Genomic DNA, 56,405 nt, shown 5'->3' with positions numbered 1-56,405 from the left:
GCGGATGCCCGCCCGGTCGCAGCTTGACCTGTTCGCCGCCGACGTGGAGGTCAGCTTCGCGTACCTGGGTCGGGATGCCGCCGGCCGACCGACGGTGGGTGCCGGGTCCTGGGCCGGCACCCCACTGCCGGCCGGGATGCTGGCCGCCCCACCCGGCCGGATCGGCCCGCTCACCGTGCCGACCATCTCGGTGGCCGCCCAGATCGAGTTCAAGCAGATGTACCCGGTCTGGATGCCGGAACGTCAGCGCCGCCCGAAGGACGCCGACGACCTGGCCCGGCTGCGCGATCTCGCCCCCGCTCCGCGGCGCGCCCCCTGAGCTGTGGGTGAGCGGGCGGGCACACAGTGCCGAAGTGCGCCGGGCAGGTCTGCGGGGCGAGGCACAATCGGACTCATGTCGCGTCGTGTCACCCCCGCCCTGCTGGCCAGCGCCCTGCTCCTGGCCGGTCTGGTCGGCTGCTCGGCGGACGCCAGGAAGGCCGAGAGCCAGCAGGCGCCCGTCGAACCACCGCCCGCCGCCACCCCGACACCGCAGGTACCCGCCGGGAAAGCCCCGCAGCGCGCCTTCGCTGTCGGCGTACGCCAGCTGAAGCTGAACAGGGACGGCCGCGCGCTGCCGACGACGCTCTGGTACCCGGCGGCCGGGCAGTCCGGCGGCGCGGCCAAGCGGTCGGCGACGGCGGCGGAGGGCCGGTTCCCGGTGGTGATGTTCAGTCACGGCCTGGGTGGGCGGCCGGACGACTACGCCACGCTGCTGACCCGCTGGGCGGCGGCCGGTTTCGTGGTGGCCGCGCCCGCGTTCCCGCACACCTCCCGGGGCGCCGACAACAACGTCCTCGACGTGCTCAACCAGCCCGCCGACGTGTCGTACGCGTTGGATCAGGTGTTGGCGTTGGACGGCAAGGCCGGCGACGCGTTGCGCGGCCGGTTGGACGGTGAGCGGGTGGCCGCCGCCGGGCACTCGGCGGGCGGGGTGACCACCATCGGCCTGTTCACCGCGAGCCGGGACGAACGGCTGGACGCGGGAGTGGTGTTCGCCGGCACGGCGCTCGGGGTGGGTACCGCGTTCGCCGGTGCCGCCGCCCCGCAGTTGTTCGTGCACGGTGAGCTGGACGAGGTGGTCGAGTACGCGGCCGGCAAGGCCGCCTACGACAAGGTGCCCTGGCCGAAGGCGATGCTGAGCCTGCCGAAGGGCGACCACGGGCGGGCGCTGCTCAGCGACGGCGCGACGCTGCGGGTCGTCTCGGACACCTCGGTCGAGTTCCTACGCTGGTCGCTCTACGGCGACCCGGACGCCAAGAAGCGCATCTCCACCGACGCGACGCGCGGCGACATCGCCACCTTCGACGACCACCTCTGATCCCGCGCCTCGCGCCGCACGCCGCACGCCCAAGATCTGCGCAACATCGGGGATGTTGCTGCCTCGGCACGCCGGAATGCAGCAGTTTCCCCGATGTTGCGCAGATCATGGCGCGACGCGAGCGCGGCGCGGACAGGCGGGCGTTAGGCCTCGTGGTCGATGACGACCTTGCCGAAGGCGTCGCCGGAGTGCAGTCGGGCGAAGGCGTCCTCGACCCGGCTGAACGGGATGACGCAGTCGACTACCGGGCGCACCTCGTTGTCCGAGCAGAACGCCAGCAGCTCGTACAGCTCGCCGGGCGTGCCCATCGAGGTGCCCAGGATCTCCAGCTGCATGGCGAAGACGCGGCGCAGGTTGACCGACGGCTCGTGCCCGGCGGTCGCGCCGGAGACCACGATCCGGGCCATCGGCGCGGCCGACTTCAGCGAGTGGTCGAAGGTGGCCGCGCCGACCGTCTCGATCACCACGTCGACCCGCTCCGGCAGCCGGGCGCCGGGCTCCACGGCGGTGGCGCCGAGGGCGGAGATCCGGTCACGCTTCACGGCGTCGCGGCTGGTCGCGTACACCCGCTTGCCCATCGCGACGGCGAGCGCGACGGCCGCGGTGGCCACCCCACCGCCCGCGCCCTGGACCAGCACGCTGTCGGCCTCCGCGACGCGGCCCTTGGTGGTCAGCATCCGCCACGCGGTCAGCCAGGCCGTGGGCAGGCACGCCGCGTCGGTCGCCGCCATGCCGTCGGGCAGCGGGATCAGATTCGACCGGGGTACGACCACCCGCTCGGCGAGCGTCCCGGCGAAGTGCTCGGAGAGGATGGAGACCCCGCGCGGGTCACCCGGGGTGACGACCACCGGGTAGACGACCACCGGACGCCCCTCCGGGTCCACCCCGACCGCGTCGCAGCCGAGGATCATCGGCAGTTGGGCCTCGGTGAGACCCACCCCGCGCAGCGACCAGAGGTCGTGGTGGTTGAGCGAGGTGGCCCGCAACTGCACGGTCACCCAGTCGTCCGCCGGAGGTGTCGGCTCGGGCCGCTCACCGACGGTGAGCGCGGCGAGCGGGTCGGCGTCGTCGAAACGGGAGGCAAAGGCAGCACGCATGATCGGCACGGTAACAAGCTGAGCGCTCGTTAAGAAGGCGTGCGCGTAGGCCAGCGGCGCATGCTTCGCCGGAGCGCCCCTGGCCCACGCGTGCGCGTAGAGCCGGCGGCGCATGCCGCGCCCGAGCGCCCCCGGCCCACGCGTGCGTCCTAGCGGCGGGCGACGCCGTCGCGGCGGGCGGCTTCGGCGACCGCCTCGGCCACGGCCGGCGCGACGCGCGGGTCGAGCGGGGACGGCACGATCGCGTCGGCGGTCAGCGACTCGGCCACCACACCGGCGATGGCGTCCGCGGCGGCGACCTTCATCGCCTCGGTGATCCTGGTGGCGCCGGCGTCCAGCGCACCGCGGAACACCCCGGGGAAGGCCAGCACGTTGTTGATCTGGTTGGGGTAGTCACTGCGCCCGGTGGCGACCACCGCGACGTGCCGGGCGGCCACCTCGGGGTGCACCTCGGGGGTGGGGTTCGCCAGCGCGAACACGATTCCGCCGGGCGCCATCTGAGCCACCGCCGCCTCGGGGATCTGCCCGCCGGAGACCCCGACCAGCACGTCCGCGTCGCGCAGCGCCTCGGTGACGTCGCCGTGCCGGCCGTCGGCGTTGGTGCTCGCGGCCAACTCGGCCTTGGTGCCGGTCAGCTCGGTGCGGTGGCGGCCGATGATCCCCTTGGAGTCACAGACCACCACCTGGTCGGGGTTGACGCCCCCGGCGATCAGCATCTTCGTCACCGCCACGCCGGCCGCGCCCGCGCCGCTCACCGCCACCCGCAGGTCACCCAGCTTGCGGTCGAGCAACGTCGCGGCGTTGCGCAGCGCGGCGAGCACCACGATCGCGGTGCCGTGCTGGTCGTCGTGGAAGACCGGGATGTCCAACGCCTCGTCGAGTCGACGCTCGATCTCGAAGCAGCGCGGGGCGCTGATGTCCTCCAGGTTGATCCCACCGAACGAGGGTGCCAACGCCCGCACCACCGCGACGATCTCGTCCACGTCCTGGGTGTCCAGGCACACCGGCACCGCGTCCACGCCGCCGAACTGCTTGAACAGCACGGCCTTGCCCTCCATCACCGGCAGCGCGGCCCGGGGGCCGATGTTGCCCAGCCCGAGCACCGCCGAGCCGTCGGTGACCACCGCGACCGTGTGCGACACCCAGGTGTAGTCATCCACCAGGGCCGGGTCGGCGGCGATCGCCTCACACACCCGGGCCACCCCTGGGGTGTACGCCAGGGAGAGGTCCTCCCGGCTGGTGAGCGGCACGGTCGAGGTGACGGCCATCTTGCCGCCCCGGTGCAGTTGGAAGACGGGATCAGCGGGGTCCACGGTGGACGAAGACATGGTGGTGACTCCAGGATCTGTCGAGCAGATGTGAGGCGGCCGGCCCCGCCGCGAGGTGGGCGGCGGGCGGTGGCACGCGGTGCGGGGGGTCACCCGGGCACTTTCCGAGCATAGTGTCGACACCACCCCTCGGATGTGAGCAGGGTCATAACTGCCGGCGAGGTACCCGTCCCGGGCGCGGCCAGTAGCGGGCCACCACCCGTCCGCGCACGTCGGCCACCCCGTACGCCCGGGAGTCGTCGGTGATCAGGTCGTTGTCGCCCCGCAGCCACCAGCCGCCGTCCTGCGACCGGACCGCACGCTTCACCACCAGCAGATCGGGCCGGGTCCGGAAGACCGCGACCACCACGTCACCGGCCCGGATCGGGCGGCCACCGACGCGAACCAGCACCGCGTCGCCGTGCCGCAGCGTCGGGACCATGGACGGGCCGGTCACCAGAACGGCGGTCAGCGGCCTCCGCAGCCGGGGCGCCTCAGCCGGGTGATCGGCGGTCACTGGTTTCACCTCAACCGGTTGGGGGAGCATCTCCAGGAGTAATGTCGCCTTTGATCATCGCAAACTTCCCATGGAGGATCCCGATGCGACTTCCGCGCATCCTTGCGCCCCGCGTCACCGCGAGCGCTCACTGCGACCTGCCGTGCGGTGTCTACGACCCGGCCCAGGCCCGGATCGAGGCCGAGTCGGTCAAAATGATCTGCGAGAAGTACCAGTCGAACACCGACCCGGAGTTCCGCACCCGCGCCATCATCATCAAGGAGCAGCGCGCCGAGCTGGTCAAGCACCACCTCTGGGTGCTCTGGACCGACTACTTCAAGCCGCCGCACTTCGAGAAGTACCCGAACCTGCACAGCCTGTTCAACGAGGCCACCAAGCTCGCCGGCGCCGGTGGCGTCAAGGGCAGCCTCGACCCGGCCACCGCCGACAAGCTGCTCGCGAAGATCGACGAGATCTCGAAGATCTTCTGGGAGACCAAGAAGGCGTGACCTCTCCGGTCATCCCGACGATCCGGCCGGCACGTCCCGAGGACGTGCCGGCCGTCGTCGCCATGGTGCACGAGCTGGCCGAGTACGAACGCGCGCCGGAGCAGTGCCACCTCACCGCCGAGCAGTTGACCTCGGCCCTGTTCGGTGCCGGCGCGACGTCGGAAGAGCCGAGCGCTCCGGCGCTCTTCGGCCACGTCGCGGTGGATGAGCAGGACCAGCCGGTCGGCTTCGCACTGTGGTTCCTCAACTTCTCCACCTGGGCCGGCGTGCACGGCATCTACCTGGAGGACCTCTACGTCCGGCCGGCCGCCCGGGGCACCGGCGCCGGTCGGCTGCTGCTCGCCACGCTGGCCGACATCTGCGTACGACGCGGCTACCGGCGGCTGGAGTGGTGGATGATCGACTGGAACCCGGCCGCCGGTTTCTACGCCTCGATCGGCGCCGAGCAGATGAGCGAGTGGGTTCCCTACCGGCTCAGCGGCGACGCGCTCCGCCAGCTGGCCGATCACGTCACCACCGCCGGCACGCGTACGGGCGACTGACCGGGTAGAGTCCCCGACCGGGGGGATGAGGCGTGACTCAACTGACTGGCCAGCCAGCGACCGACGACGACGTGGTGCACCTCACGGTGCCCGCCGACGGCGGTTACCTCGGCGTTCTTCGCACCGCCACCGCCGGTCTCGCGGCCCGGTTGCAGTTCGCGCTCGACGAGATCGAGGATCTGCGGATCGCTGTCGACGAGGCGTGCGCCATGCTGCTCGCCATCGCCACCCGCGACGCCGAGCTGGAGTGCCGTTTCGCGGTCACCGAGGACGCGCTCACCGTCGAGGTGACAGTGCCGACCGTGCGCGGTGCCACCCTGCCCGCCGAGTCGTCCTTCGCCTGGAAGGTGCTCACCGCGCTGACCACGTCGGCGTCCGCCACGTCGGCCGACGGCCGGGCCACGATCGCGCTGCTCACCCGCCGCTCCGGCGGCTACTGACCGACCCGGCCCACCCTGGTGGTCACTGGAAGCCGAGGGCACGGGTCGTCGGGGAGCAGACCAGCAGCCAGCCCACGCCCAGGCCGAGCGCCATCAGCGGCACGCCCAGCCAGCCCAGCCCAGCCTGGATCATGAACCAACCGATCGGCAGCAGCATCAGCTGAAGCACGATGGCGGGGGCGCGTGCGCCCGCCTGACGGCGCAGCAGCGCGCGTCCCAGCGCCCAGAGCACGACGGCCGCGCCGATGGCGAACCCGGTCACCAGCAACGCCGCCAGCAGGTCGGTGCGGGTGGCGGTGAGGTCGGCCCAGATCAGCCAGACGGCGATCAGCCCGACGACTGCCGCCTCTGCCCACAGCAGCCGGACCGCCCAGCGGAGCGTGACGGGGATCGGGTCCGAGTCGATGGTCACGCGCGCCACGATACCCGGGCTGCCGGCAGGTACAGTGCCGCCCATGCGGGCCGTCCTGGTGGTCAATCCGAAGGCCACCACCACCAGCGAACGCAGCCGGGACGTGCTTGTCCGGGCGCTGCGCAGCGAAGTCGATCTCAGCGTGCGCTACACCCGTCGGCGCGGGCACGCCGTGGCGCTCGCCCGGGAGGCAGCCGCGGAGGGGGTCGACCTGGTCGTCACCCTGGGTGGCGACGGCACGGTGAACGAGGTGGTGAACGGCCTGATGACGGCCGAGCCGCCGACCCGCGCCGGTGATGCGCCGATGGCCGAGCGACTGCCCGCGCTGGCCACCGTCCCCGGCGGTTCGACAAACGTGTTCGCCCGCGCGGTGGGGCTGCCCCGGGAGTGGCCGGAGGCGACCAGCATGATCCTGGAGGGGCTGCGGCTGGGCCGCAGCCGGACGGTGGGGCTGGGCCGCGCCGACGACCGCTACTTCACCTTCTGCGCCGGGTTCGGCCTGGACGCCGCGGTGATCCACCGGGTGGAGCAGGCCCGGCGCAAGGGGCGGGTGTCCACGCCGTCGCTCTACCTGCGTTCGATCATGAACCAGTATTTCCTCGCCTCGGACCGGCGGCACCCGGCGATCGTCCTGGAGCGCCCGGGCGAGCCGGCGGAGGCCGAGCTGGCCACCGTCATCATCCAGAACACTGCCCCGTGGACGTACCTGGGCGACCGGGAGGTCAACCCGAACCCGGAGGCGTCGTTCGATCTCGGGCTGGACGTACTGGCGTTGCGTCAGCTCCGGGTGGCTAGCACAACACGGACAGTGACGCAGTTCCTGTCCCGGCAACCGAATCCGCGCGGTCGTCAGGTGTTACGACTCCATGACACGGCGGAGTTTACCCTGGTCTCCAGCCGCCCGCAGGCGTTCCAGCTGGACGGGGACTATCTCGGCGAGCGGGAGAAAGTCAGATTCACCTCCGTTCCGGCCGCACTGAGAGTAATCTGCTAGGTCTCGGGTACCGCAGTTGGTCGACACGGTGGCCACAACCGATCGGCCGGGTCGCCGCCACACCGAGGGGCAGGTGCCGGAAATGTCAGCAATGTCACGCGGACTGTACTATATTGATCCTCGACTGTGGCACGCCGGGTAACCAGGAAAGCGCGGAAACCCGGACAAACGGGTTGTGGGCTTGCTCACCGCCCGGAGTTTTTCCGAGCGTCACCCTTGACATCACGACTGTTCGTGAAAGTATTCACAAGCGAACTTGAGTTACCGGGACATTGCCTGGATATGCTCGTCAGGTTGAGCTGTTCCAGCAGGTCCCCGGCACTAACTGCCTGCTCACGCACTGCCGAATGGACGAACGCTAACTGTCACCTCGGCACTGCGGATGCATATAGGGAAAGCACGACAAGCAATATTTGCCACCCATCCAGAATGAGGAGTGTTGCCGCCATGGACTGGCGTCACCATGCTGTCTGCCGCGACGAGGACCCGGAGCTGTTCTTCCCGATTGGGACGTCCGGACCGGCTCTCCTGCAGGTCGAGCAGGCCAAGGCCGTCTGCAGGCGCTGCTCCGTGACCGACCAGTGCCTGCAGTGGGCACTCGAGTCTGGTCAGGACGCCGGCGTCTGGGGCGGAATGAGCGAGGAGGAGCGGCGCGCTGTCAAGCGGCGCGGCGGTCTCCGGGTGCTGCGCGCTCACTCCGCCTGATCCCCAACGACACAGCTGTACGCCCCGGTGGGTTCGCCCACCGGGGCGTTCCGCTGTCCGGCACCGGGCCGGCACCGGATCAGCCCCGTCGAGGCCGGCACCGGATCAGCCCGTCCAGGCCGGCACGGGTTCAGCCCGTCGACGCCAGCACGGGCCGATCGTCGACCCGGCGCAGCACCAACTCGACCAGCTCCGGCGCGTCGGTCAACGGCGCGGCAACCGCCACCGCACCCGCCGCCCCGGCCGCCTCGGCCACCGCGTCGTGGAACAACCCCGGCGCCAGGAAGTACGCGGACACCGCGACCCGCCGCGCGCCGGACGCCCGCAACCGGGACACCGCCACGGCGGCCGCCGGTGGAGCCGCCGACGCGTACGCCACCCGGCAGGGCACCCCGAACTCCACGCCGAGCGCATCGGCAACCCGGCCCACCGAGCGGCGCGCCCGCGCATCCCGGGTGCCCGCCGCAGCCAGCACCAACGCGTCGAACCGACCCCGACGCGACGCGTCCAAACCGCCCCGACGCGACGCGTCCAAGCCGCCCCGACGCGACGCGGTCGAGCCATCCGGCCACGTCTCACCCAGCCGACGGCACAGCCCGGCCAGCAGCGCCGGATCGGGGGTGTCGTCCGCCGGGCCGAGCACGTCGGTCACCCGTACCGCCAGTGGCGGCCCGGACCGGGTGGCCGCGGCGACCGCCGCGGGAATGTCCACCCGATGGTGGTACGCGGCGGTCAGCAGCAGTGGCACCAGCACCGCCCGACGGTGACCGGCCACGGCCAGCTGACGCAGCAGCTCGGTCGGCCCCGGCTCGGTGTGGTCCAGCCAGCTCGCCCACACCGGTGTGCCGGGCCGGGCCGCCGACACCGCCCGAGCCAGCGCCCGGGTGGCATCGGCCGCTCGCGGATCACGGCTGCCGTGCGCGACGAGCACCACCGGGTCCGCCCCGCCGGCCGCACCGGTCACTGTCGTGCCCGGCGAGGTCAGACGTGCAGCCCGCACTCGGTCTTCTCGAACATCGCCCACCGGCCGGCCCGCGCGTCCTCGCCGGCCTTCGTACGGCGGGTGCACGGCCAGCAGCCGATCGACCCGTACCCCTGCTTGAAGAGTTCGTTGACCGGCACGTTGAACCGGGCGATGTAGGCGTCCACGTCCCGTTGCGACCAGGCCGCGATCGGGTTCACCTTGACCTTGCCGCGGCGCGCGTCGAAGGTCACCACCGGGGTGTTGGCCCGGGTCGGCGACTCGTCCCGACGCAGACCGGCGGCCCAGGCGTCGTACCCGCTCAGCGCCCGCTCCAGCGGCTCCACCTTGCGCAGCTGGCAGCAGTCGTCCGGTGACTTGTTGAACAGTCGCGGACCGTACTGGCCGTCCTGCTGGCCGACGGTGAGCCGGGGCCGGATCGACCGGACGTTCACCGGCAGCGTCCGGGCCACCTCGTCACGGACCCGCAGCGTCTCGGGGAAGTGCAGCCCGGTGTCGAGGAAGACCACGTCCACCCCGGGAGCCACCCGGGACACCAGGTGCGCCAGCACGGCGTCGGCCATCGAGCTGGTCACGCAGAACCGCTCGCCGAAGGTCTGCGCCGCCCAGCGGGCGATCTCCAGTGCCGGGGCGCCCTCCAGGTCCCGAGCGGCCTGCTCGGCCAGGGCCCGCAGCTCGTCCGGGCTGCGCCCGCTCGGGTCGGCCGGTGCCGAGGCGCCCGGGCCCACCAGGCGCAGGCTCGTGGCCGAGACGAGACCCGCGCTCACCGGGTCACCGTCCGGCTGAGCAGCCCGATGAACTTCACCGAGAAGACCCGGGTGCAGGCGTGGCACTCCCAGGCGCCGTGCCCCGACTCGTGCGGCCGCAGGTCCTCCTCGCCGCAGTACGGGCAGTGCAGAGGTGCCGCTCGGTTCTCGCTGCTCACCGCAGTTCCTCCTCGTCGACTCTGATCACCCAGTTGGCGAACGTCTCGCCCTCGCTGCGACCGGCCAGGTAGCGAAGGGCCAGCCGTTCCACGTACTCCGGAAGCTCGTCGGCGGTGGTCTTCAGGCCGCGCAGCTTGCGGCCGAACCCGGCGGTCTGCCCCTGCGCCATGCCCAGGCCGCCGCCCAGGTGCACCTGGAAACCCTCGACCTGCCGGCCGTCCGGGCCGACCACCAGTTGGCCCTTCAGCCCGATGTCGGCCACCTGGGTGCGGGCACACGCGTTCGGGCAGCCGTTGATGTGGATCGAGATGTCCGCGTCGAAGTCGCGCAGCCGCTGCTCCAGCCGGGCCACCAACTCCTCGCCACGGGCCTTCGTCTCGACGATGGCGAGCTTGCAGTACTCGATGCCGGTGCACGCCATCGTGCCGCGCCGCCAGGCCGACGGCCGGGCCTCCAGACCGATCCCGCGCAGCGCGTCGACGAGCGACTCCGTCCGCTCCGACGGCACGTCGAGCACCAGCAGCTTCTGGTACGGAGTGAGCCGCACCCGGTCGCTGCCGTGCGCCTCGACCACGTCGGCGAGCTGGCTGAGCTGCGCGCCGGAAACCCGCCCGACCACCGGGGCGGCGCCCACGTAGTGCCGCCCGTCGGCCTGCTCGTGCACGCCCACGTGGTCGATCGGCTTCGAGGGCAGGATCGGCGCTGGGCCGTCGAGCAGCGTACGACCGAGGTAGTCCTTCTCCAGCACCTCGCGGAAGCGCTCCACGCCCCAGTCGGCCACCAGGAACTTCAGCCGGGCCCGGTTGCGCAGTCGGCGGTAGCCGTAGTCGCGGAAGATCCCGACCACCCCGGCCCACACGTCCGGCACCTCGGCCAGCGGCACCCAGACGCCGAGCCGCTTGGCGAGCATCGGGTTGGTGGCGAGACCCCCGCCGACCCAGACGTCGAAGCCGGGGCCGTGTTCGGGGTGGTCGACACCGAGGAAGGCGATGTCGTTCGACTCGTACGGGGTGTCCACCAGCCAGGAGATCGACGTCTTGAACTTGCGGGGCAGGTTGGAGAACTGCTTGTCACCGACGTACCGCGAGACGATCTCGTCGATCGCCGGGGTCGGGTCGAGCAGCTCGTCGCGGGCCACCCCGGCGACCGGGCTGCCCAGCACGATCCGCGGGCAGTCGCCGCACGCCTCGGTGGTCTGCAGGCCGACCGACTCCAGCCGACGCCAGATCTCCGGCATGTCCTCGACCCGGATCCAGTGGTACTGGATGTTCTGCCGGTCGGTGATGTCGGCGGTGTCCCGGGCGAACTCCCGGGAGATGTCCGCGATCACCCGCAGCTGGGCCAGGCTGAGCTGACCGCCGTCGATGCGGACCCGGAGCATGAAGAACTCGTCCTCCAGCTCGTGCGGCTCCAGCACGGCGGTGCGCCCACCGTCGATGCCCGCCTTGCGCTGGGTGTAGAGGCCCCACCAGCGGAACCGGCCGCGCAGGTCCTGCGGGTCGATGGAGGCGAAGCCGCGGTGCGCGTAGATGGTTTCGATGCGGGCTCGAACGTTGAGTGGGTCGTCGTCCTTCTTGATCCGCTCGTTGGGGTTGAGCGGCTCACGGTGGCCGAGCGCCCACTGACCCTCACCCCGTGGCCGGCGCGGCGCTCGGGTCGGGCGAGCCGTCGGGTCCTCGGAACGGGCCGGGATGCTGCTGACCGCCATCGCGGCGTCCTCCGTTGTCTGCTGTGCCTCGGGGCACGCGGGGCGCGGCGGCCGGCCCGGCGAAGCGGGCAAGACAACGGTGTCGGGGACAGCCGGCGCGGAGCGCGCCCGAGACGGATTGGTCGGGCGTCGTCAGTTGGCCGGACAGATCGCGCTGCGCACGCGGCCGTAATCGACGTGGCGACGTGCCACGAAGCGGCGGACGACTGCGGCGGTCATGGGCTCATGCTGCCACACCCCATGGGGGCCGGCCAATGTCCGCGTGCTGGATCCCACATCACGGGCCGGAGGTCAGCCGACCAGTTGGTCACCGAGGACAGTTCGGGCATAACGCACCACCCGTCCCTGGCGTACGCCGACGATCAGGCCGTTGTCCCGCAGCGTGGTGAGGTGGTGCGACGCGGTCGCCGGCGCGAGACCCAGCATCGCGGCCAGCTCACCGGTGCTCAGCGGTGCGTCGAGCAGGGCGAGGGCCGCCGCCCGCGTACCGCCGAGCAGGGCGGCCAGCGCGGCGCTGGGCGGCGGCGAAGCCCACAGCCCGCCCAGCCCACTGGGCGGATAGCAGAGGGCCGGGCCGGCATCGCCCTCCATGATCGCGTGCACCGTCGGCCCGGAGAAGGAGGTGGGCAGCAGCGTCCACGGGCGTCCGTCCAGGCCGGCCGGCAGGCTCGTGCCGACGGCGACCCGCAGTGCCGCGCCGTCCCAGCGGATCAACGGGTGCAGCTCGCGGAGCAGGATGCGCCCACCCTGCTCGGCAGCGAGCAGCGTCCGCCGCCGGATGTCGGCCAGTGCGAGCGCCCGCAGTCGGGGCCAGTCCGGTGCGATCAGCAGTGTGAAGTATCGGTGGAGCTGCGCGACCAGCTCGTCCGGTGTCAGCCGGGGCGCGCCGGCCCGGTCCAGTTGCCGGCGCACCACGGACGGGTCGGTGCCGGCGACCGCCCGCAGCTCGGCGGCCAGGTTCGGTGCCGCCCCGATCGGGGTGAGGAAATCCGGTACGTAACCGTTGGACGACCTGAGCACCGTCAGCAGCGGCTCCAGGCCGGCGTCCGGCAGCAGCCGCTCCGCGCGTTCCCGCCACGGGCGGTGCATCCAGTACTTCGTCGGCTTGCGTAACGCCCAGGAGCTGGCCACCAGCTCGGCCAGCGGCGAGTGCACGAACCGGACCCGGCTCAGGTCGTCGGGCGAGAACCGAACCTCGATCACCCACGGATTCGACCACGGTCGAACGGTTCGGCGACAGCGCGGGGCGGCCCGAGGATCCTCGGTATGGAGTACAGGCAACTGGGCCGGTCGGGCCTGCGCGTCAGCGCGGTCGCGTACGGCAACTGGGTCACCCACGGCAACCAGCTCGACGACGACGCGGCGGCCGCGTGCGTGAAGGCCGCCCTGGATGCGGGCATCACCACGTTCGACACCGCCGACCGGTACGCCCAGGGGCGGGCCGAGGAGGCGTTGGGCAAGGCGCTGAGCGGCGTCCGGCGCAGCTCGATCGAGCTGTGCACGAAGGTGTGCCTACCGGTCGGGCCGGGGGCCAACGACGCCGGGCTGTCCCGCAAACACATCATCGAGGGCTGCCACGCCTCGCTGCGCCGGCTGGGCACCGACTACGTCGACCTCTACCAGGCGCACCGGTACGACGACAGCGTGCCGCTGGAGGAGACGATGCTCGCCTTCGCCGACCTGGTCCGCCAGGGCAAGGTGCTCTACGTCGGCGCCTCCGAGTGGACCGCCCCGCAGCTGCGCGAGGGCCTGCGGCTCGCCGCCGAGCTGCGCATCCCGTTCATCGCCAACCAGCCGCAGTACTCGATGGTGTGGCGGGTGGTGGAGGCCGAGGTGTCGCCCGCCTGCGCGGACCTCGGCCTGGGCCAGCTCGCCTGGGCGCCACTCGCGATGGGCGTGCTGACCGGTCGGTACGAACCTGGTCGACGTCGGCCCGCCGGCTCCCGGGCCACCGACGGCTTCGGTGGCGCGTTCATCGCCCGCTACTCCTCGGATCTGCTGCTCTCCCGGGTACGTCAGCTCCGACCGGTCGCCGAGGCGGCCGGCTGCACGATGGCCCAGCTGGCGGTGGCGTGGGTGCTGGCCCGTCCGACCGTGGCGAGCGCGATCGTCGGCGCGTCCCGGCCGGAGCAGCTCGCCGAGACGGCCAAGGCCGCCACGGTACGGCTCGACGACGAGCTGATCGCCCGGATCGACGCCGTGCTCGACGAACTCGTGGAGCGTGATCCGGCGAAGACCGCCAGACCGAACGACGTGATGTCCGCCTGGCGCCCGCCCCCTGCCGCTGGGTGACGCCCACGGAGGGGGTGGCCGTGGCAGGCTCGAACCGTGGGGCAATTGTCCGAGAGGTCGGCCGGGACGGCGTGGGAGCGGCTGCGCCGCCTGCCGGTCTGGCTCCCCCCGGCGCTGCTGACCCTGGCGGTGACAGTGACCGGGCTGGGCTCCGCCCAGCTCTGGCGCGACGAGCTGGCGACGTGGAGCGCGGCCACCCGCTCGCCCACCGACCTGGCCCGGCTGGCCGGCACCATCGACGCCGCCACCGGGCCGTACTACCTGCTGATGCACTGGTGGACCACTGTCGTCGGCGACTCCACGATCGCCCTGCGGCTACCGGCGGTGCTGGCGATGACAGTGGCCGCCGGGCTGCTCGCCGTGCTCGGCGCGCGGCTCGTCGACCGGCGCGCCGGCCTGTTCGCCGGGCTGCTGTTCGCGGTGCTCCCCGGCACCTCCCGCTACGGGCAGGAGGCCCGCCCGTACGCGCTGGCCACCATGCTCGCCGTGCTGGCCACAGTGCTGCTGGTGACGGCGCTGCGTCGACCGGGCTGGGCCCGTTGGGGCGGTTACGCCGTCGCCGTCGCCGCGCTCGGGCTCATCCATCTGATCGCACTCACACTGCTCGCCGCGCACGCGCTGGTCGTCCTCATCGCCTGGTGGCGCGGCCCGGCTGCGGCCGGCATCGCCGCCCCGGCCAGCGCCGCCCCGACCACAGCCGGCAGCACCGCCCCGCGCCTCGACGCCGAGCGGGACCGGCGGGTGTGGCGGTGGCTGGTCGCCGTGCTGCCGGCCGCGCTGCTGGTCAGCCCGTTGCTGGTCAAGGCCCGGACCCAGCAGTCCCGGCAGTTGAACTGGGTCCACCTGGTCCGGCCGGACGACCTGAGCGCGCTGCCCGGCGGCGTGGCCCAGAGCAGTGTGGTGGGTGGCCTGCTGGTCGGGGTCGCCGCGCTGGGCGCAGCCCGGCTCGGGCGACGCGCGGTGCTGCCGGTCAGCGCGGTGCTGCTGCCCGTACTGCTGCTCTTCGCCGCCGGCGCGGTCGTGCCGCTGTGGGTGCCCCGGTACCTGGTCTTCGTGGTGCCCTTCGCCTGCCTGTTGGCGGGGGCGGCGCTCGCCGCCGTGAGCGCACCGGGCGCGCTGGTGGCGGTGGTCCTGGCCGGGCTGCTCGGCCTGCCCGACCAGGCGGCGCTGCGACGCACCCACGAGTGGCCGCGCAGCGCCCCGGTGGACTACGCGGGGGCGGCGCGGGTGATCGCGGACGGTCAACGACCGGGGGACGCGGTGGTCTACTCGCCAAGGCACAGCTGGCTCTTCCTCGACCTCGGCATCGAGTACCACCTCGCCGACCCACCACGCGACGTGCTGGTCACCGAGGACGAGGCACGCCGCGGCGATCTGTGGGCTGCCGAGTGCCCCCAGCCGGCACAGTGCCTGGCCGGTACGACGCGGGTGTGGCTCGTCGTCTCCGGCCGGCACGCCGACCCGCTGGCCGCCGTGCCCGAGGCCAAGGGCGACGCGCTCCGCGCGGACTTCACCGTCGCGCAGGTCTGGCAGCGCCCCGGCCTGACCGTCGCCCTGCTGACCACCCGCTCCGACCGCTGACCCGGCCCCGGGGCGCCGGCCGGCGACCAGGCCCGCCCACCTCGATGTGCCTGATGCCTCTCAGTCATCCTGATGACTGAGAGGCATCACGCCCATCCCGACATCCGCTCCCGCTGCGGACCCCGCCCCATTGGAGGCGGCAGGGCGGGTCAGGGTTGGGAGCGGCCCTCCGGGGCGCTGCGGGCCAGTGGGATGATCAGCACCGCCTCGGTGCCACCGTTGGCACCGGCCCGCAGTTCGATGGTGCCGCGCAGCTCCCCGGTGATCAGGGCGCGGACGATCTGGAGGCCGAGCCGGCTGCCGTGTTCGGCGTCGAAGTCCGGCGGCAGGCCGCGGCCGTTGTCGGTCACCGAAACGTGCAGCATCTTGCGGAACCGGTGCGCGGAGACCACCACCTCGGGCCGCAGCGACGGGTCGACCTCGGGGGCGGCGACCGGCACCATGCCGGACGCGGCGGGCACCGGGACCTCGTCCGCCTCGTCGGCCGGCGGGAAGCCGTGCTCGACGGCGTTGAGCAGCAACTCGTTGAGGACCATCACCAGCGAGGTGGCGATCTCCGCCGGCAGCACGCCGAAGCTGCCCCGCCGCCGCATGCCGACGCTCACCTCGGTCGCCGCGACCTCGGTCGCCGCGCTGGCCACCCGGTCGACGATGCCGTCGAACTCGACCGCCTCGTCGCTGGACATGGAGAGCGTCTCGTGCACCAGGGCGATCGAGGCGACCCGTCGGACCGATTCCTCCAACGCGACCCGGGCCTCCGGCATCGCCACCCGGCGGGCCTGCAACCGCAGCAGCGCAGCCACCGTCTGGAGGTTGTTCTTCACCCGATGGTGGATCTCCCGGATGGTGGCGTCCTTGGTGATAAGTGCCCGGTCCCGGCGTCGAACCTCGGTGATGTCCCGGACCAGCACCAGCGCCCCAATCGGCACCCCGGCCGGCATCAGCGGCAGCGCCCTGGTGAGCATCGTGGCACCCCGTGCGTCGATCTCCCGGCGCGGTGGCGCCTCACCGCGCAGCGCGGCCAGGATGCCGTTCGACGCCTCGGTGCCGTCCAGCGGGTCGCCGGCCAGTCGGCGGTGCAGCGCGGCCAGATCCTCGCCCACCAGGTGCGCGGCGTAGCCCAGTCGGCGGTACGCGGACTGCGCGTTCGGGCTGGCGTAGGTGACCTTGCCGCCGGCATCGAGCCGGACCAGGCCGTCGCCGACCCGGGGCGCCGAGGTGGTCTCACCCGGATGCCGTGGCGGCGGGAAGGTGCCGTCCGCGATCATCTGCGCCAGGTCGTCGGCCGTGGTGAGGTAGTTGAGCTCCAGCTGGCTGGGCGTACGCGCGGTGGAGAGGTTGGTGTCCCGCCCCACCACCGCGATCACCTCGCCGGCCTCCCCCTCGGCGGTACGCAGCCGAACCGGGATCGCCTCGTGTCGGGCCGGCACGTCGCCGTACCAGACCGGGTCGCCCTCCCGCCAGATCCGACCCTGGGAGTACGCCACCCCCAGGTGGGCCACCTCCGGTCCGCCGACGATCCGACCCACCTGGTCGTCCTGGTATGCGGTCGGCGCGGTGGTCGGACGGACCTGGGCGACGCAGAGGAACGTGCCCTCGGTGTCGACAGGCACCCAGAGCAGCAGGTCAGCGAAGGACAGATCAGAGAGCAGCTGCCAGTCGCCGGCGATCCGGTGCAGGTGGTCGATGTCGGCCGGACGGAGATGGGTGTGCTCCTCGGCGAGGTCGCGCAGCGTGGACACGGTGACCAGGGTGCCACGCCACGCCTCACATCGTCGCGGTGACCTTCTTCAACCCGCGCGGCGCGTCCGGATCCTCGCCCCGGGTGAGCGCCAGGGCCAGCGCCAGCCGCTGCATCGGCAGGATGTCCAGCAGTGGGGCGTACCGCTCGTCGACCTCGGGAACGGCCAGCCGGGTCGCGCCCGGCACGTCGGCGGAGCCGACCACCACGACGTCGGCGCGGCGTTCGCCGAGGCGGGGCAGCACCTCCCCCATCGACCGGCCACCGGGGCCGGAGCCGACCACGGCGAGCACCGGGACCTCCGGGTCGGTCATCGCGAGCGGGCCGTGCAGCAGGTCGGCACCGGAGAAGGCGAGCGCCGGCAGGTACGAGGTCTCCATCAGCTTGAGCGCGGCCTCCCGGGCGGTCGGGTAGGCGTAGCCGCGGCCGGTGGTGACCAACTGGCGGGCGAACCGGTAGCGCGGGGCGAGCTGGGCCGGGGTGTCGTCGGCCAGGGTGCGGGCAGCCAGCTCGGGCAGCGCGTCGAGCGCTTCCCGTTCGGCGGTCGGCAGCACCCCGTCGCCGGCCCGGACCCCCTCCACCAGCATCAACAGGGCGAGCAGCTCGGCGGTGTACGTCTTGGTGGCGGCCACCGCCCGCTCGTGCCCGGCGGCGATGTCGACGCTCAGCTCGGCCACGTCGACCAGCGGCGAGTCGGGGGCGTTGGTCACCGCGAGGGTCAGCGCCCCGGAGGCGCGGGCGGCGCGCAGCACCTCGGCCAGGTCGGGCGAGCCACCGCTCTGGCTGACCCCGACGACCAGCGCGTCGGACAGGTCGGGGCGGGCCCCGAACAGGGTGACGACGCTGGGCGAGGCGAGCCCGGCGGGCAGGCCGAGCCGGATCTCGGTCAGGTAGGCCCCGTAGAGCGCCGCGTGGTCAGAGGTGCCCCGCGCGGTGAAGACCACGTGCCGTGGCCGCCGTTCGGCGATGATCGCCGCGACCCGGGCGATCTCCGCGGCGTTGGCCGCGGAGAGCAGGCGCGCGTAGCCAGCCGGCTGCTCGTCGATGTCGGCGGCCATTCCAGCCCCTGCACGTGTCACGGAAGCCCCTCCCCTGCGCGATTGCCGCGCGATTCTTGCTCAGTCTTGCACTTTTAACCGTATCTCAGCAATCGAACGAGCAGGACTGCGCAGCTGATCACCAGTTGATCTCAATATCAACTAAGCTTCACCCGCCGCACCCGGTCTAGCTGCCACGAGAGGACGACGTGCCTGAGGGAACGGACGATCCCGCGCTCTCCGTGACGGAGGAGCTGGCGCTGGCCCGGCTGGCCCTCGACGAGGGCGACCTGCACCACGCCGCCGGCCACCTCGCCGGCGCGTTGGCGCAGGCCCCCACCCTTCCGGAGGTGCACGAGACGCTGGCCCGGCTCGCTGCGACGAGCGGCGGCGGCCTCGACCTCTTCCCGATCAACCACCACACCTTCGTGGGCGCGGTGGTCGCCCGCGCGCACCTCCTGGCCACCGCCGGCCGCCCCGCCGAAGGGCTGGAGCTGCTGGCCGCGGCGACGGCGTACGCACCCGGCACCGAGTGGGCCGCCGTGCCCTGGGTCACCGCGCCCGAACTGGCCGAACGACTGGACCCGGAGCACATCGCCCGCGTCCTCATGCAGATCTGCGCCGCGCTGCCCGACCCCGTCCCCCGCATCGGCCGGGCCCCGCTGTCCCCGTACCTCACCCTCGCGCGCAACGCGGCCACCGTGCACCCGGAACACGGCCTACTGCTGGGCGCGGCGTCCGCGCTGGCCCGGCGCCTCGGCGAGACCGAGCTGGCGGTCCGCTGGGCCACCCGAGGGGTACGCGCCCAGCCCTCGAAGATGGGCGAGGTGTGGCTCGGGTACGCGTACCGCAGCTCAGGCCGGACCCGCGACGGCCTCGCGGCCCTCGGTCGGGCCGTCGAGCTGGACCCCGACGACCTGGCGATCTACGCGGACATCGCCGGCACCCTGGCCGAGATCGGCCGACTGGACGAGGCGCTGGAGTGGACCGAGCGGGCGCTGGCCCGCGATCCGTCGTTCGACTGCGCGGTGCACACCGCCCACCGCCTGCGGCACCTGCGCGACGGCGACCTCGCCCACCTGGTCGCGCTCGCCGACTTCGTGCGGGACCACCCGGACGACAGCCACGAGCACGGCGACCTGGCCCAGTGCTGCCGAGGCAAGCCCTGGCTCGGGCAACTCACCCCGGCCGGCGGGCCCCTGGTCGACGCGATGCGCCAGGCGGTGGCCGATGACGACAACGGTCTCGGCGGCGCCGTACGCCTACCCGCCGCCGCCCCGCCCAGCGCGGTCGGGACGGCGATCGCCACCGCCCCCGGGCTGCGGATCGAGGTCGTCGGCGCGCCGGAGCCCGACCCGCGCGAACCCCGACGGGCGTCCGCGCAGCGGTTGTGGCACTACGCGGACGCCGTCCCCACGCCCGCGCTGGCCGCGCCCTCGGCGGCTGCTGTCGAACGGATCGGGCAGATCGCCCACCCGGCGTGGGCGCACCCACCGGCGGCGTACGACGCGGCGGTGGGCCTGGCCGGCCTTGAGCTGGCCGACCTGCTCGGCCTGCTGGTGCACCCGCCGGCCGCGCCGGCCAACGCGGTAGGTCGGCTGCTGGCGGCTCACGACCCGTCGGTCTGGGTCCGTGGCGTGCAGGTGTGGGCCTGTCTGGGGCTGCTGCACCACCGCACCGACGAGCCGTGGGAGGGCTCGACCCGACGCCGGGTGCTCCTCGACCTGATCTGGGGCGTCGAGGACTGGGTCACCGAGGCGGCGCTGTTCGCCCTCGTCACCGCGGCCTGGGTGGACCCTTCGGTACGGCCGGACGTGGCCCGGGTGGTGGCGGAGCGGCTGGCCGACGTGGCCGCCGTGGCGCGGACCCGACCGGTCCCGATCGCCGCGTCACTGGCGCACCTGGCACTGGCCGCCCCACAGCTCGACCCGGCGACCGCGGCACTGGCCACCGAGCTGCTGAACGCCCACTCCCCCCGACTCCCCCGCCCCCGCAACCCCCTACGCCGCCTCTGGCAACGCCTGCTCCGCCGCTGACTCCCTGCCAACCCCCGCGATCTTGCCCGCGCCCCATCCCCGCGATCTTGCACTTTCTGTCGGCGTTTTGCCGGTATAGAGGGCTTATGTCACCGCACAAAGTGCAAGATCGCGGGGGTGTGGGGCTAGGGGCGGGGTGGGGTGGGGTGGGGGGTTACGCGACGGGGGCCTTGCCGAGGGCGACCTCGGCGTCCTCCTCCGGGGTGGCCTGCGGCGGGGCCTCGTTCGCGGTCCGCAGCGGGATCTCCTTGATGAACCAGGCGAGCACCGGGATCACGATGGTGAACAGGACCGCCCAGAGGAAGACGTGCGAGATGGCGTCGGAGAGACCGCCGAGCACCGCCTCGCGGGCCTGAGCGGGCAACTCCCTGAGCTTCGCCAGGTCCATCCCGGCGCCGGCCTCGCCGCCGCCGAAGGCCCGACCGCCCTCCGAGCTGGCCAGCCGGTTGGCGAAGATAGCGCCGAACAGCGAGATGCCGAACGAGCCGCCGATCGACCGGAAGAAGGTGGCCGCGCCGCTGGCCGCGCCGAGGTCCTTCTGCTCCACGCTGTTCTGCGCGATCAGCATCGACGTCTGCATGAGGAAGCCCATGCCGACACCGAGCACGATCATGTACAGCGAGGACATCAACTTGCTGGTGTCGGTGTCGAGCATGGACAGCAGCGCCATGCCCGCGGTCATCACCACGCCACCGATGATCGGGTACGCGCGGTACCTGCCGTTGCGGGTGATCGCCCGGCCGATGACCAGCGAGACGACGAGCATGCCGAACATCAGCGGCAGCAACAGCAGACCACTGTTTGTCGCCGACGCCCCCTGCACGGTCTGCTGGTAGAGCGGCAGGAAGTTCATCGCGCCGAACATCGCGAAGCCGAGCAGGAAGCCGATCACCGAGATCAGCGCGAAGTTGCGGTTGGCGAAGAGCGCCAGCGGCAGGATCGGTTCCTGGACCCGGCGTTCCACCAGCCCGAACACCACCAACGCGACGACGGCCAGCACGGCCAGGCCGAGGATCTGCGTCGAGGTCCAGTCGTACTCGTTGCCACCCCAGGTGGTGATGAGCACGATCGCGGTGATGCCGACCGAGAGCAGCCCGGCGCCGAGCCAGTCGATCCGGTGCTCGGTGCGGTACTTCGGCAGGTGCATGGTGGTGATCAGCACGAGCAGCGCGACACCGCCCAGCGGCAGGTTCACGTAGAACGCCCAGCGCCAGGAGAGGTGGTCGGTGATGAAGCCGCCGACCAGCGGGCCGGCGACCATGGCGATGGCCATGATGCCGGCGATCATGCCCTGGTAGCGCCCGCGCTCGCGGGGCGGGACCAGGTCACCGATGATCGCCATCACGCCGACCATGAGGCCACCGGCGCCGAGGCCCTGCACGGCCCGGAAGGCGATGAGCTGGACCATGCCGTCCTGCGGGCCGCCGAACATGCCGGAGCCGGCCATGCCGCAGAGGGCGGAGCCGACCAGGAAGATGACGACCGAGGTCAGGAAGACCGACTTGCGGCCGTAGAGGTCACCGAGCTTGCCCCAGATCGGGGTGGAGACGGTGGTGCCCAGGACGTACGCGGTGACCACCCAGGTGAAGTGGTTGAGCCCGCCGAACTCGCCGACGATCCGCGGCAACGCGGTGCTGACGATCATGTTGTCGAGCATCGCGAGCATCATCGCGATCATCAGCCCGAACAGCACGACCCTGATGTTGTTGGGTCGTGTGCCGACCTGGGTTGCCTGAGTCATGGATAAGCTCCCCCCGAGGATTGCCGTACTTACTTGCCGCCCGGCTAGTCACCTTACTAGCCGCACGGTAAGTTGGGTACGAGCAACGGTCAAGCCATTTGGAGGGCGTGCGTGAGCGAGAGCACAGGCGGCGGAACGCGGGAACGGATCAAGGCCGTCGCGCTCGAACTCTTCACCGAGCAGGGGTACGAGAAGACCTCGCTCCGGGAGATCGCCGAGCGCCTCAACGTCACCAAAGCTGCGCTCTACTACCACTTCAAGAGCAAGGACGACATCGTCGCCAGCTTCGTCGAGGACCGCCTGGAGCGGATGGACGCGCTGACCGCCTGGGCCGCCACCCAGCCCGCCACCCTGGCCACCCGGCGGGAGCTGATCTCCCGATACGCCGACACGATGTTCGACGGCAGTCAGCCGTCGGTGATGCGCTTCTTCGAGCAGAACCAGACCGCGCTCAAGAGTCTCTCCTCCGGCCAGAAGATGCGCGGCCGGATGATGGAGCTGGCCGGGGCGCTCTGCCGGGGCGACGACTCCCCCGCCGCCCAACTGCGCGCCGTGCTGTCGCTGTTCGCGGTGCACACCAGCTGGTTCGCGGTCCGCGCCCCGCACATCAGCGACGACGAACGTCGCAAGCTCGCCCTGGACGTGGCCGACGAGCTGCTGGCCGCCATCGGTACAGAGCCCGACGCCTGACCCGGGCCCGCCCGGCGGCTCAGCACGGCCCGGCGGTGGGCGGTTCAGCGGGAACGGCCCGGCGGCTCAGCGGCGCGCCAGCTCCAGGCGCAGGCCGAGCAGGTCCACGCCCGGCGCCGGTGACCAGTCCTTCTCCGGCGAGCGGACGAACCCGCGCCGCGAGTAGAGCCGGTGCGCCGGATCGGCCATCCCGGCCCGGACGCAGATCACCACCGCCGTGCAACCCAACCCGGTAGCCCGGTCGACGCACGCCTCGACCAACACGGCACCGACGCCACGACCCTGCGCGCCCGGGTCGACGGCGAGCATCCGGAACTCCGCCTCGCCCGGCCCGGACAGCTCCGCGAACGGGGTGCCCGGCAGCACGAACGTGACCGAGCCGAGCACCGCGCCGGTCAGCTCATCGACAGCGATCAGCACCTCGCCGCTGGCGGCCCGGGTCGCCACGTCGGCCAGCACCTCGCCGTACCCGTGCTCGCCCTTGAGCTGACCGTCCGCCTCGTACGCGGCAACGGTCAGCCGGGCCACCGCCGGAAAGTCGGCGGGCTCGGCCGGACGGACCAGTAATCCGGTCACGCAATCACCGCGATCAGGTCACCGTCCTGCACGACGTCGCCCTCGTGCACGGCGAGCTGCTGCAGCACACCGTCGGACTCGGCGACGACCGGGATCTCCATCTTCATCGACTCGAGGATCACCAGGGTGTCACCCTCGGCCACCGTGTCACCCGCCGTGGCGACGACCTTCCAGACGTTGGCCACCATCTCGGCGCGGATCTCCTCGGCCATGTTCAGGCCCTCCCTCTTCGCGACGTGCCTGCCGATGTATCCAATCATGCGTCGACCGGTGGTGGGCGCGCAGCGGCACAGCCGCGACGGCAGTCCCGCCCTGGGGGAGGCGGCGGGTGCCGACCGCACTACCATCAGCGGGTCGGACCCGACGCCGGACCGCCGGTGGCCGCATCCGCGCCGAGGTCGTGCGCAGGACGGATCCGACCCATCACGAGGAGGTCAGCATGGCGAAGAAGTCCCGGAAGAAGAAGGCTCGTAAGAAGAGCGCCGCGAACCACGGCAAGCGTCCCAACTCCTGAACGGGTCGACGGGCCCACTGCCCGTCGTCGCTCAGCCGGCCGAGGCCGGATACACCGGTGGCCCGGGTCGACATCGACCCGGGCCACCGGTCTTGCCAGCTCATGCCGACGCTCAGTCGGCCAGCTCACGGGAATCGCTGGTCTCGAAGACCACCAGCTCGGTGAGCTTGACCCGCAGCCGCTCACGCAGCTCGTCCGGCGCGGTCTCGTTGCCACAGCAACGCGCCACCAGCGCCCGCACCTCCTGCTCCAGCCCGTACTCGCGCAGGCAGGGCCCGCACTCGTCCAGGTGGTGCCGGATCAGCGAGCGGCGCTCGTCGGCGCACTCCAGATCCAGGTAGAGATACACCTCCGCGAGGACTTCGCGGCAGTCCGTCTCGTGCGGCTCCCCACAGCTCACGTCACACCTCCCGGCCGGCAGCGGCGGCGGTCGAACCCTTCGCCGAGCGGGCCGCACTGAAGCCCCGCTCCCCCGCGTAGCGCTCGAGCAGCTTGCGCAGATTACGACGGCCACGGTGCAGACGCGACATCACGGTGCCGATCGGCGTACCCATGATGTCCGCGACCTCCTTGTAGGAGAAGCCCTCGACATCGGTGAGGTAGACGGCCAGGCGGAACTCCTCCGGCAACTGCTGGAGGGCCTCCTTGACGTCACTGTCCGGCAGCCGGTCCAGTGCCTCCGTCTCGGCGGAGCGCAACCCGCTGGAGGTGTGCGACTCGGCCTCGGCGAGCTGCCAGTCGGTGATCTCCTCCGTGGGCGCCTGGATCGGCTGGCGCTGCCGCTTGCGGTAGGAGTTGATGTAGGTGTTGGTCAGGATCCGGTACAGCCAGGCCTTCAGGTTCGTGCCCTGCTCGAACTGGTGGAAGGCCGCGTACGCCTTCAGGTAGGTCTCCTGGACCAGGTCCTCGGCATCCGCCGGGTTGCGCGTCATTCGCAGCCCAGCAGCGTAGAGCTGATCGACGAATGGCATCGCGTCCCGCTCGAATCGGGCCCTGCGCTCGTCCGTCTTCTCGGTGGTCAACCGCACATCCCCTCGCGTCGGATGCTTTCCCGCCGAGGATACGCGCACGGACCTACCCACAGATTCACTTCCGGCTGGTGTGCCCGTGCTCACCGCACCCACCCCGCCCGGTCCCGCCGTGGCGGGCCACTGCGGGCCGTCCAGCAGCCGCTTCAACTGCCGGGCGTCCCGTTCATCCTGTTCCAGGCTTCGTGTCTCGGTTGGCACCGGTCACCCCCCTCGCAGAAAAGTCGTCCGGGGGTAGTAACGCGAGATGACCACTGGGGCATTCCGGCCGGCTCTCCCCGTTCCTGGTCCCGGCGCCGACGACGGCCGGCGCTGGGACCAGGAAGGGCCTGGGAGGACTGGTGTCACCAGCCCGGATCGGGCCGGCGGCACCATCGGATGCAACGACCCGTGCCCGGCACCGGAAACGGTCGCCTCGGCGAGCCGACGCGACCGGTCAGCCGGCCGCCCAGCCCTGGGCGGACAGCCAGTCGCGCACGGCGGCGGCGGTGCCGGCCGGATCCCGGCGCAGATCGTGCGTCTCACCGGGACGGCTCACCACCTGCACCGCCGGCCCCGGCTCCGGCGTCCCGAACGGGTCCCGGTCACCGTTGACGACAAGCGTCGGCAGGCCGGTGTCCAGCTCGGCGGCCCGTGAGCGTTCCGGCCGGCCGGGCGGGTGCAGCGGAAAGGCCAGGGCGACCACGCCCACCGCGCCCACCGCGCGGGCCGTCCGGCAGGCCACCCGCGCGCCACTGGAACGCCCACCGACCAGCACCGTCGGCACGTCGGCGTGCCGGTCACGCAGCACGCCGAGCACCGCCGCCCAGGCTTCGTCGAGGTGACCGGCCGGTGCCGGCGCCCGTCGACCGGCGACCCGGTACGGCTGGGTCACCCGGACCACCGCCAGCCCGGCAGCGACCGACGCGTCCCGGACCGCGAGCAGGTCAGGCGCGTCGACGCTGCCGCCCGCACCGTGCCCGAGGACGAGCAGGGCGGTGGCCGGTCGGGCCGGCAGGTCGGTGTCGATCCGCGCCGGACCGCGCGGGGTGTCGATGTCGTCGCTGGGTGGCACCGCCCCATTCTGCGCCGCCGCACCGCCGACGGGTGTGAACCCGGCCGCCGATCAGCTCAGCGGGACCAGGGCGAGCAGGCGATCGCGCACCGGCGGGCCGGCGTCGTCGATGGCGTCCGGGTCGGGGTCGACCTCACCGCGCCAGGCGACGAGCATCGCCCGTCGTTCCCGCGGCGTGGTGCCGCCCCAGACGCCGTGGCAGTCGCCGACGTCGAGGGCCCAGGCCAGGCAGGACCCCTGTACGTCACAACTGCGGCACAACGCGACGGCGGCGTCCGCCGGTTCGTTCGGTGCCGGAAAGAAGGTCTCCGGATCGACGCTCTGGCAGGTACCCCTGGTACGCCACGCGTCGTCCTGTCGCCGTTCCCGCACTGCCCGCAGCAGTCGCGGATCTCGCCGCGCCGCCGCCACCTCGTGCGGACGCGGCATACGTGCCCGTGTCATCCGCCCACCTCCCCCGTGGGACCGGCAAAATCGGTGGACGTCGTCCGCCCCGTGCGAATCGATGTCCACTACCGGCGCTGTGTTCTATCGCACTTCGCAACATCGGGACAAGTGTCTGCCGGGAACCTGACTGAACAGTCGGGAGACGAATCACGCGGAACCCTGGCAAATCGGCGGCCAACGATGCGCGACAGCGTCAGAAAAGGGTCAACTCCTGCGGCGTCACCGTTGGCGCCACCGGCACCCGGGCGGTCAGGTGCGGCCCGTCGTTGCGGACGTCTCCCACCGCCGCGCCCACCGGGCGGATCTCCAACCCCGCCAACTGCTCCGCCGACGCCGGGCTGAGCAGCCGCTCCGGCTCGTCCGTCGGGGCCAACCACGACGACCAACGCTCCGCTGGCAGCAGCACCGGCATCCGGTCGTGCACCTCGGTCAGGTCGCCGAGCGCCGCGGTCGTCAGCACGCTGAAGGTGAGCCGGGTCTCGGCGTCGGACTCCCAGACCGACCAGATGCCGGCCAGGGCGAGCACCGAACCGTCCCGGGGGGTCATGAAGTACGCCTGGCGGCCACCATCGGGCAGCCGGACCCACTCGTACCAGCCGTCGGCCGGGACCAGGCAGCGACGACGGGCGAAGGAGCCCGCGTACGCCCGGCTGGTGGCCACCGTCTCCGCCCGCGCGTTGATCATGCGGGCCGCCGCCGAGGCGGACCGGGACCAGTGCGGCAACAGACCCCAGCGGCCGACACAGAGGCTGCGGTGCCCCTCCGGGCTGAGCCGGACCAGCGGCACCGGGTCGGTGGGCGCGACGTTGTGATCGGCGCGGACCAGGCCGTCGGAGTCGTCGGACGACTCGAACAGCGCGCTCAGCTCGCCGGAGCTCCGGGTCGTCGCGTACCTGCCGCACATGGGGCACACGCTAACGCGTCGGGGGCGCTGTCGGCTGTCCCGCCAACCGGGAGTACGAGCGCCGGGTGCCGCCGGACCCCCGACGACACGGCAGAATGTAACCGTGGGGAACCTGACAGCGACCCGGCCGCCGCAGCCGTGGACCGCACCGACCGCATCCGACCCGGTGGCAGCGACGTTGCGCCTGCCCGGTTCCAAATCGATGACGGCCCGCGCCCTGGTGCTCAGCGCGCTGGCTGCCGGCCCGTCGACGCTGGCCCGGCCGCTGCGCGCCCGGGACACCGAGTTGATGGCCGCCGGCCTGCGGGCGATGGGCGCGCACGTGTCGATCAGCGACGACGAGCGCTGGCTGGTCCGACCGCACCCCCTGGTCGGCCCCGCCCACGTCGACGTCGGGCTGGCCGGCACCGTGATGCGGTTCGTGCCACCGGTGGCGGGCCTGGCCGACGGGCAGGTCAGCTTCGACGGCGACCCGTACGTCCGCACCCGGCCGCTGGGCCCGCTGGTCGACGCGCTGCGCTCGCTGGGCGTCCGGATCGACGTCACCGGCACCGGCAGCCTGCCGCTGACCGTGCTCGGCACCGGCCGGGTCACCGGGGGCGAGGTGGTGATCGACGCGTCCGCCTCCAGCCAGCTCGTCTCCGGGCTGTTGCTGGCCGCCCCGCGCTTCGACCGGGGCGTCGTGGTGCGCCACGTCGGCCCGCCGGTGCCGTCCGCGCCGCACCTGCGGATGACGGTGCAGATGCTCCGGGCCGCCGGCGCGGCGGTCGACGACAGCACCCCCGATGTCTGGACCGTCGAGCCCGGCCCGCTCACCGGGCGCGGCTGGGACGTCGAGCCGGATCTCTCCGGCGCCGTGCCGTTCTTCGCCGCCGCCCTGGTCACCGGCGGTGAGGTGACCCTGCAGGGCTGGCCGCACAGCAGCGCCCAGCCGGTCGAGCAGCTCCGCTCGCTGCTGCAACGGATGGGCGGCGAGGTCAGCCTCTCCACCGACGGGCTGACCGTGCGCGGCACCGGCGTGGTGCACGGTCTGACCGCCGACCTGTCCGACGTCGGCGAGCTGACCCTCGTGCTGACCGCGCTGGCCCTGCTGGCCGACTCACCGTCGGTCTTCACCGGCGTCGGGCACATCCGGGGCCACGAGACCGACCGGCTCGCCGCGCTCACGCGGGAGTTCGGCGGGCTCGGCGCGGACATCACCGAGACCCCCGACGGGTTGGAGATCCGGCCCCGTCCGCTGCGCGGCGGGCTCTTCCGCACCTACCACGACCACCGGATGGCGCACGCCGCCGCGGTGGCCGGGCTCGCCGTTCCGGGCATCGAGGTGGACGACGTGGGGTGTACCTCCAAGACGATGCCCGAGTTCCCGGCACTATGGTCAGCGATGGTGACCGGCAAGAGCTGACGCGACGGAGGAAGGTCCTGGCGACCAAACGGCGGGAGTACGACGAGGACGACGTACGGGTCCGGCCCGGTAAGTCGTCACGCCCGCGTACGCGCACCCGCCCGCAGCACGCCGACGCGGTCGACGGGTTCGTCATCGCCGTCGACCGGGGGCGCTACACCTGCGTGCTGTCCGGGGCCGAGCGCGGCGTGGTCGGCGCCGAGCTGCCCACTGTCACCGCCATGCGGGCCCGCGAGCTGGGCCGCAAGTCGGTGGTGGTGGGTGACCGGGTCAGCCTGGTCGGCGACACGTCCGGCGCGGAGGGCGCACTCGCCCGCATCGTCCGGATCGCCGAGCGCCGCTCGGTGCTGCGGCGCACCGCCGACGACGACGAGACCACCGCCGAGGGTCGGCTGGAACGCGTGGTGGTGGCCAACGCCGACCAGTTGGTGATCGTGAGCGCGTTGGCCGACCCGCCGCCGCGTACCGGGTTCATCGACCGTTGCCTGGTGGCCGCGTACGACGCGGACGTCGAGCCGCTGCTCTGCCTCACCAAGGCCGACCTGGCCGGGCCGGAGGAGGTGCTGGGCTACTACACCGAGTTGGAGTTGCCGTACGTGCTCAACCGCCCCGACTCCGACCTCGACGCGCTCCGCGCGCTGTTGAGCGGCAAGGTGTCGGTGCTGGTCGGACACTCCGGGGTGGGCAAGTCGACGCTCGTCAACCGGCTCGTGCCGGACGCGCTGCGCGCGGTCGGCGTGGTCAGCGCGATCGGCCGGGGCCGGCACACCTCGACCAGCGCGGTGGCGCTGCGGCTGCCACCGGTGCCCGGGGTCGACACGGACCCGGGTTGGATCATCGACACCCCCGGGATCCGCAGCTTCGGGTTGGCGCACGTTTCGGCCGACAGCCTGCTGCACGGCTTTCCGGACCTGGTCGAGGGCACCGTCGACTGCCCACCGAACTGCCCGCACACGGCCGACGAGGCCGAGTGTGGGCTGGACGCCTGGGTGGCCGCCGGTAAGGCGGACCCGCGCCGGCTGGCCTCGTACCGCCGGTTGCTCGCCTCCCGCGCCGGCGAGGGTGACTCGCGCGGCGACAGTGACCAGCGCGGGCCGGGCGAGGGTGACCGGCGCGGGCCCGACGAGTGACCCGACGGGCGTGGGCTAGGTTGCCGGGATGACCGGGTACGCCGACGACCTCGCCCTCGCCCACCTGCTCGCCGATCGGGCCGACGCCATCGCCACGGCCCGGTTCCGCGCGCTCGACCTGCGCGTCGAGGCGAAGCCCGACCTGACGCCGGTCTCCGACGCGGACACCGCTGTGGAGCGGGAGATCCGCGCCCTGCTGACCGAGCACCGGCCGGCCGACGGGCTGCTCGGTGAGGAGTACGGCGCACAGCCGTCCGCCGACGCGAACGGCCGCCGGTGGATCATCGACCCGATCGACGGCACCAAGAACTTCGTCCGGGGCGTGCCGATCTGGGCCACCCTGATCGCGCTCTACGACGGCGACCGGCCGGCGGTCGGCGTGGTGTCCGCACCGGCGCTCGGACGACGCTGGTGGGCCAGCGCGGGCGCGGGCGCGTACGCCGGGCCGGGCCCCACGGCTGGCGAACGGATCGGTGTGTCAGCGGTGCGCGGGGTCGCGGACGCCAGCTTCTGCTACTCCTCACTGGACGGGTGGGAGCAGGCCGGCCGGCTCGACGCGGTGCTCGACCTGATGCGGGACAGCTGGCGCAGCCGGGCGTACGGCGACTTCTACGGCTACATGCTGTTGGCCGAGGGGGCACTGGATGTGATGGCCGAGCCGGAGCTGTCGCTGTGGGACGTGGCGGCGCTGGTGCCGATCATCACGGAGGCGGGTGGCACGGTCACTGATCTGTCCGGTCGACCGGCCCCGGCGGGCGCCCCGGGCACCGACAGCAGCGTGGTGGCCACCAACGGTGTGCTGCACGCCGACATCCTCACCCGCCTCGATCGACCAGCCGCGCGCTGACCCCCGGCAACCTCTATCCTCGCCAGGTGGTCTCCTCCGGCTGGTGCTTCCTCGCGGCGATGATCGTCGCGTACGGCTTCGCCAACCTGCTCCAGTCGGTGGCGGCGGCCCGCACCACTGTCCACCACACCTTCGATCCGGGTCTGCTGCTGCGCCTCGCCGGGCATCGGACGTACCTGGTCGGCCTGGGCTGTCAGATCGGCGGCTTCGTGCTCGCCTTCCTGGCCCGACGGGACCTGCCGCTGTTCCTCGTGCAGGCCAGCGTGGCCGCCGGGCTCGGGGTGACCGCCATCCTCGGGGTGCTGGTGTTGAAGTGGCGGCTGCCGGCGGCGGAGGTGGTGCTGCTGGCGTTGCTCTTCGCGGGGATCACCGCGCTGGTGCTGTCCGCCCGGCCGGCACCGTCGAAGCAGCTCGGCACCGCCGGTTCGATAGCCCTGCTGGTGGCGCTCGGGGTGATCGCGGTGCTCGGTGTCTTCGCCGTACGGCTGCACGGGGCACCGGGTTCGGTGGCCCTCGGCTCCCTGGCCGGGCTGGCGTTCAGCTCGGCCGCTGTCGCCGCCCGGCCTCTGGCGTCCGCGCCGTCCGCCGAGGCGTTCCTCGTCAACCCGTTGTTCTACCTGCTGATCGTCCACTCGATCGTCGGTCAGCTGCTGCTCGGTCTGGCCATGCAGCGTGGCTCGACGACCGCCGCTGTCGCCGCGATGGACGCCGCCGGGGCGGTGCCGGCCGCGATCGTCGGTCTGCTGCTGCTCAACGACAAGATCTGGCCGGGGCGGGAGTGGCTGGCCGCGGCCGGCTTCCTGGTCACCCTGGCCGCGGTGATCGGCCTGACCCGGTACGCCGAACCGCAGCAGCACCGTTCGGTGGCGCCCCGGCGGGACCCCGCCATGGTCGGTGCCGGCCGGACCGGCTGACCGGCCGCCGCTGGCCCGGCCGGGCGGGCCGACACCGCGCCCGCGGGTGTCGCGGCACCGCCCCGCTCAGGCCTCGACCGGCTTGCGCCGGCTCACCACCCGCTCGTAGAGACGCTCCAACGCACCGGCGGTCCGCTCCCAGGTGTAGCTGCTGCGCACCCGGTCCACCGCGGCGTGTCCGTACGCGAACCGGCCGGCGTTGTCGGCGAGCAGCCGGCGCAGCGACACGCCGAGCGCGCGTACGTCACCAGGAGGCACCAGGCGGCCGGTGACCTCGTCGACGACGGCGTCCGCCAGGCCGCCCATCGCGTAGCCGATCACCGGCACCCCGCAGGCCATCGCCTCCAGCGAGACCCGCCCGGCCGAGGAGTAGTGCGGCGTGCAGGCGACCACGTCCGCCGACCGGTACCAGGTGGCCATCTGGTCGTGCGGCACCGCCCCGACGAGCCGCACCTGGTCGACGACGCCGATCTGTTCGGCCAGCTCGCGCAGCCGGCGCGCCTCCGCGTGGTTGGCCAACTGGTCGGCCGGCGGCCCACCGGCGATCACCAACTCGGCGTCGCCGACCAGCCGCATCGCCCGGATCAGGTCCTCCTGGCCGTGCCCGGCGGCGAGCGAACCCACCGAGAGGATGCGAGGCCGCTGTTCGCGCGGCGCGGCCTCGCCGTCGGGATGGAACAGGTCGATGTCGACGCCGGCCGGCACCAACGCGACCGAGCTGCGTTGCAGACCCATCCGGGTCAGCTCGTCGACCTCGTCGTTGGACTGGGCCACGGCGATGTCGACGGCCCGGGTCAGCGCGCGTTCCAGCGTGATCCGCTGTCCCGGCCCGTCGTAGTGACCGCCCAGGTGACGCAGCTGCTCGACGCCGAGCGAGTGGAACGTCTGCACCACCGGGATGTCGGTCTCCCGAACGGCGTGTGCGGCGGCCAGGCCGCCGACCCAGTAGTGCCCGTGCACCACCTCGGGCCGCCAGGCACCGGACCACTCGTCGGCCAGCCAACGGCCGACCTCCGTCACGTACGGGATCAGCTCGGCGGTGGGTAGTGCGGTGGGCGGGCCGGCCGGCACGTGGTGCACCTGGTAGCCGTCGACGTTCATCGTCGCCGGCAGCGCCGGGTCGTCCCGGCGGACGTAGAGCCGGACGTCATGGCCCCGCTCGGTCAGTTCCGCGGCGACCCTGGCGATGTGCTGTCGAGTGCCGACCGGTGGGCCGTCGGCGTGGCGGTATGAGCTGGCGTGCGCGCAGACGAGGCCGACGCGCATGGGTCACCTCCCTGCGATCTTTCCTCGGCGGTGGTCCTCCCGGTCAGAGCGTCCCATTAACCCCGCGACGCTGAGTCGAAACCTGGCAGATCAGGAAGAGTCCGCCCGACTGCCACCGACACTTGCGCCACAGCAAGCACAGGTGACACCCGACCGCACGATTCGACGGTGATCGACAACCTGTCGCTGGTGTGACCAGGTCCGGCCGGGGGTACCGCTCAGGAATGCCGCTGACCCGCAGTCTCGACGATTCGACCGTGGTGATCACCGGCGCGTCCAGCGGGATCGGCACGGCGACCGCCTACGCACTGGCCCGCCGGGGTGCCGCCGTCGTGCTGGCCGCCCGCAGTGAGCCGGCCCTGCGACAGGTCGCGCAGCGCTGCCGGGAGCTGGGCGGTCAGGCGCTCGTCGTACCGACCGACGTGACCGAGTTGGAGTCGGTGCGGCGGCTGGCCGAACAGGCGGTGGCCGAGTTCGGTCGGATCGACGCCTGGGTGAACAACGCCGCGGTCAGCGCGGTGGGTCTGTTCGACGAGATCCCGGTCGCCGAGTTCCGCCGGGTGCTGGAGGTCAACCTGCTCGGGGCGGTGCACGGCATCAAGGCGGCCCTGCCCTACCTCGGCGCCGCCGGTGGCGGTGTGCTGGTCAACAACGCCTCGGTGCTGGCCGAGGTGGCCATGCCGTACCAGTCTGCGTACAACGCCACCAAGCACGGCATCCGGGGGTTGGCCGACACCGTCCGTCAGGAGCTGCGGGTCACCGGTCGGGGGCACATCTCCGTCTGCACCGTGCTGCCGGCCACCATCGACACCCCGTTCTTCCGGCACACCGGCAATCACAGCGGGCGGGAGCTGGTGCCGCCGCCTCCGATCTACCCGCCGGAGGTGGTCGCCGAGACCATCGTCCGGCTGCTGCGCCGGCCGCGCCGCGAGGCGTACGCCGGTGGCGCGGCCCGGTTGATCGGCCTGCAGTGGCGGCTGGCGCCCGCGCTGGTGGAGCGCACCCTCGGCTGGTACGCGCACCGAACCCAGTTCGGGCCGGGCGCCCGCGTGGACAGCAGCGGCAACGTGTTCCACGCCGACGCTCAGGCGCGCCAGGACGGCGGCTGGCACGGTCGACGCCGGCAATTGGTGCGGATGACCGCCGCGTTCGGTCTGGCCGCCGCCGGCACCGCCGTCGGCACCCTGGCGGCCATCAACCGCCGCTCCCGGTCGGACCGCTGATGGCGGACGTCGAGCGTCAGAATGCGCCGACCGTCACCGGCGCGCACAATGGGGCGATCATGGCGAGCTGTCTCGTGGAAGTCGACGAGTCGTCGGCGGTGGTCCGGTTGACCGGTGTGCTCGACGCCGCCGGAGCCGAGGCGGTACGCGGCGCCCTGCTCACCCGCCTCGCGGACCGCCCCGGCCCCGTGGTGGCGGACGTGACCGGTCTGCGGTTCGTCGAGCCGGCCGGTCGGGGCATCTTCGCCGACATTCGCCGTGAGGTCGCCGACTGGCCCGCCGCGGATCTGCTGCTGTGTGACCCGACGGCCGCCGGGCCCGCCCAACCGGACTCCGCAGCCGCCGGGCCCGCCCACTCGGACTCGGCGCTCGACGGCGTGCCGGCCTGGCCGACGCTCGACGGCGCGCTGGCCGCCATCGCGACGACACCACTGGCGGCGGTGCTCACCGCCGAACTCGCCCCGGCGGTGGGAGCCGCCCGGCAGGCCCGCGATCTGGTCAACACCGGTTGCGAGCGCTGGGGCATGCCGACGCTCGCCGACCCGGCGTGCATCGCCATCACCGAGATGGTCAACAACGTGGTGGCCCATGCCCAGACCCCGATGACGGTTCGGCTGGCACCCCAGGAGACCACCCTGCACCTGGCGGTTCGCGACCACTCCCCGCGCCGGCCGACGTTCGCCGGGATCTCCCCGCCGTCCCGGGCCGGCGGCCGGGGCCTGCTGCTGATCGACACGGTGACCCGTCGCTGGGGCAGCAGCGCCGTAGGGGACGGCAAGGTCGTCTGGTGTGTGCTGCACCCGGACGACGAGGCCCTCTGACCAAGCTGATCGCGGCGCACCTCGCCGGCCGGTACGCGCTGCCGGCCCCGGGCTTTCGCCGTCGACGCCCGGTTCGGTGCCGTTTCGCCGAAGGGTCACCCGGTTACGGCGGGAGGGCAGCGGGTAGTGATCAGACATGCGCGACAACGAGTACCCGACCCCCGTGTCCGACACCGAGGCGCAAGGGCTGCCCGACACCGCCGATGACGACTCGACCGCCAACGACGACGTCTTCACCGGGCGCGAGGCGGACGGCCCCGACCCGGCCCAGCTGCCCGGCGACCGGACGCCGGTGGCGGTGGACCGGTTCGGAACGACAGCTGAGGAGCAGCTCGACGGTGAGTCGTTGGACTACAAGCTCGACCGTGAGGTCTACGAACGCCCGGCGGACGATCCGCTGGCCGGCACGATCGACCCGAAGATCGCCTTCGAGGCGGACAATCTGGAAGCCGCGGCGGAGGCCCAGCTGGACGCCGACGTGATGGATCCCGGGCCCACCTCGGACCCGAACTCGCCGGTCTCGCTGTACGACCACGGTCAGCTCGGCACGGTGGCCGACGCCACTGTGGGCCGGCTGGTGGAACCGGACGAGGGGTCGCACACCGACCAGGAGACCGACTCGGTGGCGTACGACGCCGGATCGGCCGGCGGCGGGGCGACCGCCGAGGAGTTGGCCATCCACGAGACGGAGCCACCGCGCTCGGTCTGACGTCCGCTCGATCTGACGTCCGTCCGCTCAGTCGTCCAGGCCGCGTTCGATGGCGTACCGGGTCAGCTCGACCCGGTTGTGCAGTTGCAGCTTGCCCAGGGTGTTCTGCACGTGGTTCTGCACGGTGCGGTGCGACAGGCCGAGCCGCTGGGCGATCTGCTTGTACGACATCCCCTTCGCCACCAGCCGCAGCACCTCCGTCTCCCGTTCGGTGAGCTGGGGCGTCGCGGGTTCGGCAGCGCCGGCGCTCCCCCGCCCCGGTCCGGCGGCCAACCGGCGGTACTCGCCGAGCACCAGTCCGGCCAGGCCGGGGGTGAACACCGCCTCGCCGGCCGCGGTGCGGTGGACCGCCTCCAGGAACTCGGCGGGCGCTGTCGACTTCACCAGGTAACCGGTGGCACCGGCCTTGACCGCGTCCAGCACGCTCTGCTGCTCGCCGCTGGCGCTGAGCATCAGCACCCGTACGGCGGGCAGCGCCGTGCGCAACCCCAGGATCACCTCGACGCCGGAGATGTCCGGCAGTTGCAGGTCGAGGACGACGACGTCGGGCCGGGCGGCGGCGGCCACCCGAACGGCCTGTCGCCCCTCCCCGCTGGTCGCCACCACCAGGAAGCCGGCCTCGGTCAGGTCGCGGGCCACCCCCTCCCGCCACATCGGATGGTCGTCCACCACCATGACCCGGATCTGGTTCACCGCGCCGACCTCGGCACGCTCAGCTCGATCTCGGTGCCCGCCTCGGGTGCGGACACGATCCGCACCGTCCCGCCCAGGTCGGTCACCCGGCCCCGGATCGACTGGGTCACCCCGAGCCGCCCCTGGGCGGCCGCCTCGGCCAGCCGGCCGTCCGGGATGCCCGGCCCCTCGTCACGGATCGACACGGTCACCGTCTCCCCCTCGTCCTCGATCAGCACCCAGGCCCGCCCACCGGCGTGCCGTCCCACGTTGTCCAGTGCCGCACCGGTCGCCGCCGCCAACTCGCCGGCCACCTGTCGGGGCAGCGGCACCGGCGTGGCCGGGGCGGAGAGCGCCACCGTCGCCGAGGCGTACCGGCCGAGCAGGGTCCGCAGGTCCACCGCCTCGCCCCCCTCCGGGAGGTTCGCGGCGGTCGGGCTGGCACCGGTGATCAGCGTGCGCAGTGCGGCCTCCTGCTCACCGGCCAGCCGGGCCAGCTCGCCGGCCTCCCCGGGCAGGTCGGCGCCGCGCCGCTGGACCAGCGCCAGCACCTGCAGAACCGAGTCGTGAATGCCCCGGGCCAGCCGTTCCCGCTCCCGCGTGGCGGCCTCCAGCTCCACGGCGCGTTGCAGCCGCTCCTCGGCGCTCGCCGCCAGCCGGGCCACGTGCCCGACCACCACTCCGGCGAGCAGCATCAGGATCACCCCGGTGAACGAGGACTGACCGATCCGCTCCCGGGTGGCCAGGTCCGCTCCGGCGACGATCAGCGCGGCGACAGTGCCCCGCCGCCGGCCGCCGGAGACGGCCCAGGCCAGCACCGGGCCGGCCATCCAGGCCACCCCGAGGGTGGGTACGCCGTGGGTGAGCGCCGTCCGACCGACCACCCACGGGGTGGCCAGCACGATGGCCACCACCACCGCGAGGTCGGCCAGCAGCAGCGGCCAGCGCCGCCAGGACGGTCGGGCGTACCCGACAGCGGTCGCCCCGGTCCAGGTGATCATCAGCAGGATCAGGGCGCCGACGGCGTACGGGTGGGCGTACCGGTCTGCGTCGCGCACCGCGAGCGCGCAGACGTACGCCAGGGAGGCCAGCCTGAACACGGTGAGGGCACGCCACAGCGGCACCTCGAATCCACCCGGCGGCGACGGCATGGCGGTCAGGATGCCACAACGGTTCGGCCGCCCGGCGATCAGCGAGTGCGGTTCGGGAAACCCTGACGTACGGTGGAAAAGCCGCGAAATACTCCGAGATGCGCCGCCGGGACGGGCCCATGACGAACGCAGATCCGCACGCACCGCGTACGGTTGTGCCCATCGAACCTGCCCTCCTGATCGCCAACGCCTTTGACCAGGCTCAGGTGACCGAGATTCGACACTCGGTCGCCTCCTGCGCGCATGCCTCGGGCCTGCGGGGCCAGCGGCTGGACGACTTCGTGCTCGCGATCAACGAGCTGATCACGAATGCGGTGCGCCACGGCGGCGGGCGCGGCTGGCTGCGCCTCTGGCAGGAGTCGGGTGTGCTGGTCTGCGAGATCGCCGACCACGGGCGCGGGATCAGCCCGCAGCGACTGGGCGACCGCAGTCGGCCGGCCCCGGACACCGCCGGCGGCTGGGGGCTCTGGCTGGCCCGCGAGTTGACCGACGCGATGGAGGTGTCCACCGGCACCGCCGGCACCACAGTCCGCATCACCACCGGCCTACCCACCCAAAATCCCACCCCGCACTAACCCCACCCCACCCCGTCCCACCCCGCCCCACCCGCGCGCGATCTTGCATTTGCTGTCGCGGCGAATCACCCGAAACCACTCATCCCGGCGACACAAACCGCAAGATCGCGGGGAAGAGCAGGGCGGGGAGACGGGGTGGGTCAGGCGAAGAGGGCGGAGACGGATTCTCCGTTGTGGATTCGGCGCGTCGCCTCGGCCAGGGCGGGGGCCACCGACAGGACCCGCAACTTGGGGACCCGCTTGGCGTCCGGGATGGGCACCGTGTTGGTGCAGACGATCTCCAGGACGCCGTCCTGGTCGCTGAGCCGCTGCAACGCGTCCCCGGAGAAGAGGCCGTGCGTGCAGGCGAGCCGGATCGACCGAACCTTCAGGCCGCGCAGATGCTCCATCAACTCGACCACCGTGCTGCCCTTGGCGATCTCGTCGTCCAGCACGATGACGTCCCGGTCGGTCACGTCACCGATCACCGCGCTGATCTTGACCAGGTCGTCGCTGAACCGCTGCTTCGCCCCGGCCGCTACCGGTGTGCCGAGCAGCCGGGCGAAGGCCGCAGCCTCCTTGGCGTTGCCCAGGTCGGGTGAGACCACCACGGTGTTGCTGAGGTCGTAGCGCCGGAAGTGGGTGGCCAGCTCCCGCAGCGCGTGCAGATGATCCACCGGGACGCTGAAGAAGCCGTGCACCTGCGGCGAGTGCAGGGTCATCGCGAGCACCCGGTCCGCCCCGGCCGAGGTGAGCAGGTCGGCGACGAGCCGCGCGCCGATCGAGATCCGTGGTGCGTCCTTCTTGTCCGAGCGGGCGTACGCGTAGTGCGGCAGCACCACGGTGATCCGACCGGCGGAGGCGCCCCGAGCCGCGTCGATCATCAGCAGCAGCTCGACCAGGTGCTCCTGCACCGGCGGCACCAGCGGCTGGATCAGAAAGACGTCCCGCTCCCGGCAGTTGGCCTGCAACTGGACTTCCAGGCAGTCGTTGGCGAACCGGGAGACCCGCACCGGGTGCAGCGGCACTCCCAGGTGAGCGCAGATCTCGGCAGCCAGGTCGGGATGGGCGGTTCCACTGAAAACTGCGATGTCGCGCACGTTCGCACATCGTAGGGGACGCGGACGGCAGCCGACGGCGGTGGGCCGGAACCCACAGCGACGCCTGTCGCGCCACTCCGCCGTCCAGGTACGGTGCTGCGGTGACCCCCCAGTACGTCGCCGCCATCGACCAGGGCACCACCTCCTCGCGGTGCATCGTCTTCGACCGGGCCGGGGACATCGTCGCCGTGGCCCAGCGCGAGCACCGGCAGGTCTTCCCCCGACCGGGTTGGGTGGAGCACGACGCCGAGGAGATCTGGGACAACGTCCAGCAGGTGGTCGCCGAGGCGCTGCGGGCCGCCGGCACCGACGCGTCCGGGTTGGCCGCCGTCGGCATCACCAACCAGCGGGAGACCACTGTCGTCTGGGACCGGGCCACCGGCCGCCCGGTGGCCAACGCCATCGTCTGGCAGGACACCCGGACCGGGCCGCTGCTGCGCGAGCTCGCTTCGGCGTACGGCGAGGAGCGGTTCCGGACCCGCACCGGCCTGCCGCTGGCGACCTACTTCGCCGGGCCGAAGCTGCGCTGGCTGCTCGACGAGGTCGACGGCCTGCGCGAGCGCGCCGAGCGCGGCGAGGTGCTCTTCGGCACCATGGACAGCTGGCTGATCTGGAAGCTGACCGGCGCGCACGTCACGGACGTGACGAACGCCAGCCGGACCATGCTGATGGACCTCACGACGCTCGACTGGGACCCGGAGCTGCTGGACGCCATGGGCGTGCCGGCGGCGATGCTCCCGGAGATCCGCTCCTCCGCCGAGGTGTACGGCTCGGCGACCGGCGTGCTCGACGGGGTGCCGGTGGCCAGTGCGCTCGGCGACCAGCAGGCCGCCCTGTTCGGGCAGACCTGCTTCCAGCCGGGCGAGGCGAAGTGCACCTACGGCACCGGCAGTTTCCTGCTGCTCAACACCGGTGCCAGCCCGGTTCCGTCGACCCACGGCCTGCTCACCACCGTCGCCTACCGGATCAAGAACCAACCACCGGCGTACGCCCTGGAAGGTGCCATCGCGGTCACCGGCTCACTGGTGCAGTGGCTGCGGGACAACCTGGGGTTGATCTCCTCGGCGGCCGAGGTGGAGGAGCTGGCCCGCACCGTCGACGACAACGGCGGCTGTTACGTGGTGCCGGCGTTCTCCGGGCTGTTCGCCCCGCACTGGCGCAGCGACGCCCGCGGGGTGATCGCCGGCCTGACCGGCTACATCACCAAGGGGCACCTGGCGCGGGCGGTGCTGGAGGCGTCGGCGTGGCAGACCCGCGAGGTGGTCGACGCGATGAACGCCGACTCGGATGTGGCGCTGCGCCGTCTGCGGGTGGACGGCGGCATGACCGCCAACGGCCTGCTCATGCAGTTCCTGGCGGACGTGCTCGACGTGCCTGTCGTCCGTTCCCGGATCACCGAGACCACCTGCCTGGGTGCGGCGTACGCGGCCGGGTTGGCGGTCGGTTTCTGGCCGGATCTGGCCACCCTGCGGGCGCAGTGGCGTTCCGACGCGCAGTGGGAGCCGGCGATGGCCCCGGAGCTGCGCGATCAGGAGCTGCGCCAGTGGCGCAAGGCCGTGCGGCGCACTCTGGACTGGGTGGACTGACCTCAGCGGCCGGTGCGGACCCGCGCCACGAACGCGCGCCAGGCCGCCGGCGCGAAGGTGAGAACGGCACCGGCGCGGCCGGTGGAGTCGCGGACCAGCACCTGACCCGGCAGGTTGTCGGCCACCTCCACGCAGGTGTCGCCGCCGTTACCGCTCCGGGTCGACACGCGCCACCGAGGGGTGGGGGCGGAGTTCACAGCTCGTTCACCAGCTTTCCGATCAGCTCGACGGACACGCCCGCCGGCAGGCTTCGGGGCCGGGCCGGTCAGCAGCTCCTGGCGGGCCAGCCGGCCGGCGACCAGCTGGGCGACCTGCTCCGGGGTGTGGGTGCCCTGGGCGCTGAGCACCGCGTGCGCGTACGCCTCGGTCTGGAGCAGGCCCGGCACCAGCGACGGTTGAACGGTGCGGAGGGCGACCGCCTCGGCCTCGATCGCCCGCCACGGCGCGAACCAGGCCGGCGACTCCTGCCGGGCCGCCACCGCCAGCAGCTCGGCCAGCAGCCCGCCGGTGTTCAGCGCCGCGTCCGCCGCCTCGGCGAACTGCGGGGTGGGCCGGCGCCGCCCGGTCTCGATAGCCGCGATGGTGGACGGGCTCCACCTGATCAGCTCCGCCAGGGCCTCCTGCGAGACACCCGCACCGGCCCGGGCCGCCTTGAGCGCCCTGATCCACATGTCGCCGTTCATCCGACCGCCCCAGACTCCACGAAGAGTGACGGGTCCATCCTCGACGGTGATGACGGTCAGGTCCAGCAGGTACGGGGAAAGCGCGGTATCCCGGTCAGTCCCAGCGGTTACCGGTGAGCTTCTCGTAGACGTCAACGTAGCGGGCCCGGGTCGCCTCGACCACCTCGGCCGGCACGTCCGGGGCGGGGGGCTGCTTGTCCCAGCCGCTGCCGGTGGCCCAGTCCCGCACGTACTGCTTGTCGTAGGAGAACTGCACCCGCCCCGGCTGGTACGACTCGGCCGGCCAGAACCGCGACGAGTCGGAGGTGAGCAGCTCGTCGGCGAGGACCAGCGTGCCGTCCGGCGCCCAGCCCAGCTCGATCTTGGTGTCGGCGATCAGGATGCCCCGGTCGGCGGCCAGTTCGGCACCGCGCCGGTAGATGTCGAGGGTGATCTGCCGCAGTCGCTCGGCGGTGGCCGCGCCCACCTTGTCCACCACGTCGTCGTACGTGATCGGCTCGTCGTGCTCGCCCGCCGGCGCCTTGCTCGACGGCGTGAAGATCGGCTCAGGCAGGATCGACGCCTCGCCGAGCCCTCGCGGCAGCGGTACGCCGGAGACCGCGCCGGTGCGCTCGTACTCCCGCAGGCCGCCACCGGTCAGGTAACCGCGGGCGACGCATTCGACCGGGACCATGTCCAGCCGCTGGCAGCGGATGGCCCGCCCGGCGAACTCGGCGGGCACGTCGGTGGCCGAGATGACGTGGTTCGGCACCAGGTCGGCGAGCTGCTCGAACCACCAGAGCGAGAGCGCGGTGAGCAGGCGACCCTTGTCCGGGATCGGCGTCGGCAGCGCCACGTCGTAGATCGAGATGCGATCCGAGGCCACCAGGATCAGGTCGTCGCCGTCGGCGTAGACGTCCCGGACCTTGCCCGAGTGCAGAAGTTCCACGCGCCCTAGTACACCACGCGACAGCGGAAGGCCCAGATTCGACCACCCGGCCGAGGGTGACCGGACGGACGTTGACACCTTCGTGCGCTGCCTGCGTGAATGGTCCGACCGCCACCCCCGTAGGTCCAGGAGAGCGCCGTGCCCGTTGTTCGACCCCCGCTCGACCGCCTCGGCGCCGACCCGGGCCGGCGCCGACTGCTCAGCGCGCTGCTCGGTGCGCCTTTGCTCGCGTCCGGCGGGCTGGCGGGTTGCAGCGACGGAGCCGCCACCTCGACCCAGGACGGGCCCGTCGAGCTGTCGGTCTTCTGGTGGGGTGACGCCAACCGGGCCGCGCTCACCGAGAAGGCGCTCCAGCTGTACTCGACCCGCAACCCCCGGGTCACCTTCCGGGTCACCTGGCAGGGCGCCGACGGCTACTACGACAGGTTGGCCACCCAGGCGGGCGGCGGGAACGTACCGGACCTGATCCAGATCGACGACGCCATGCTGACGGAGTACACCCGACGTCAGGTCATCCTCGACCTCACCGACCGGCACCTGGATCTTCGGGGCCTGCCGGAGGGCCTGATCCGCTACGGCACGGTGGAGGGGCGGACGATGGCGGTGGCCGCCGGGCAGACCCACGCCGTCGTGGTGTTCAACCGGGACCTGCTGCGGGAGCTGCAGGTGCCGGAGCCACGGGCCGGGATGTCCTGGGCCGACTACATCTCCTGGGCCACCGAGGTCACCGAGGTCAGCGACCGGCGGGTGGCCGGCACCATGGACGGGTCGGGCGACTACCGTGCGCTCTGGCTCTGGCTGCGGGCGCAGGGTGGCGAGTTCTACCGGGGCAACCAGCTCGGCTTCGGCGCGGACGAGCTGATCGCGTGGTTCGAGCTGTGGCAGCGGGCTCGCCGGGCACGGGCCACGCCGAGCGCGGCGCTGGTCGAGCAGGCCGACAGCGGCGAGCCGGCCCGACAGCTGGTGGTGAGCGGGGCGACCGCCGCGTCCTTCGCCTGGTCGCACCAGCTACCGGAGCTGCAACGACTCACCGAGTCGGAGTTGGGCATCGTCGGCTTCCCCGGCCCGCCGGGCGCCCAGTGGGCACGGGCGTCGATGTACTGGGCGGCGTTCCGGGGCACCCGCCACCCGGACACGGTCGCCGACGTCATCAACTTCTTGACCAACAACGGTGAGGTCGGTGCCGTCCTCGGTCACGAGCGTGGGCTCAACGCCAGTTCCGCCGTGCGCCGCTACGCCGAGGGCAGCATCACCGACGCGGCCCAGCGACGTGCCGCCGCGTTCGGCACCAGCATCGCCGACCTGCTCGGGCCGGCGCCCGCGCCGCCGCCGAAGGGGCACGCCAAGGTGCGCACCCTGCTGGTCACCGCCGCCGAGCGCATCCGGGTCAAGCGCGACGGCACCCGCGAGGCCACCGCCCGCTTCCTGTCCCAGGCCATCGCGGCCCTGGCGGTGTGAACACCGGCGGCCGGTCCCGGGACCGGCCGCCGGTGACCGTCGGGGCCGCCGACCCGGTCAGCGCGGCGGGCCACCCCGGCGGTTGCGCATCAGGCGCAGCACCAGGAACACGACGATCGCGACCACCACCAGGCAGCAGAGCAGGGGCAGCACCCCGAACCCGCTGCGGCCACGCCGCCGGGCGGCCTCCACCACGAGTTCGCCGGTGCCCGTGGACGCCCAGGCCGCCACGGGCACGAAGACCGCCAGTACGACCGCACCGAAGACCGCGCTCAGGCGGCCCCACCACTTACCGAATGAAGACATGTGCCCATCCTCGCCGAAGGGCGCAACCTCGGCACGTCGGTCCACGCGGATTTCCCGGGAGCGGAATGTCCGGAACACTCCGGCCGGCGCGCAACCTGTTCGCAACGCCCCGGCAAAGATGATGATCTTTACATGAATGTCTTGAGGTGATCGGATTCGCCTCATGGTCAACTCTGTAGACAGTGCGCGGATCTCTCGCACCCGAAGATCTGCGGCGGCAGCGGTCGGCGTCACCCTCGTCGCCGCTCTCCTCACCCCCACCGCGGCGCACGGCGCCCCGCCGCCCCCACCGGCACCGCCCACGAAACCCACTCCGAGCGGTGCCGCGGACCGCACCCCCGTCACGGTCACGCTGATCACCGGCGACCGGGTGACGGTGACCCCGGGCCGGCCCGGTGCGACTCCCTCGGTGGACGTCAAGCGCGCGCCCGGCGCCACCGGCTCCGTACGCATCTCCACCGAGGGCCGGGACACCTACGTCTACCCGGACGAGGCGGTGCCCTACCTCGCCACCGGCCGGCTCGACAAGCAGCTGTTCGACGTCACCCAGCTCATCGCCCAGGGCTACGACGACGCGCGAAGCGCCGAACTCCCCCTGATCGTCACCCGTACGACGGGGTCGGCGAAGCTCAGGACCGCGACCACGCTGCCGGGCACGCAGACCACGCAGCAGCTTCCCTCCGTGCGGGGTGAGGCGATCCGCACCCGCCGGTCACAGGCCGCGGACTTCTGGTCGGCCCTCACCGACGGGCGGTCACCGACCGCCCGCAGCGCTGCCACCCCGGCACCCTCCTTCACCGCCGGCATCGACAAGGTGTGGCTCGACGGCAAGGCGACGGCCAGCCTGGCCGACACCACCGCCCAGGTCGGCGCTCCGGCGGCGTGGGCCGCGGGTGGCACCGGCGACGGGGTCCGCGTCGCCGTCCTGGACAGCGGGGTGGACACCACCCACCCGGACCTGGCCGACCGGGTGGTGGCCTCCCGGAGCTTCATCCCCGGCCAGGACGTGATCGACCGGAACGGGCACGGCACCCACACCGCCTCCACGGTGGCCGGGACGGGCGCAGCCTCCGGCGGCCGGGAACGGGGGGTGGCACCGGACGCCGACCTGGTGATCGGCAAGGTCCTCGACGAGTACGGCAGCGGATCCATCTCGGGGATCATCGCGGGCATGGAGTGGGCGGCGCGGGCCGAGCACGCCAAGGTGATCAACATGAGCCTCGGCGTGAGCGCGTGGCACACCCAGGACGACCCGCTGAGCCAGGCCGTCAACCAGCTGACCGCCGAGACGGGTGCGCTCTTCGTCGTGGCCGCCGGCAACAGCGGACCAGATCCGTACACCCTCGGCGCCCCAGGCACCGCGGACGCCGCGCTGACCATCGGCGCGGTGGACACCTCCGACCACCTGGCGGGCTTCTCCAGCGTCGGGCCCCGGATGAACGACGAGGCACTCAAGCCCGACATGACCGCTCCCGGGGTGGACGTGCTGGCGGCCCGCTCGCAGCACATCTCCTGGGGTGAGGGCTACTACTACGTCGACAGCGGCACCTCGATGGCGGCGCCCCACGTCGCCGGGGCGGCCGCGCTGCTGGCCCAGAAGCACCCGACCTGGAGTGCGCGGCAGATCAAGGACGCGCTGATGAGCACCAGCGTCCGCACGCCCGACTACGACGCCTACCAGGCCGGCAGCGGTCGGTTGAACGTCGCCGCCGCCTACCACCAGGACCAGGTCATCGCGACCGGGTCGGTGGACGCCGGACTCGTCGGCTGGTCGCCGGGCAGCACCCCACAGCCGATCAGGCGGACCATCACCTACACCAACACCACGGACAGCCCGATCACTCTGACGCTCTCCGTCGACCAGGGCGCCTCCCCCGCGCGGACGTTCACGGCGACCGCCGAGGGCCTCACGGTGCCCGCCCGGGCGAGCGCGACCGCCGACGTCGTGGTGGCCCCGGCCGGTCTCCCCGCCGGCAGGTACTCCGCCCAGGTCACGGCCCGGTTCGCGACCGGCGAGGTGCACACTGCCGTCGGGCTCGCCGTGGAGTCCGAGAAGCACGACCTCACCATCCACCTGAAGGACCGCGCCGGGCGACCCATGAGCGGTGAGGTCGAGGTCGTCAACGCCGACACCGGTTCGGCCTTCATGTGGGTGCCGGACGGAAAGCTCACCGCCCGCCTCGCGCCCGGCTCGTACACCGTCGTCGCGGCGGCGGACGTGGAAGGTCTGCACGGGCCCCGCTCCCTCGGGCTCGCGATGCTGACCGCTCCCGAGGTCGACCTGAGCACCGATCGGGTGGTGGAACTCGACGCCGCGCGGGCCCGCCAGGTGAAGGTGGCGACAGCCCAGCCGACCGCCGTCGTCAACAGCCGCATCGACGTCTACCGCTCCTTCACCGAGAGCGAACCGACACCCACCGACTGGAACGCCCTGCGCGAGACGTTCTGGCCCGGTGCCGGCTACGACAGCCTGTGGGCCCTGCCGACCGGGAACAAGGTGCGCAAGGGCAGCTTCGTCTTCACCACCCGGATCCGCGCCGAGCAGACGCCGCTGGCCATCAGCTACCCCGGCCAGCAGCTCAACGACCCGCTCGCGCAGCCCGGTTCCCCGCCGCTGCCCGACGGCACCTCGCGCCTGGATGCCGTCTTCGCGGGTGCCGGCGGCACCGCCGACTACGCCGGCCTCGCCGCCCGCGGCAAGGCCGTGGTCGTGCGCGGCAACGAATCGGTGACCCCCACGGATCAGGCGGCGGCGGCGCACACCGCCGGCGCGGCCATGCTCGTCGTGGTCAACGACCGCGCGGGCCGCAAGAGCGACTGGTACGGCAACCCCGACGCCGTGACGACCGGACCGATCCCGGTGGCCTCGGTGACCATGGACGAGGGTGAGGCGTTGATTCAGACGATCGGCGCTGCCGGCCGCAAGCCGCTCCGGCTGGTCGTCGTCGCCCACCCCAGGGCCACGTACCTGTACGACCTGGTGGACTACCACCGTGGCGCGGTGCCGAAGGACCCGTCGGCCAAGACCGACCCGGGCAACCTCGCCCGGATCGATCTCACCTTCTCCCCGCCCCCGGGCAAGCAGTCCAGCGAGACGCGGGTGGACTTCCCACCGTACGAGTACGCGGCGGCACGCCCGTTCCCGTTCGAACCGGTCGCGCCGGGGCCGCGTACCGACTGGGTCTCCGCGGGTGGCGGCGTCACGTGGATGCAGTACGCCGACGTCGCCGACTGGGCACGGTCCAACACGGAGGCCATCGCCTACCGGCCGGGCAGCGTGCAGAAGGACCGCTGGTTCGGGCCCATCACCCGACCACGGCTGCTCAGCACCGAGATCCCGTTCCGGGGCGAGACCGCCATGAGCGCCTACATCCAGGGGTTCGGCGACGCGGGTGCCGCACACAGTGGCGGGGCCAGCATGTCGCAGGTCGCCACGTTCTATCAGGGCGACAAACAGCTGACCCAGTTCAACGGCTGGCCGGAGGTCGGCGCGGGTGACCTGTCGCCGGAGAAGCTGCCGTACCGACTGGTCGTCGAGACCACGGGCAACCCCGAGTTCAGCCCGTACTCGACCGCCACGCACACCGAGTGGAGCTTCGTCTCCGGCGGCAGCACGCAGGTGCAGGCCATCCCGTTGGTCCAACTGGACTACGGAACGGACGTGGACCTCGCGGGTCGGGCGAAGCGCCGAACGGACCTCACGGTCAGCCCCGTGGTGGTGGGCAGCACCGCGGCCCGGGACGCCGTGTCGTCGCTCCGACTGGAGATCTCGTACGACGACGGGGCGACCTGGCGGCGGCAGGACCTGCGGGAGAAAAAGGGCGCCTGGCAGGCGTCCTTGAACGCGCCGCAGCGGGCCGACTTCGTGTCGATCCGGGTCACCGCCACGCAGCGCAACGGCGGCGGCGTCACCCAGACCGTCACCCGGGCCTTCGGCCTGCGGTAGCACCCGCCGGGGCCGGTGCCTGCACGGTGCCGGCCCCTCCCGGGAACGCTCGGGTCACAGCGGCACCAAACAAGTCCGGCCCCCACAGTGTGGGGGCCGGACTCATATCACTTTCAGTGGTAGCGGGGACAGGATTTGAACCTGCGACCTCTGGGTTATGAGCCCAGCGAGCTACCGAGCTGCTCCACCCCGCGTCGACTGGTTAAGACTATCCCATCCGTCCCAGTCATGATCAGTGGGGGTCACCAACCGCCGCGGCCCGGCACCCCCGCAACGTCGAAGCCCGCCCCCGGTGACCCGGAGGCGGGCTTCGAACTGCTGTTTCTCTCGTAGCGGGGACAGGATTTGAACCTGCGACCTCTGGGTTATGAGCCCAGCGAGCTACCGAGCTGCTCCACCCCGCGTCGGCTCGCTAACCGTAGCGCACCACCCCCGGGCCCCGCAAAACGACATCCGAATCCGCCGGCTGGCGGCCGGCACACCCCGGTCAGCCGAGCCACCTCCGAATGGCGGTGACCGCGCGTCGACCGTCCGCGTCGACCTGCGCCCGCTGGCTGGAGGTGCCCTCCCAGCCCTGCTCCCAGAGGATGGTCACCACGTCGCCGACCCGGATCGCCCGGACCAACCGAACGTCCTGCACACCGGTCGGGTCGCCGTTGACGTCCTGACCCGCGCTACGCATCTCGAACAGCACCGACTCGTCGCCGAACCCGCTGTCCGGGAGCAGCCGCTGTCGGCTCCGCACCGCCGTGTCGCCGCCCGGCAGCTTCTGCTCGGGGCAGTCCCGCACCGCCTGCCGCAACTCGTCCAGCACGTCGTCGGCGCGCCCGGCCCGGTAGATCGTGATCGAGTGCGTGTAGGTGCCGTCCGGGACGTACCCCTTGGGGGTCTGCGGCAGCTTGTAGATCAGCAGCCGGGTGCGGCGGTCCACGACCGCCTCGCTCCCGATGTCCGCGCCGCACAGGCCCGGCAGCACGGCCTCGTCGCGAAACTGCGGCGCGGTGCCGGTCTGGTTGGCCGACGGAACCGCGAAGAACGCCCGGTCCGGGATGCTCGTCGGCGTCCTGGGCGGCTGCGTGCCGGTACCACCCGGAGCCGTCGACGTGCCCGGGGAGCGGCCGGGGGTCGTCGGCGAGACGGGCGGCGATGACGGAGCGCCGGTCACGCTCGCGGACGGCGACGCCGACGGCGTCGGCGTCGGCGTCGGCGTCGGCGTGCCGGCCGGTACGGCTACGGACGTCGGCGGCCGGGTGACCACCTGGGCACCGATCACCGCGCCCACCACCACCAGCGCCACGGCCAGGGTTCCCCCGGCCGCACGGAACCGGGCCCGACGGTCCGTGTGGTGCCGCAGCACCTCGGGAACGCCCAGATCGGCGGCGTCAGCGTCGGCGGCGAGGGACCGGTACAGCTCGGACAGTTCACGCGACATCGGTGGCCTCCAATTCCACGACAGCCAGATCGGGCAACAACGCGGCGAGCCGGGCCCGGCCGCGGGACAGCCACGACTTCACCGTGCCGACGGGCACGTCGATCTCGTGGGCGATCTCCTCGACCGGCATGTCGAACAGGTAGTGCAGCGCCAACGCCCTCCGGTGGGTCGCCGGCACCTGACGCAGCGCCTGGACCAGCAGCACGCTGTCCTCGTTGGGCGGCGACACCGTCGGCGGTGGCCCGGCCAACCGCAACGCGCCCCGCAGACTGCGCAGCCGCCGCCAGCGATCGGTCGCCAGCCGGGACACCACCAGTCGCAGCCACGCCTCCGGCGCCGGATGCGACGACAGCCGCCCCCACTGCCGCCAGGCCCGGGCGTAGGCCTCCTGCACCAGGTCCTGCGCCTCGGTGTGATCGCCGATCACCGCATAGCCGTACCGCATCATCCGCCGTGCGGTGCTGCGGTAGAAGTCATCGAAGCTCTGCGCATCTCTCACCACTGCTCCCCCTCATCCACCCCGTTGCAAATGAGGACGACGGGCCGGTGCCGCAGGTTGCGGCACGTCCGCGCCTGTCAGCGAGGTGACAGGCGGGCACGGCTCCGGACGCGGCGGAGCCCTCGCCGTCCGGACCGGTGCGGTCCGACGACGAGGGCTCCGAGACGTACGTGCGGGCGTGCCGGGTCAGCCGCCGGCACTCGGGCTGGCACCAGACCCACCAGCTGCCTGCTGTGCCTGCTGGAACGCGGTGAGCGCCTCGTCGAGGGCCTTCAGCGCCCGCCCGTACCGCTCGAAGTCGCCCGACGCCTGCGCGGCCCGGACCTCGGTGATCGCGGTCTGCACCCGGTCCGCGGCGGCGGCCAGGTCACCGGCCGGCGGTGGGGTGCCCGCGCTCGGGGTCGGCGTCGGCGCCGCCGTCCCCGAAGGAGTCGGCGTCGGGGTCGGTGTCGTCGGGTTGCCCCCGGTCGTCGGCGGCGGCGACGTGCCCTGCCCGGCCTTCTTACCCTGCTCGACCAACTGCTTGATGCCGTCGTTGATGTTGTCGGCGAGCGCCACGAACGAGCCGCCGTCACCGTACGAGAGCAGCACCTTCTGCAACAGCGGGTACGCGTCCTGCTGGTTGCTCTTCACGTAGACCGGCTCGACGTAGAGCATCCCGTCGGCGAAGGGCAGCGAGAGCAGGTTGCCGTACTGCACCTGCGCCTGATTGCTGGAGAGCAGGTTCAGCTGCTGACGGATGTTCGCGTTGTTCGTCATCTGCTGGTGCACCTGCACCGGGCCGGAGATCCGGGTCTGATCCGGCAACTCCAGCACCTCCAACCGGGGCTGCCCGTCGACGTACGACCCGGAGATCAGCGCGGCGAGGTTCTGCCGGCCGTTCGGGGTGACCGCGGAGGTGAGCTGGAACCGGGGGCTCTCCTGCCCCGGGAACTGGGTGAAGAGGTAGTACGGCGGCTGCTTCTGACCGCTGTCCGGGGCGTCCGGCACGTTGGGCACCTGCCAGAAGTCCTGTGCGGAGTAGAAGTCACCCGGGTTGGTCACGTGGAACTTGGTGAGCAGGTTGCGCTGCACCTTGAACATGTCCGCCGGGTAGCGCAGGTGCTCACTCAGCTCGACCGGGATCTCCGCCTTCGGCAGCACCAGGTCACCGCCGAAGGCCTTGTTCCACGCCTTCAGCACCGGGTCGGTGTCGTCGTACTCGTAGAGCTTCACCGTGCCGTCGTACGCGTCGACAGTGGCCTTCACCGAGTTACGCATGTAGTTGACGTCCTCCCGGGCCAGCTGGAAGGTGCCCCGGTTGGTCAACTCGTCGGTGGTCTCGGTCTGGAGGTTGACCTTCTCCGCGTACGGGTAGGAGGCCGCCGTGGTGTAGCCGTCGACGATCCACTGCACCCGACCGTCGACCACCGCCGGGTACGGGTCGCCGTCCAGGGTGAGGAACGGCGCGACCTTCTCCACCCGGTCGCGCGGGTTACGCACGTACAGCAGCTTGGAGTCCTTGTTGACCGCCTCCGAGAGCAGGAAGTTCGACTCCTGCTCCTTGATGGCGTACAGCAGTCGCCGGGTGAAGGAGCCGATCTCCACGCCGCCCTCACCGGTGTAGGTGTAGGACTCGCCGCCGCCCTCACCGACCGGCCGGTCGAACTCGGCCTTCTTGTTCGGGTCGGACTGCCCGACGATGGCGTAGTCGTCGGCCTCCATCCGCTCGCCGTAGTAGATGCGCGGCTGCTTGGCCGGGATCTGCTCGGTCTGCGAGGAACACGCCTCCTGGGTCTTCTCGCCCAGGAAGCCGGAGACGAAGAACGGCTGACCACCGCAGACCACCTGGTTGGCCGGTGCGGCCACCAGCCCGTACCCGTGGGTGTAGACGGTGTGCCGGTTGATCCAGGTGTTCTGCTGGTCGGTCAGCTCGCCATAGTTGATCTCCCGGACGCCGACCACGTAATCGGAGACATTCCCGTTCACCCCGTACCGGTCGATGTCCAGCTTCGGACCGAAGTCGTAGAAGCCACGCACCTGCTGGAGCTGGGTGTACGTCTCGCTGACCAGCTGCGGGTCGAGCAGCCGCACGTTCGACACCACCGAGGTGTCGGTGGCCAGGTTCCCCGGTGGGGTGAGGTTGTTCGCCGCGTACGGGGTCGTCTCGGTGGCCGCCAACCCGAACGCCGCCCGCGTCGCGTCGATGCTGCGCTGGATGTACGGCGCTTCCTTGTCCTTGGCGCTCGGCTTGACCTCGAAGGTCTGCACCGCCCAGGGGTAGATGCCGCCGATGGCCACCGCGGACACGCCGAGCAGCGCCAACGAGATGCCCGGCCAGACCAGGTTCCGCATCCAGGCGTTGGAGAACACGATGATCGCGATCGCCACCACGATCGAGATGTAGGCGAGGATCTCCTTCGCCGGCAGCAGCGCGTTGACGTCGGCGTAGCCGGCGCCGTACAACTTGGCGCCCTCGTTGTACTCCAGCAGCATCGCCCGCCGGTCCAGCACGTACGCGACGGCCTTCAACAGCACGAACACCGCGACCAGGGAACTCAGGTGGGCGCGGGCCGCGTTGCTCATCCGGTCACCGACGCCCTGCAGGCGGACACCGCCGAAGAGGTAGTGCACCGCCAGCGCGCCGATCACGGCCAGCACCACAGCGGTGAAGGCGACCCCGAGCAGGTACCGCCAGAACGGCAGTTGGAACACGTAGAAGCCGATGTCGACCCCGAACTCCGGGTCCTTGACGCCGAAGTCACCGCCGTTGCGGAAGAGCAGCCACTGGTTCCACCGGTTCTGCGCCGAGAGGCCGGCGAAGAGCCCGACCACCGCGGCGGTCAGCGAGATCCAGGTGCCCAGCCGCGGCGTGAGCACCATCCGGTAGCGCTCCAGAGTCGCCTGCTCCACCGAGTGCGGGCGCAGTCGCGGGCGCAGCCGGTAGGCCAGCCACAGGTTGCCGCCGACGATCACCGCCATGCCGAGGCCGATGGCGAGGAACAGCACCAGCCGGGTGAGCAGGACGCCGGTGAAGACCTGGGTGTAGTTGACCTCGTCGAACCAGAGCCAGTCGGTCCACGCCTGCACACCCCAGCCGAGCAGGGTGAAGAGCACGAACACCCCGACCAGGACGGCGATCGTGACGCGCCCGCGCCGGCTCATCCTCGGAAGGGGGCTGCTGCTACGCATGACCACTGTTGGCTCCGCACGCTCGATATGATCGGCTCCGACCAGGCACCCAGAGTACGGGGTGTTCCTGAGCGTGTCGGGGCACGGTCACACCCGTCAGCAACGCGTCGGCTGACCACCCGCTCGCAACGTCTCCAGAGCGGTCATCGCCTCGTCCAACGAGCCCACCCGCAACAGCGGCAGATCGGGCTGCGGATTGCGGACCGCCTCGGCACAGTTGTCCGCCGGCACCAGGAAGACCTTGGCCCCGGCGCGCTTGGCGCCGACCAGCTTCTGGGCGATACCGCCGATCGGGCCGACGGCACCCTCGTCGTCGATGGTGCCGGTGCCCGCGATGACCTGACCGCCGGTCAGGTCGGCCGGGGTCAGCTTGTCCACGATCCCCAGGGCGAACATCAGACCGGCGCTCGGCCCACCGATGTCGCCCAGGTCGATGCCGAGCGTGAACGGATGCGGCTGCTGCTGATCGATCTCCACACCGATCCGCGGTCGGCCGTCCTGCTCCTGACTGGTCACCGTCGCGGTGGCCGGCACCCCGTCACGGGTGTAGCCGATGGTCAACGCCGTGCCCGCCGGCTTCGCCCGGACCAGCTCGGTGACCTTCGCGGCCACCGGCACCGGCTGGCCGTCGACCGAGGTGATCAGGTCGCCCGCCTTCAACGCCCCGGCCGCCGGGCCGTCCCCGGCCACCGTCTTGATCACCACCTGCACCGGAAAGCCCAACTTCCGCAGCGCGGCGGTCTCCGCGCTGGTCTGTGACGCCTTGAAGTCCTCGGCGTTGCGCTGCTCGACCTGCTCCGTCGACTCCCCCGGCGGGTAGACCAGCTCGCGCGGCACCACCGCCTCGTCGTCGGAGAACCAGCCAGCGATCGCCCCCCGCAACCGCACAGTGGGCTGCACCCCCACCGTGGTCAGCCGCAACTGGCCGGCCGAGGTCGAGGTCTCCCGACCCGAGACCTGGATGACCTCCTTACCGTCGGCCGTCCCGAGGGTGTTGACGGTCGGACCCGGGCCCAGCACCACGTACGGAATCGGCACCCGGAGCACCCCGATGCTCAGCAGGGCGGTGAACAGGGCACCGAGCAGGACCGTCAGGCCACGACGTCTCATGCCGCAGAGCGTACCGACCGGGCACGGGTCACCCGGCGGATGCGCCGCGCGACTTCGCCCTCAGCGCAACGCCAGCGACGGCGACCTGGGGCGCGGTCCGCGTACCGTAGATGTCGTGCCTGATATTCCGTTCGGTTTCGCGCTCCCGGGTGGGCAGCCACCAGACCCCAACGATCCCGCGCAGATGCAGCAGTTCATGTCGCAGTTGCAGCACCTGCTCTCCGCGCCGGGCAGCGGGCCGGTCAACTGGGACCTGGCCCGGCAGGTTGCGGCCAGCCAGCTCGCGGCCGCCGGTGACCCGGCGGTGTCGATGTACGAACGCAACGCGGTCGAGGAGGCGCTGCGCCTGGCCGACCTGTGGTTGGAGCCCGCCTCGGCGTGGCCCTCCGGCATCCAGAACCCCGTTGCGTGGAACCGCAACGAGTGGATCTTCAAGACGCTGGACGTGTGGCGCAAGCTGTGCGACCCCGTCGCCAGCCGGATGGTCGGCGCGATGGGCGACCTGGTGCCACCGGAGGCGCGCGCCCAGCTCGGCCCGATGCAGTCGATGGTGGCCTCCCTCGGTGGCGCGCTCTTCGGCGGCCAGTTGGGCCAGGCCCTCGGTTCGCTCGCCGCGGAGGTGCTCTCCGCCGGCGACATCGGGCTCCCGCTCGGCCCGGCCGGCACGGCCGCGCTGATCCCGGCCAACATCCGGGCGTACGGCGAGGGCCTGGAGCTGCCCGAGGACGAGGTCCGCCTCTACGTGGCGCTGCGCGAGGCCGCCCACCAGCGGCTGTTCCAGCACGTCCCGTGGCTGCGTGGGCACGTGCTCAGCGCGGTCGAGATGTACGCCTCGGGCATCCGGGTCAACCGGGAGGCGATCGAGGAGGCGATGGGTCGGGTCGACCCGACCGACCCCGAGTCGATGCAGGCGATCGCCCTGGAGGGCATCTTCACCCCGGAGGACACCCCGGCGCAGAAGGCCTCACTGGCCCGCCTGGAAACCGCGCTCGCCCTGGTCGAGGGGTGGGTGTGCCACGTCGTCGACAGCGCCGCCAGCGACCGGCTGCCCAACGTCGTCCGGTTGGGCGAGGCGTTCCGCCGTCGTCGGGCCGCCGGCGGTCCCGCCGAGCAGACCTTCGCCGCGCTGGTCGGCCTGGAGCTGCGCCCCCGCCGGCTGCGCGAGGCCGCGGCGCTCTGGGCGGCGCTCACCCAGCACCGTGGCATCGAGGGCCGCGACGCGGTCTGGGGCCACCCGGACCTGCTCCCGTCGGACGACGACTTCGCCGACCCGGTCGCCTTCGCGATGAACGACATGGACCTCAGCGAGCTGGACAACTTCGACTTCACCGCCCCCGGCGGGGTTGAGGAGAAGGCCCCCGGTCAGCCGGGTCAGCCCGGCCCCTCGGGTCAGTCCGGCCCGTCGGGTCAGTCCGGCCCGTCGGGTCAGTCCGGCCCGTCGGGTCAGTCCGGCCCGTCGGGTCAGTCCGGCCCGTCGGACGAGACCGACGGCGAGGGTGACGCCAAGTCCTGACGTCCGCGCATTGGCGGCCTATGCCCGGGGTTCCCGCCTGATCGACAGCGGGTGCCCCGGGCGCGTGTTCGGCACGTCAACGGAGCAGGTCGGATCGCGGAGCAGGCCGGATCGCGGAGCAGGCCGGATCGCGGAGCAGGCCGGATCGCGGAGCAGGCCGGGCTGACGGTTCAGGCGGGTCGGGCCGACCCGGAGAGCAGGGCACGGGTCGCTTCCCAACCCTCGAAGGCCGGGTCCAGCGTGGCCAGGTCGGCCGGGCCCCGCAGTCGTCGCCACCCGGCGGTGACCGCCACGTCACCCGGGCGCGGGGCATCGGCGCGCGCCTCGGCCGGCGTCGCCGTGTCCAGCTCCAGCGTCGGCAGCCATTCCGGCGCGGGCAGTCGTGACGCGACCCCGAGCAGACCAGGGCCGCCGCCCTCGACCGGAGCCACCGCGACCGGTCGGGTGGTGAGTGGGCGCAGCAGCTTGCCGACGGTCAGGGCGGGCAGGTCAGGCACGTCGCTGACCAGCACCGCCGCTTGGTCGTACCCCTCCAGCGCGGCGAACACGGCGTTCGGCGTCGGCTCGGCAACCTCGTACACGGCCGTGCCGGGCCACACCAGCGCGTCGGCCAGAGCCCGGTCGGCCGGGGTCACCGCTACCGCGACCTCCACCTCGTTGAGCGTGGCCAGCAGGTCGATGACGTCCTCCGCGAGAGCCGCCCGCCATTCCGCCAGGTCAACGCCCGGCGGCGACCAGTGCACCGGCCCGAGTAACGCCACCACCACCCGTCGCGCCATCCCCCGACCCTAGCGCCCCACCCCGTACCGCCACCCCACCCGGCCCGGCCCACCCGACCCGGACCACCCGACCCGACCCGACC

The 56,405-nt window shown here is 72.2% G+C and carries 54 protein-coding genes, 2 tRNA genes and 1 pseudogene (1 of these 57 running past the window's edge); 24 read left to right on the top strand and 33 right to left on the bottom strand.

Features of this window, described 5'->3' with window-relative positions; translation table 11 throughout:
* Together IF22_RS0126755 and IF22_RS0126750 are read left to right on the top strand one after the other, a co-directional pair.
* Positions 1-319, top strand: the 3' portion of a protein-coding gene (locus IF22_RS0126755; protein WP_030336693.1) for a nucleotidyltransferase domain-containing protein. The gene continues 218 nt to the left of window position 1, outside the view; 319 of the gene's 537 nt are visible here — the last part of the coding sequence; its start codon lies beyond the left edge, outside the window; the stop codon is at positions 317-319.
* 75 nt (positions 320-394) lie between these two features.
* Positions 395-1,360, top strand: a complete 966-nt coding sequence (locus IF22_RS0126750; RefSeq protein WP_030336691.1) for an alpha/beta hydrolase family protein — start codon at positions 395-397, stop codon at positions 1,358-1,360.
* Between the two features lie 143 nt (positions 1,361-1,503).
* Here the strand turns inward: IF22_RS0126750 and IF22_RS0126745 are convergent, their stop codons facing one another.
* The 3 genes from IF22_RS0126745 to IF22_RS0126735 form a co-directional block, all read right to left on the bottom strand.
* Positions 1,504-2,466 (bottom strand): zinc-binding dehydrogenase, encoded by a 963-nt coding sequence (locus IF22_RS0126745; protein ID WP_030336689.1) that lies wholly within the window; start codon positions 2,464-2,466, stop codon positions 1,504-1,506.
* A gap of 140 nt (positions 2,467-2,606) precedes the next feature.
* Entirely contained in the window at positions 2,607-3,785 is a 1,179-nt protein-coding gene (locus tag IF22_RS0126740; protein WP_030336688.1) for an NAD(P)-dependent malic enzyme, read from the bottom strand.
* A gap of 145 nt (positions 3,786-3,930) precedes the next feature.
* Positions 3,931-4,311, bottom strand: coding sequence for a S26 family signal peptidase (locus IF22_RS0126735; protein ID WP_051708804.1), 381 nt, complete (start codon positions 4,309-4,311; stop codon positions 3,931-3,933).
* 53 nt (positions 4,312-4,364) lie between these two features.
* Here IF22_RS0126735 and sodN point away from each other — a divergent pair, with 53 nt between their 5' ends.
* Genes sodN through IF22_RS0126720 form a run of 3 tightly spaced genes read left to right on the top strand, consistent with a single transcriptional unit; the run spans position 4,365 to position 5,751 of the window.
* Entirely contained in the window at positions 4,365-4,769 is a 405-nt protein-coding gene (gene sodN / locus IF22_RS0126730) for a superoxide dismutase, Ni (RefSeq protein WP_030336684.1), read from the top strand.
* Positions 4,766-5,311 carry a GNAT family N-acetyltransferase gene (locus tag IF22_RS0126725; protein WP_030336683.1) on the top strand — a complete coding sequence of 182 codons (546 nt, stop codon included), beginning with the start codon at positions 4,766-4,768 and terminating at the stop codon, positions 5,309-5,311. The genes sodN and IF22_RS0126725 overlap by 4 nt, the downstream gene beginning before the upstream one ends.
* A gap of 32 nt (positions 5,312-5,343) precedes the next feature.
* A complete protein-coding gene (locus IF22_RS0126720) occupies positions 5,344-5,751 on the top strand; it encodes an ATP-binding protein (protein ID WP_030336681.1) in 408 nt (135 codons plus the stop codon).
* A gap of 22 nt (positions 5,752-5,773) precedes the next feature.
* Here the strand turns inward: IF22_RS0126720 and IF22_RS0126715 are convergent, their stop codons facing one another.
* Positions 5,774-6,163 carry a hypothetical protein gene (locus tag IF22_RS0126715; protein WP_030336679.1) on the bottom strand — a complete coding sequence of 130 codons (390 nt, stop codon included), beginning with the start codon at positions 6,161-6,163 and terminating at the stop codon, positions 5,774-5,776.
* Positions 6,164-6,206: 43 nt separating this feature from the next.
* On the opposite strand from IF22_RS0126715, the gene IF22_RS0126710 reads away from it, so the two are divergent.
* Both IF22_RS0126710 and IF22_RS0126705 read left to right on the top strand, forming a co-directional pair.
* Positions 6,207-7,157, top strand: coding sequence for a diacylglycerol/lipid kinase family protein (locus IF22_RS0126710; protein WP_030336678.1), 951 nt, complete (start codon positions 6,207-6,209; stop codon positions 7,155-7,157).
* A 447-nt stretch (positions 7,158-7,604) separates the two neighbouring features.
* Positions 7,605-7,862: a WhiB family transcriptional regulator gene (locus tag IF22_RS0126705; protein WP_007072794.1), complete on the top strand. Its 258-nt coding sequence runs from the start codon at positions 7,605-7,607 to the stop codon at positions 7,860-7,862.
* Positions 7,863-7,992: 130 nt separating this feature from the next.
* On the opposite strand, the gene IF22_RS0126700 is transcribed toward IF22_RS0126705, so the two are convergent.
* From IF22_RS0126700 to IF22_RS0126680, 5 genes are all read right to left on the bottom strand, one after another.
* Positions 7,993-8,862 carry a sirohydrochlorin chelatase gene (locus tag IF22_RS0126700; RefSeq protein WP_030336677.1) on the bottom strand — a complete coding sequence of 290 codons (870 nt, stop codon included), beginning with the start codon at positions 8,860-8,862 and terminating at the stop codon, positions 7,993-7,995.
* Positions 8,844-9,611, bottom strand: coding sequence for a phosphoadenylyl-sulfate reductase (locus IF22_RS0126695; RefSeq protein WP_030336676.1), 768 nt, complete (start codon positions 9,609-9,611; stop codon positions 8,844-8,846). Before IF22_RS0126695 ends, IF22_RS0126700 begins: the two co-directional genes overlap by 19 nt.
* Entirely contained in the window at positions 9,608-9,769 is a 162-nt protein-coding gene (locus IF22_RS35525; protein ID WP_167337345.1) for a hypothetical protein, read from the bottom strand. The genes IF22_RS0126695 and IF22_RS35525 overlap by 4 nt, the downstream gene beginning before the upstream one ends.
* Entirely contained in the window at positions 9,766-11,478 is a 1,713-nt protein-coding gene (locus IF22_RS0126685) for a nitrite/sulfite reductase (RefSeq protein WP_030336675.1), read from the bottom strand. The genes IF22_RS35525 and IF22_RS0126685 overlap by 4 nt, the downstream gene beginning before the upstream one ends.
* 291 nt (positions 11,479-11,769) lie before the next feature.
* Positions 11,770-12,681: an ArsR/SmtB family transcription factor gene (locus IF22_RS0126680; RefSeq protein WP_036412359.1), complete on the bottom strand. Its 912-nt coding sequence runs from the start codon at positions 12,679-12,681 to the stop codon at positions 11,770-11,772.
* Positions 12,682-12,744: 63 nt separating this feature from the next.
* On the opposite strand from IF22_RS0126680, the gene IF22_RS0126675 reads away from it, so the two are divergent.
* Positions 12,745-13,770: an aldo/keto reductase family protein gene (locus IF22_RS0126675; protein WP_030336673.1), complete on the top strand. Its 1,026-nt coding sequence runs from the start codon at positions 12,745-12,747 to the stop codon at positions 13,768-13,770.
* A gap of 81 nt (positions 13,771-13,851) precedes the next feature.
* On the top strand, positions 13,852-15,351 hold the full coding sequence (locus IF22_RS0126670) for a glycosyltransferase family 39 protein (RefSeq protein WP_030336672.1): 1,500 nt from the start codon (positions 13,852-13,854) through the stop codon (positions 15,349-15,351).
* 149 nt (positions 15,352-15,500) lie between these two features.
* Here IF22_RS0126670 and IF22_RS0126665 read toward each other — a convergent pair whose 3' ends face one another.
* Positions 15,501-17,093 carry a PAS domain-containing sensor histidine kinase gene (locus tag IF22_RS0126665; protein ID WP_030336671.1) on the bottom strand — a complete coding sequence of 531 codons (1,593 nt, stop codon included), beginning with the start codon at positions 17,091-17,093 and terminating at the stop codon, positions 15,501-15,503.
* Between the two features lie 25 nt (positions 17,094-17,118).
* A complete protein-coding gene (locus tag IF22_RS0126660; RefSeq protein WP_030336670.1) occupies positions 17,119-18,150 on the bottom strand; it encodes an SIS domain-containing protein in 1,032 nt (343 codons plus the stop codon).
* 188 nt (positions 18,151-18,338) lie between these two features.
* Here IF22_RS0126660 and IF22_RS0126655 point away from each other — a divergent pair, with 188 nt between their 5' ends.
* The gene (locus tag IF22_RS0126655; RefSeq protein WP_051708803.1) at positions 18,339-20,165 is read left to right on the top strand and encodes a tetratricopeptide repeat protein; all 1,827 of its coding nucleotides are present in this window, start codon (positions 18,339-18,341) and stop codon (positions 20,163-20,165) included.
* Between the two features lie 154 nt (positions 20,166-20,319).
* On the opposite strand, the gene IF22_RS0126650 is transcribed toward IF22_RS0126655, so the two are convergent.
* Positions 20,320-21,906 (bottom strand): MDR family MFS transporter, encoded by a 1,587-nt coding sequence (locus IF22_RS0126650; protein WP_030336667.1) that lies wholly within the window; start codon positions 21,904-21,906, stop codon positions 20,320-20,322.
* Positions 21,907-22,017: 111 nt separating this feature from the next.
* On the opposite strand from IF22_RS0126650, the gene IF22_RS0126645 reads away from it, so the two are divergent.
* A complete protein-coding gene (locus IF22_RS0126645) occupies positions 22,018-22,596 on the top strand; it encodes a TetR/AcrR family transcriptional regulator (RefSeq protein WP_030336665.1) in 579 nt (192 codons plus the stop codon).
* A 66-nt stretch (positions 22,597-22,662) separates the two neighbouring features.
* On the opposite strand, the gene IF22_RS0126640 is transcribed toward IF22_RS0126645, so the two are convergent.
* Entirely contained in the window at positions 22,663-23,172 is a 510-nt protein-coding gene (locus IF22_RS0126640; protein WP_030336664.1) for a GNAT family N-acetyltransferase, read from the bottom strand.
* Positions 23,169-23,390 (bottom strand): biotin/lipoyl-binding carrier protein, encoded by a 222-nt coding sequence (locus IF22_RS0126635; RefSeq protein ID WP_030336662.1) that lies wholly within the window; start codon positions 23,388-23,390, stop codon positions 23,169-23,171. Before IF22_RS0126635 ends, IF22_RS0126640 begins: the two co-directional genes overlap by 4 nt.
* A 221-nt stretch (positions 23,391-23,611) precedes the next feature.
* Between IF22_RS0126635 and IF22_RS36500 the strand changes: the two genes are divergently transcribed.
* Positions 23,612-23,686 carry a 50S ribosomal protein bL37 gene (locus IF22_RS36500; RefSeq protein ID WP_369814844.1) on the top strand — a complete coding sequence of 25 codons (75 nt, stop codon included), beginning with the start codon at positions 23,612-23,614 and terminating at the stop codon, positions 23,684-23,686.
* A gap of 112 nt (positions 23,687-23,798) precedes the next feature.
* Here IF22_RS36500 and rsrA read toward each other — a convergent pair whose 3' ends face one another.
* From rsrA to IF22_RS0126605, 5 genes are all read right to left on the bottom strand, one after another.
* Positions 23,799-24,086 (bottom strand): mycothiol system anti-sigma-R factor, encoded by a 288-nt coding sequence (gene rsrA / locus IF22_RS0126625; RefSeq protein ID WP_030336658.1) that lies wholly within the window; start codon positions 24,084-24,086, stop codon positions 23,799-23,801.
* Position 24,087: 1 nt separating this feature from the next.
* Positions 24,088-24,915, bottom strand: a complete 828-nt coding sequence (locus tag IF22_RS0126620) for a sigma-70 family RNA polymerase sigma factor (protein ID WP_030336656.1) — start codon at positions 24,913-24,915, stop codon at positions 24,088-24,090.
* A 235-nt stretch (positions 24,916-25,150) separates the two neighbouring features.
* Positions 25,151-25,768 (bottom strand): alpha/beta hydrolase family protein, encoded by a 618-nt coding sequence (locus IF22_RS0126615; protein ID WP_030336654.1) that lies wholly within the window; start codon positions 25,766-25,768, stop codon positions 25,151-25,153.
* 51 nt (positions 25,769-25,819) lie between these two features.
* On the bottom strand, positions 25,820-26,212 hold the full coding sequence (locus tag IF22_RS0126610) for a WhiB family transcriptional regulator (protein WP_030336652.1): 393 nt from the start codon (positions 26,210-26,212) through the stop codon (positions 25,820-25,822).
* Positions 26,213-26,408: 196 nt separating this feature from the next.
* Positions 26,409-27,119 (bottom strand): SOS response-associated peptidase, encoded by a 711-nt coding sequence (locus tag IF22_RS0126605; RefSeq protein ID WP_030336651.1) that lies wholly within the window; start codon positions 27,117-27,119, stop codon positions 26,409-26,411.
* A gap of 103 nt (positions 27,120-27,222) precedes the next feature.
* Between IF22_RS0126605 and aroA the strand changes: the two genes are divergently transcribed.
* The 4 genes from aroA to IF22_RS0126585 are packed head-to-tail and all read left to right on the top strand — an operon-like array spanning position 27,223 to position 31,415.
* The gene (gene aroA, locus IF22_RS0126600) at positions 27,223-28,524 is read left to right on the top strand and encodes a 3-phosphoshikimate 1-carboxyvinyltransferase (RefSeq protein WP_030336649.1); all 1,302 of its coding nucleotides are present in this window, start codon (positions 27,223-27,225) and stop codon (positions 28,522-28,524) included.
* Positions 28,494-29,654 carry a ribosome small subunit-dependent GTPase A gene (gene rsgA, locus IF22_RS33400; protein ID WP_051708802.1) on the top strand — a complete coding sequence of 387 codons (1,161 nt, stop codon included), beginning with the start codon at positions 28,494-28,496 and terminating at the stop codon, positions 29,652-29,654. The genes aroA and rsgA overlap by 31 nt, the downstream gene beginning before the upstream one ends.
* A gap of 28 nt (positions 29,655-29,682) precedes the next feature.
* Complete coding sequence (gene hisN / locus IF22_RS0126590; protein WP_030336645.1) at positions 29,683-30,501, top strand: histidinol-phosphatase; 819 nt, start codon at positions 29,683-29,685, stop codon at positions 30,499-30,501.
* 59 nt (positions 30,502-30,560) lie between these two features.
* Positions 30,561-31,415 carry a hypothetical protein gene (locus IF22_RS0126585; RefSeq protein WP_030336643.1) on the top strand — a complete coding sequence of 285 codons (855 nt, stop codon included), beginning with the start codon at positions 30,561-30,563 and terminating at the stop codon, positions 31,413-31,415.
* A gap of 66 nt (positions 31,416-31,481) precedes the next feature.
* Here IF22_RS0126585 and IF22_RS0126580 read toward each other — a convergent pair whose 3' ends face one another.
* Complete coding sequence (locus tag IF22_RS0126580) at positions 31,482-32,681, bottom strand: glycosyltransferase (protein ID WP_030336641.1); 1,200 nt, start codon at positions 32,679-32,681, stop codon at positions 31,482-31,484.
* 224 nt (positions 32,682-32,905) lie between these two features.
* Between IF22_RS0126580 and IF22_RS0126575 the strand changes: the two genes are divergently transcribed.
* From IF22_RS0126575 to IF22_RS0126565, 3 genes are all read left to right on the top strand, one after another.
* Positions 32,906-33,904 (top strand): SDR family oxidoreductase, encoded by a 999-nt coding sequence (locus IF22_RS0126575; protein ID WP_036412353.1) that lies wholly within the window; start codon positions 32,906-32,908, stop codon positions 33,902-33,904.
* Positions 33,904-34,725: an ATP-binding protein gene (locus IF22_RS0126570; protein WP_036412352.1), complete on the top strand. Its 822-nt coding sequence runs from the start codon at positions 33,904-33,906 to the stop codon at positions 34,723-34,725. The genes IF22_RS0126575 and IF22_RS0126570 overlap by 1 nt, the downstream gene beginning before the upstream one ends.
* A gap of 136 nt (positions 34,726-34,861) precedes the next feature.
* The gene (locus IF22_RS0126565; protein ID WP_030336635.1) at positions 34,862-35,434 is read left to right on the top strand and encodes a DUF5709 domain-containing protein; all 573 of its coding nucleotides are present in this window, start codon (positions 34,862-34,864) and stop codon (positions 35,432-35,434) included.
* A 27-nt stretch (positions 35,435-35,461) separates the two neighbouring features.
* Here IF22_RS0126565 and IF22_RS0126560 read toward each other — a convergent pair whose 3' ends face one another.
* Together IF22_RS0126560 and macS are read right to left on the bottom strand one after the other, a co-directional pair.
* A complete protein-coding gene (locus tag IF22_RS0126560) occupies positions 35,462-36,109 on the bottom strand; it encodes a response regulator (RefSeq protein WP_030336633.1) in 648 nt (215 codons plus the stop codon).
* A gap of 14 nt (positions 36,110-36,123) precedes the next feature.
* Complete coding sequence (gene macS, locus IF22_RS0126555; protein WP_030336632.1) at positions 36,124-37,257, bottom strand: MacS family sensor histidine kinase; 1,134 nt, start codon at positions 37,255-37,257, stop codon at positions 36,124-36,126.
* Between the two features lie 119 nt (positions 37,258-37,376).
* Between macS and IF22_RS0126550 the strand changes: the two genes are divergently transcribed.
* Positions 37,377-37,832 (top strand): ATP-binding protein, encoded by a 456-nt coding sequence (locus IF22_RS0126550; RefSeq protein ID WP_030336630.1) that lies wholly within the window; start codon positions 37,377-37,379, stop codon positions 37,830-37,832.
* A gap of 140 nt (positions 37,833-37,972) precedes the next feature.
* On the opposite strand, the gene IF22_RS0126545 is transcribed toward IF22_RS0126550, so the two are convergent.
* Entirely contained in the window at positions 37,973-38,911 is a 939-nt protein-coding gene (locus IF22_RS0126545) for a ribose-phosphate diphosphokinase (RefSeq protein WP_030336628.1), read from the bottom strand.
* 101 nt (positions 38,912-39,012) lie between these two features.
* On the opposite strand from IF22_RS0126545, the gene glpK reads away from it, so the two are divergent.
* Complete coding sequence (gene glpK, locus IF22_RS0126540; RefSeq protein WP_030336626.1) at positions 39,013-40,497, top strand: glycerol kinase GlpK; 1,485 nt, start codon at positions 39,013-39,015, stop codon at positions 40,495-40,497.
* Between the two features lie 2 nt (positions 40,498-40,499).
* Here the strand turns inward: glpK and IF22_RS36060 are convergent, their stop codons facing one another.
* Together IF22_RS36060 and IF22_RS0126530 are read right to left on the bottom strand one after the other, a co-directional pair.
* A complete protein-coding gene (locus IF22_RS36060) occupies positions 40,500-41,180 on the bottom strand; it encodes a Scr1 family TA system antitoxin-like transcriptional regulator (RefSeq protein WP_051708801.1) in 681 nt (226 codons plus the stop codon).
* Positions 41,181-41,274: 94 nt separating this feature from the next.
* Positions 41,275-42,108 (bottom strand): phosphoribosylaminoimidazolesuccinocarboxamide synthase, encoded by an 834-nt coding sequence (locus IF22_RS0126530; protein ID WP_030336621.1) that lies wholly within the window; start codon positions 42,106-42,108, stop codon positions 41,275-41,277.
* A gap of 138 nt (positions 42,109-42,246) precedes the next feature.
* On the opposite strand from IF22_RS0126530, the gene IF22_RS0126525 reads away from it, so the two are divergent.
* Complete coding sequence (locus IF22_RS0126525; protein WP_030336619.1) at positions 42,247-43,566, top strand: ABC transporter substrate-binding protein; 1,320 nt, start codon at positions 42,247-42,249, stop codon at positions 43,564-43,566.
* A gap of 57 nt (positions 43,567-43,623) precedes the next feature.
* On the opposite strand, the gene IF22_RS0126520 is transcribed toward IF22_RS0126525, so the two are convergent.
* Complete coding sequence (locus tag IF22_RS0126520) at positions 43,624-43,872, bottom strand: hypothetical protein (protein WP_030336617.1); 249 nt, start codon at positions 43,870-43,872, stop codon at positions 43,624-43,626.
* Between the two features lie 163 nt (positions 43,873-44,035).
* Here IF22_RS0126520 and IF22_RS0126515 point away from each other — a divergent pair, with 163 nt between their 5' ends.
* Entirely contained in the window at positions 44,036-47,818 is a 3,783-nt protein-coding gene (locus tag IF22_RS0126515; RefSeq protein WP_081884049.1) for a S8 family serine peptidase, read from the top strand.
* Positions 47,819-47,935: 117 nt separating this feature from the next.
* On the opposite strand, the gene IF22_RS0126510 is transcribed toward IF22_RS0126515, so the two are convergent.
* The 6 genes from IF22_RS0126510 to IF22_RS0126485 all read right to left on the bottom strand — a co-directional run bounded on the left by IF22_RS0126510 (position 47,936) and on the right by IF22_RS0126485 (position 54,030).
* A tRNA-Met gene (locus tag IF22_RS0126510) sits at positions 47,936-48,012 on the bottom strand.
* Positions 48,013-48,148: 136 nt separating this feature from the next.
* A tRNA-Met gene (locus IF22_RS0126505) sits at positions 48,149-48,222 on the bottom strand.
* An 83-nt stretch (positions 48,223-48,305) separates the two neighbouring features.
* The gene (locus IF22_RS0126500) at positions 48,306-49,250 is read right to left on the bottom strand and encodes a hypothetical protein (protein WP_030336614.1); all 945 of its coding nucleotides are present in this window, start codon (positions 49,248-49,250) and stop codon (positions 48,306-48,308) included.
* Complete coding sequence (locus IF22_RS0126495; protein WP_030336612.1) at positions 49,240-49,749, bottom strand: SigE family RNA polymerase sigma factor; 510 nt, start codon at positions 49,747-49,749, stop codon at positions 49,240-49,242. The genes IF22_RS0126500 and IF22_RS0126495 overlap by 11 nt, the downstream gene beginning before the upstream one ends.
* Before the next feature lie 186 nt (positions 49,750-49,935).
* On the bottom strand, positions 49,936-52,920 hold the full coding sequence (locus IF22_RS0126490) for a UPF0182 family membrane protein (protein WP_081884046.1): 2,985 nt from the start codon (positions 52,918-52,920) through the stop codon (positions 49,936-49,938).
* 96 nt (positions 52,921-53,016) lie between these two features.
* On the bottom strand, positions 53,017-54,030 hold the full coding sequence (locus tag IF22_RS0126485; RefSeq protein WP_030336608.1) for a YlbL family protein: 1,014 nt from the start codon (positions 54,028-54,030) through the stop codon (positions 53,017-53,019).
* Between the two features lie 184 nt (positions 54,031-54,214).
* Between IF22_RS0126485 and IF22_RS0126480 the strand changes: the two are divergent.
* A pseudogene (locus IF22_RS0126480) lies at positions 54,215-55,414 on the top strand (zinc-dependent metalloprotease); the annotation flags it as partial.
* Between the two features lie 299 nt (positions 55,415-55,713).
* Here IF22_RS0126480 and IF22_RS0126475 read toward each other — a convergent pair.
* Positions 55,714-56,322, bottom strand: coding sequence for a hypothetical protein (locus IF22_RS0126475; protein ID WP_030336603.1), 609 nt, complete (start codon positions 56,320-56,322; stop codon positions 55,714-55,716).
* Positions 56,323-56,405: the final 83 nt, after the last annotated feature.

Origin of the sequence: Micromonospora parva, from assembly GCF_000718515.1 — a bacterium.
GTDB classification, from domain to species: Bacteria; Actinomycetota; Actinomycetes; order Mycobacteriales; family Micromonosporaceae; genus Micromonospora; species Micromonospora parva.
The sequence above is the reverse complement of the archived record's forward strand: the minus strand, read 5'-3'. Positions and strand labels throughout refer to the sequence as shown.

Coding starts and splice junctions, on each gene's coding strand:
- IF22_RS0126570 (WP_036412352.1), top strand. CDS start 33,904: ATGGCGGACGTCGAGCGTCAGAATGCGCCGACCGTCACCGGCGCGCAC.
- IF22_RS0126605 (WP_030336651.1), bottom strand. CDS start 27,119: ATGTGCGGCAGGTACGCGACGACCCGGAGCTCCGGCGAGCTGAGCGCG.
- rsgA (WP_051708802.1), top strand. CDS start 28,494: ATGGTCAGCGATGGTGACCGGCAAGAGCTGACGCGACGGAGGAAGGTC.
- IF22_RS0126705 (WP_007072794.1), top strand. CDS start 7,605: ATGGACTGGCGTCACCATGCTGTCTGCCGCGACGAGGACCCGGAGCTG.
- IF22_RS0126660 (WP_030336670.1), bottom strand. CDS start 18,150: ATGGCCGCCGACATCGACGAGCAGCCGGCTGGCTACGCGCGCCTGCTC.
- IF22_RS0126575 (WP_036412353.1), top strand. CDS start 32,906: ATGCCGCTGACCCGCAGTCTCGACGATTCGACCGTGGTGATCACCGGC.
- IF22_RS0126675 (WP_030336673.1), top strand. CDS start 12,745: ATGGAGTACAGGCAACTGGGCCGGTCGGGCCTGCGCGTCAGCGCGGTC.
- IF22_RS0126565 (WP_030336635.1), top strand. CDS start 34,862: ATGCGCGACAACGAGTACCCGACCCCCGTGTCCGACACCGAGGCGCAA.
- IF22_RS0126740 (WP_030336688.1), bottom strand. CDS start 3,785: ATGTCTTCGTCCACCGTGGACCCCGCTGATCCCGTCTTCCAACTGCAC.
- IF22_RS0126750 (WP_030336691.1), top strand. CDS start 395: ATGTCGCGTCGTGTCACCCCCGCCCTGCTGGCCAGCGCCCTGCTCCTG.
- IF22_RS36060 (WP_051708801.1), bottom strand. CDS start 41,180: ATGAACGGCGACATGTGGATCAGGGCGCTCAAGGCGGCCCGGGCCGGT.
- IF22_RS0126560 (WP_030336633.1), bottom strand. CDS start 36,109: ATGGTGGTGGACGACCATCCGATGTGGCGGGAGGGGGTGGCCCGCGAC.
- IF22_RS0126610 (WP_030336652.1), bottom strand. CDS start 26,212: ATGACACGGGCACGTATGCCGCGTCCGCACGAGGTGGCGGCGGCGCGG.
- IF22_RS0126475 (WP_030336603.1), bottom strand. CDS start 56,322: ATGGCGCGACGGGTGGTGGTGGCGTTACTCGGGCCGGTGCACTGGTCG.
- IF22_RS0126515 (WP_081884049.1), top strand. CDS start 44,036: ATGGTCAACTCTGTAGACAGTGCGCGGATCTCTCGCACCCGAAGATCT.
- hisN (WP_030336645.1), top strand. CDS start 29,683: ATGACCGGGTACGCCGACGACCTCGCCCTCGCCCACCTGCTCGCCGAT.
- IF22_RS0126585 (WP_030336643.1), top strand. CDS start 30,561: ATGATCGTCGCGTACGGCTTCGCCAACCTGCTCCAGTCGGTGGCGGCG.
- IF22_RS0126735 (WP_051708804.1), bottom strand. CDS start 4,311: ATGCTCCCCCAACCGGTTGAGGTGAAACCAGTGACCGCCGATCACCCG.
- IF22_RS0126485 (WP_030336608.1), bottom strand. CDS start 54,030: ATGAGACGTCGTGGCCTGACGGTCCTGCTCGGTGCCCTGTTCACCGCC.
- IF22_RS0126520 (WP_030336617.1), bottom strand. CDS start 43,872: ATGTCTTCATTCGGTAAGTGGTGGGGCCGCCTGAGCGCGGTCTTCGGT.
- macS (WP_030336632.1), bottom strand. CDS start 37,257: ATGCCGTCGCCGCCGGGTGGATTCGAGGTGCCGCTGTGGCGTGCCCTC.
- IF22_RS0126490 (WP_081884046.1), bottom strand. CDS start 52,920: ATGCGTAGCAGCAGCCCCCTTCCGAGGATGAGCCGGCGCGGGCGCGTC.
- IF22_RS0126710 (WP_030336678.1), top strand. CDS start 6,207: ATGCGGGCCGTCCTGGTGGTCAATCCGAAGGCCACCACCACCAGCGAA.
- IF22_RS0126650 (WP_030336667.1), bottom strand. CDS start 21,906: ATGACTCAGGCAACCCAGGTCGGCACACGACCCAACAACATCAGGGTC.
- IF22_RS0126580 (WP_030336641.1), bottom strand. CDS start 32,681: ATGCGCGTCGGCCTCGTCTGCGCGCACGCCAGCTCATACCGCCACGCC.
- IF22_RS0126500 (WP_030336614.1), bottom strand. CDS start 49,250: ATGTCGCGTGAACTGTCCGAGCTGTACCGGTCCCTCGCCGCCGACGCT.
- IF22_RS0126550 (WP_030336630.1), top strand. CDS start 37,377: ATGACGAACGCAGATCCGCACGCACCGCGTACGGTTGTGCCCATCGAA.
- IF22_RS0126685 (WP_030336675.1), bottom strand. CDS start 11,478: ATGGCGGTCAGCAGCATCCCGGCCCGTTCCGAGGACCCGACGGCTCGC.
- sodN (WP_030336684.1), top strand. CDS start 4,365: ATGCGACTTCCGCGCATCCTTGCGCCCCGCGTCACCGCGAGCGCTCAC.